This is a genomic window from Pseudomonas sp. CF161 (assembly GCF_000416215.1).
Classification (GTDB): Bacteria; Pseudomonadota; Gammaproteobacteria; order Pseudomonadales; family Pseudomonadaceae; genus Aquipseudomonas.
Window position 1 is genome coordinate 1 of the sequence record NZ_ATLP01000106.1, and the last position, 55,712, is coordinate 55,712.

Here is a 55,712-nt window from a genome sequence, read left to right on the forward strand (position 1 = left end):
GGTGGCCGTGGCGCAGCTGCCAGTGGTCAGGCCGCTGCGCAGGGGCGCGGGCTGTTCGGCGGTTTCGTCACGCATCGCGCGCTCCCGGCTGTGGCTGGGCGCGGGCTGTTGCGCGTGGGCAATGCTGGCTCATAGCGGTTTGCCGAGGTCGAGCAGGGTGATCGGCAGCGCCTGGCGCCAGGTGTCGAAGTCGCCCAGGGGCTGGGCCTGGGCGATGTGGATGCGGGTCAACTCGCCGCCATGGCGTTCGCGCCAGGCCATCAGGGTCATTTCGCTTTGCAGGGTCACGGCATTGGCGATCAGCCGGCCACCGGGCTTGAGCTGCTCCCAGCAGGTTTGCAGCACACCCTCGCGGGTAACGCCGCCGCCGATGAAAATCGCATCCGGGCGCTCCAGCCCGGCCAGGGCCTGGGGCGCGCTGCCGCGAATCAGTTGCAGGCCGGGCACGCCCAGGGCGTCACGGTTGTGTTCGATCAGTTGCTGGCGCCCGGCATCGGCCTCGATGGCCAGGGCCCGGCAGCTGGGGTGAGCGCGCATCCACTCGATACCGATCGAGCCGCTGCCGGCGCCCACGTCCCACAGCAGTTCGCCGGGCACCGGTGCCAGGCGGGCGAGGGTGATGGCGCGGACATCGCGTTTGGTCAGTTGCCCGTCATGGGCAAAGGCCTCGTCCGGCAGCCCGGCCAGGCGTGACAGGCGCGGCGTGCCGGGTTCGGCCAGGCATTCGATGGCCAGCAGGTTGAGGTCGGCGTGGGGCGCATCGTTCCACTGGTTGGCAATGCCGTCGATCCGCCGTTCGGCCTCGCCTCCCAGGTGCTCGAAGACGCTGACGCGGCTGGGGCCAAAGCCCCGTTCGCGCAATAAGCGAGCCACCGCCGCCGGGCTCTGGCCATCGTTGCTCAACACCAGCAGGCGCACGCCGCTGAACAGCTGGGCACTGAGGGCGGCCACCGGGCGTGCCACCACCGACAGGGTCACCAGCTCTTGCAGCGGCCAGCCCAGGCGGGCAGCGGCCAGGGAGTAGGAAGAAGGCGCAGGCAGCACCTGCATTTCGCCCTCGGCCACCTGGCGCGCCAGGCTGGCGCCGACGCCGAACAGCATCGGGTCGCCGCTGGCCAGCACGCACACGGCGTCGCCGCGCCGGCCGAGCACCGGCTCCAGGGAAAACGGGCTGGGCCACAGCTGGCGTTCGCCGCGGATGCACACCGGCAATAAATCCAGTTGCCGCTGGCCGCCCACAATCCGCGAAGCGCCCATCAGGGCCCGACGGGCGTTTTTGCCCAGGCCCTTGAAGCCGTCTTCACCGATTCCCACTACCGTCAGCCAGGGCGACATCTCTATTCCTCAAAAGCAAAGCGCTTGAAACTGGAAGATCCGACGGGCAGGCTTTTCATGCCTTCGGACAAAGCAGGCATAATACCGCGCCTTCGCCCGCGAAGCGCCTTTCCCACCAGCCGGTTGCCCCTTTGAATCAACGCCCGATGTCCACTGCCTTACGCCCCTCGGCCTGCCCGGGGTTGCTGCGTATTGTCCCGGCGCTGGATGGCGGGATCTGCCGCATCAAGCTGGCCGGCGGCGCCATCAGCGCGGCCCAGGCCATGGCCGTGGCCCAGGCGGCCGAGCGTTATGCCGGCGGGGTGATCGAGGCCACCAACCGCGCCAACCTGCAAATCCGCGGCATTGGCGAGCAACAGTCGGCGCTGATCGCCGAGCTGCTGGCGGCCGGCCTCGGCCCCAGCACCGCCGCCGGCGACGATGTGCGCAACCTGATGCTCAGCCCGACGGCCGGTATCGACCCGCAGATGCTGATCGACACTCGCCCGCTGGCCGCAGAGATACTCGCCACCTTGCAAAACCACCCGCGCTTTCACCAGTTGTCGGCCAAGTTCGCCGTGCAGCTGGACGGCGGAGAAGCCCTGGCCATGCTCGACCATCACCACGACCTGTGGCTCTCGGCGTTCGCCGGGGTCGATGGCCCGTGCCTGGCGTTCGGCCTGGCCGGCTGCCCGGTGGACCCGCCCCTGGGCGCGGTGGCGCTGGAGCATGGGCACCGATTGCTGGTGGCGGTGCTGGAGCTGTTTCTTGACCTGGCGCGACCGGAGCAGACCCGCATGCGCCATCTGCTGGCCGACTATTCGCCGGCCGAGTTGCTGGCGCGCCTGGACCTGCCGCTGTTCGAAATCGAGGCCTGGGCCCGCCCGGCGACCCCGGCCGGTTTGCACATCGGCAGCCACCCCCAGGTCGGCGGCGGGCGGGTGTATGGCCGTGACCCCTCTGGGCCGGCTCGACCCCTCTATGCTGCGGGGCGCCGCCCGCCTGGCCAGTGAATGGGGTGACGGCACTCTGCGTTTCAGCCCCTGGCAGAGCCTGTTGCTGCCTAACGTGCGGGCCGAAGATGGGCCCGAGGTCAGTCGGCGCCTGGAGCAACTGGGGCTGCTGTGTGCGGCGGACCGGGCCCTGGCGCACCTGGTGGCCTGCACCGGCTCCAGCGGCTGCGGCAAGGGCCTGGCCGACACCAAGGGCGATGCCCTGCAACTGGCCGCGCTGCTGCAACGCCATGCCCGGACCCTGGAAGTGCACCTGTCAGGCTGCCCACGTTCCTGCGCCTGCGCCCATGTTGCGCCGGCCACCTTGCTGGCCGTTGGCCCCGGCCGCTACGACCTCTATTTACGCGATGCAGGGCAGCCGGGTTTCGGCGCCCTGCACGCACGCAACCTATCTATTGAAGCGGCAGGCGCATTGCTCGACGCCCGCCCACGGAGCAACCTTGATGCTTGATTACATCCGCGACGGTCAGGAGATCTATCGCAACTCCTTCGCCATTATTCGCGCGGAGGCTCGGCTCGACCGAATTCCGGCCGACCTGGAAAAACTCGCGGTGCGGGTGATCCACGCCTGCGGCATGGTCGATGCCATCGACGGCCTGGAGTTTTCCGAGGGCGCCGGCAAGGCCGGGCGTGATGCCCTGGCCGCGGGCGCGCCAATCCTGTGTGACGCGCGGATGGTTTCCGAGGGCGTGACCCGGGCTCGGCTGCCGGCCAACAATCAGGTGATCTGCACCCTGCGCGATGACAGCGTGCCGGAGCTGGCCCGCGAGCTGGGCAACACCCGCTCGGCGGCGGCCCTGGAGCTGTGGCGGCCGTACCTGGAGGGCAGCGTGGTGGTGATCGGCAATGCGCCCACCGCCTTGTTCTACCTGTTGGAAATGCTCGACGCCGGGGCGCCGAAACCGGCGCTGATCCTCGGCTTCCCGGTGGGGTTTGTCGGTGCTGCCGAATCCAAGGCGATGCTCGCCGCCGACAGCCGGGGCGTGCCCTTTGTCATCATGCAGGGGCGCCTGGGCGGTAGCGCCATGGCCGCCGCAGCGGTCAATGCCCTGGCCACGGAGGTCGAATAATGCAGCAGCCTGGACGTCTGATCGGCCTTGGCGTGGGCCCCGGTGACCCGGAACTGATTACCGTCAAAGCCCTGCGCCTGCTGCGCGAAGCGCCGGTGGTGGCGTACTTCGTGGCCAAGGGCAAAAAAGGCAACGCCTTCGGCATCATCGAAGCCCACCTGCAATCGGCCCAGACCTTGATGCCGCTGGTGTACCCGGTGACCACCGAAGTGCTGGAGGCGCCGCTGTCCTACGAACAGGTGATCAGCGACTTCTACGACAGCGCCGCCCAGGACCTGGCCCTGCACCTGGATGCCGGGCGCGACGTGGCGGTGATCTGCGAGGGCGACCCGTTCTTCTACGGCTCCTACATGTACCTGCACGACCGTCTGGCCGAGCGCTACCAGGCCGAAGTGGTGCCGGGCGTGTGCTCGATGCTGGGCGGCGCCTCGGTGCTGGGTGCGCCCCTGGTGTACCGCAACCAGAGCCTGTCGGTGCTTTCCGGCGTGCTGCCCCATGACGAACTCAAGCGGCGCCTGGCCGATGCCGATGCGGCGGTGGTGATGAAGCTGGGGCGCAACTTCCCCAAGGTGCGCCAGGTCCTGGAAGAACTGGGCCTGGCAGAGCGTGCGCTGTACGTCGAGCGCGCGACCATGGCCAACCAGAAAATCGTGCCCCTGGATGAGGTGGTGCCGATGTCGTCGCCGTACTTCTCGCTGATCATCGTTCCCGGCGAAAGGTGGCAAGGTTGATGGCCCGTTCAACACCGGCCATCGTCATCCTCGGCCAGGGCAGCCTCGCGACCGCCCGCAGGATCCAGCAGCTGTACCCGGACGCGCTGATCCACGGCCTGGCCGAACGGGTGGACGGTGCGGACCGTCCGTATCAGGATTTCGGCGCGACCCTGCGTCAGTTGTATCAACAGGACACGCCGATCATCGCCCTGTGCGCGGCCGGTATCGTGATCCGCACCCTGGCCCCGCTGCTGCTGGAAAAAGGCGCCGAGCCGCCAGTGCTGGCCGTCGCCGAAGACGGCAGCGCCGTGGTGCCGCTGCTCGGTGGCCTGGGCGGGGTCAATGTGCTGGCGCGGGAAATCGCCGCCGGGCTGGGCGTGGCGGCGGCCATTACCACCAGTGGCGAACTGCGTTTTGGCACCTGCCTGCTGAACCCGCCCAGCGGCTATGCCCTGGGGGACCTGGAGCTGGGCAAACGCTTTGTTTCCGACCTGCTGGGCGGTGAAAGCGTGCGCATCGAAGGTGCCGCGCCGTGGCTGGCCGAGGCCCGGTTGCCCGAGGATCAGCAAGCGCGCCTGAGCATTCATGTGGGCTCGGCCGAGCGTGAGCCGGCGGCCAATGAACTGCTGATCTACCCGCGCTGTGTGCTGGTGGCGTGCAGCGGCGCTGCGGATGAAAACCTCGCGGCGCAGATTCGCCAAGCGCTGCACCAGGCGCGAATCGCCGTGCAATCCGTGGCCTGCCTGCTGGCCGCGGACAGCGACATGGCCTGCCCGTCGCTGCGTGAGGCAGCCCTTGAACTGGGCGTGCCCCTGCGTTTTGCCCCGGCGGCAGAGAGTGTCAGCGCGCTGGCACAAAATGCAGTGCCGCAACTGCTGCCGCCGCTGGCCGTTGGCGAGGGGATTGCCATCGCCGTCGCCAACCAGCCGCTGGACCCCGAGCAGATCGGCCGTCCTCGCGGGCGGCTGGCGGTGATCGGCCTGGGCCCGGGTGCGGCCGAGTTGATGGTGCCGGCGGTGAAGGCCGAACTGGCGCGGGCCAACGACATTCTCGGCTACGAAACCTATGTGCGCATGGCCGGGCCGTTCCGTGCCGATCAGGTCATGCACTGCACCGACAACCGCGAAGAAATGCAGCGCGCCCGCCACGCTTTCGAACTGGCAGCCCAGGGCCGCTCAGTGGTGGTGGTGTCGTCCGGCGACCCGGGTGTGTTTGCCATGGCGGCGGCGGTGCTGGAGGCGCTGCACGAGTCTGCGGACCCGGCCTGGCATAACGTCGAGCTGGAAATGCTGCCGGGGGTTTCAGCCTCCCTGGCCACCGCGGCCCAGGCGGGGGCGCCGTTGGGGCATGACTTCTGCGTGCTGTCGCTGTCGGACAACCTCAAGCCGTGGGCGATCATCGAAAAACGCCTGGACCTGGCGTGCGAGGCCGATCTGGCATTGGCCTTCTACAACCCAATCTCCCGTTCGCGGCCCTGGCAATTGGGGCGGGCGCTGGAGATCGTGCGCGAGCACCGGACCCCGCAAACGCCGGTGGTGCTGGGGCGGGACATTGGCCGGCCGGGCCAGACCCTGCGCGTCATCACCCTGGGCGAATTGACGCCCGAGCAAGTGGATATGCGGACCATGGTGCTGGTGGGATCGTCGACGACCTGCACCTTTCCCAAAGCAGGCGGGGGCGAGTGGGTCTATACGCCGCGTTGGTACAAAAGCAGCTGAAAGTTACAAGCTGCAAGCGGCAAGCCTCTACCCGTTGCTGAAGGCTCGGGCCACGTTCAAACGCCGGCGATATTGCAGGTGTATTCATGGCGAGGGAGCTTGCTCCCGCTCGGCTGCGCAGCAGCCGTAAACCCTGCCACTCGGTTCTGCCTGAATGCACGCGGTGTCTGTTTTGGGGCCGCTTTGCGGCCCAGCGGGAGCAAGCTCCCTCGCCACCATGCTGTAGCCGCTGCCGAAGGCTGCGCTGGCCCTCTCATACGCCGGTGATGTCTCAGGTGTATCAGGTTGCTTTCTCGGGCCAGCGTCCGAACGCGCTCCGAGCCTATCGGCAGCGGCCCCCCGGTGGCGAGGGAGCTTGCTCCCGCTCGGCTGCGCAGCAGCCGTAAACCCTGCCACTCGGTTCTACCTGAATGCACGCAGTGCCTGTTTTGGAGCCGCTTTGCGGCCCAGCGGGAGCAAGCTCCCTCGCCACCATGCTGTAGCCGCTGCCGAAGGCTGCGCTGGCCCTCTCATCCGCCGGTGATGTCTTAGGTGTATCAGGTTGCTTTCTCGGGCGTCCGAACGCGCTCCGAGCCTATCGGCAGCGGACCCCCCGTGGCGAGGGAGCTTGCTCCCGCTCGGCTGCGCAGCAGCCGTAAACCCTGCCACTCGGTTCTACCTGAATGCACGCAGTGCCTGTTTTGGAGCCGCTTTGCGGCCCAGCGGGAGCAAGCTCCCTCGCCACCATGCTGTAGCCGCTGCCGAAGGCTGCGCTGCTGTCTGAGTACACGCGGTGCCTGTTTTGGGGCCGCTTTGCGGCCCAGCGGGAGCAAGCGCCCTCACCACCATGCTGTAGCCGCTGCCGAAGGCTGTGCTGGCCCTCTCATACGCCGGTGATGCCTCAGGTGTATCAGGTTGCTTTCTCGGGCCAGCGTCCGAACGCGCTCCGAGCCTATCGGCAGCGGCCCCCCGGTGGCGAGGGAGCTTGCTCCCGCTCGGCTGCGCAGCAGCCGTAAACCCTGCCACTCGGTTCTGCCTGAATGCACGCGGTGTCTGTTTTGGGGCCGCTTTGCGGCCCAGCGGGAGCAAGCGCCCTCACCACCATGCTGTAGCCGCTGCCGAAGGCTGTGCTGGCCCTCTCATACGCCGGTGATGCCTCAGGTGTATCAGGTTGCTTTCTCGGGCCAGCGTCCGAACGCGCTCCGAGCCTATCGGCAGCGGCCCCCCGGTGGCGAGGGAGCTTGCTCCCGCTCGGCTGCGCAGCAGCCGTAAACCCTGCCACTCGGTTCTGCCTGAATGCACGCGGTGTCTGTTTTGGGGCCGCTTTGCGGCCCAGCGGGAGCAAGCGCCCTCACCACCATGCTGTAGCCGCTGCCGAAGGCTGTGCTGGCCCTCTCATACGCCGGTGATGCCTCAGGTGTATCAGGTTGCTTTCTCGGGCCAGCGTCCGAACGCGCTCCGAGCCTATCGGCAGCGGCCCCCCGGTGGCGAGGGAGCTTGCTCCCGCTCGGCTGCGCAGCAGCCGTAAACCCTGCCACTCGGTTCTACCTGAATGCACGCAGTGCCTGTTTTGGAGCCGCTTTGCGGCCCAGCGGGAGCAAGCTCCCTCGCCACCATGCTGTAGCCGCTGCCGAAGGCTGCGCTGGCCCTCTCATTCGCCGGTAATATCTCAGGTGTATCAGGTTGCTTTCTCGGGCGTCCGACCGCGCCCCGAGCCTATCGGCAGCGGACCCCCGTGGCGAGGGAGCTTGCTCCCGCTCGGCTGCGCAGCAGCCGTAAACCCCGCCAGCCGGTTCTACCTGAATGCACGCAGTGTCTGTTTTGGGGCCGCTTTGCGGCCCAGCGGGAGCAAGCGCCCTCACCACCATGCTGTAGCCGCTGCCGAAGGCTGTGCTGGCCCTCTCATACGCCGGTGATGCCTCAGGTGTATCAGGTTGCTTTCTCGGGCCAGCGTCCGAACGCGCTCCGAGCCTATCGGCAGCGGCCCCCCGGTGGCGAGGGAGCTTGCTCCCGCTCGGCTGCGGCCCTCACCACCATGCTGTAGCCGCTGCCGAAGGCTGTGCTGGCCCTCTCATACGCCGGTGATGCCTCAGGTGTATCAGGTTGCTTTCTCGGGCCAGCGTCCGAACGCGCTCCGAGCCTATCGGCAGCGGCCCCCCGGTGGCGAGGGAGCTTGCTCCCGCTCGGCTGCGCAGCAGCCGTAAACCCTGCCAGCCGGTTTTGCCTGAGTACACGCGGTGTCTGTTTTGGGGCCGCTTTGCGGCCCAGCGCGAGCAAGCGCCCTCGCCACAGAGATGTTCCCGGTCACGGTCTTGATTGCCCGGTGTTCGGGGTAGGGGCGATCAGGATTTGATTCATTTCGCCAACGCGGCCCATTTGCCGTGGCGTATCGCAAGTTGACGGACCATGAGTAGAACCGGCCGCTCATCTCAGGGCGGCGGTTTTAGTCTTCCTCTTCTTCGGCCGTAAGCAGCCAGGTGATGAATTCAAAGAAACCGCTCCATCTGGCCGGGATGCGGCCGGCGGTGAAGTCTTCCCAGTGGGCCAGGTCGAAGTCCCAGACGCCGCCGCTGTCTTTGTCCAGCAGGTAGCCGCCTTCGCCTTGCAGTGAGGTGAAGGCGACGAAGTTCTGCGGCAGCTCCCACACCTCGTGGATGAACTCGGTGCCCATGAGGACTTCTTCAGTGGGCTCGGCGATGTCACAGAGCATTTCGTAGCTGGCCCGGCTTTTGAACTCGCTGGGGTAGCACGTCAGGTAGACCTGGGCGAATTCGCTGTCGAGGGCGATGCCCAGCGTGTTCAGGGCCTGGGTGGCTTTGGCGATGTCGGTGCGGGGTTGATAGTCGGGTTGTGCTTCGAGCAAGGCGACCAGGTGCGGCGGCATCATCAGCGGTCCTCGGCGGGGCGTGGCCATTTATCCAGGGGCAAATCCCCTTGCTGGCGGGCGAAATGTTCCCGGGCCTGGGCCAGGGTCATGTGGTTCGGCCCGCTATACATATCCGGCGCCTGGCTGCCGTCATCTTCCCAATGGCACAGGTCGCAGATCTCATACTCGGCCCGTGCGCCCAGGGTCAGATAACCGCAGCAGGGGCAAGCCAGCAACGGCTCGACGGGCCCCTCGACCCGATGCTCTGCGCCCCCGGCCTCTGCCAGGCAGCGGCTGAGGTAGCGGGCGGTGACGCCGTGGTACTGCGCCCGCAGGGCGAGCAGCAGTAACGGGTCGTAGCACCGGTCTTGCGCATCTGCGGGTGGCTCGGGTTGGTCGAGCATCAGCTGGCGCAGTGTGGGCGGCAGCCCGGCACACTCGGGATGCTCGTCAGCCAGGCCCCACCAGTCCAGCAGCAGCTCGGCGCGCGCGCGCGGGTCCAGGGCCAGCAGGCGCTGGCGGCTCAGGCGGTCGATGGCGACGGGGCGGGTCAAGGTGGACATGGCGGCGGGTGCTCCGGGCCGAGGTTCAGTAGCCATAGATCGGGTTGTAGTAGGACAGCGGCGGGTGGGTTTGTTCCCAGCCCTTGGCGAAGACCAGGCCTTGCTCGATTTGCGCCGGGGTCATCTTCGCGGCGATTTCCTCCAGGGTCAGCTTGGCTTCCCGGGGCGAGTTGCCGCCGCCTTCCAGGTGGGCCACCAGGTAGGTCAGGCCGTAGGCCTTGACCAGGTCATGGGGATGGCCGAAGCGGTTGGGCTGCTCGGACAATTCGCTGGCGTAGGTGGCCACCGAGTCGATGTGTCCCCCCTCGGCGGCCTGTTCGAGCCAGTGGCCGATTTCCCGGGTGTCGCCGTTGTTGTCGTACAGCAGGCTGGCATACAGGAACATGCCCTTGGGGTTGCCGCCCTCGGCCGAGGCCTTGTACCACTTGCGGGCGGCCATTTCGCCTAGGGCGGGAATCACGTACCAGCCACCGCCGTCCTTGTAGATCCCCGCCAGCCATTCCTGCGCGCGGCTGTCCCCGGCCTCGGCGGCCATTTGCAGCCAGCCCAGGTCATGGCGCGTGATAAACAGCACGGTCATGGCCTCGGTATCGCCCTGTTGTGCGCGGGCATAGGCCTGCTCGGTGGCGACCTTGCGCCATTGCACATCGTTTTCGCCGTCGCAGTCGCCCAGGTATTGGCAAAAGTCATCGGCGTTGCCCAGGCGCAGCATGGCGTACAGATGGCCCTGGCGCGCGGCCGCTTCGTACCATTTGCGGGCTTGCGGCGTGCTGTAGCGGTTGCTCAGGCGCAGGGCCTCGCCCAGGTAGTACTGGGCTTGCGCATCGCCAGCTTCAGCGGCGGTTTGGAGCAGCGGTTGCGAGTCATACCAGTCACTTTGCTGGTACAGGGCAATGCCCTTGTCCCGGGCGCTTTGCTGTGCGGGAGTCAGTTGGGCCAGGGCCGGCCCGGACAGGGCGAGGGTCAGCAGGACGGTGCTTCTCAGAAACTTGATCAAACGCGGTTTTTCCATGGGGCGGTGTGTTTATTGCCTGAGCGTGAGCCGGCCGGGCCCTCAGTCGTTGGGCCAGGTCAGGGTCAATTGGTCGGGGCGGTCGACAGGGATCCGGGCGATGACGCCGCAGGTGGAGTGGGCATGCACAGTCCCGTCGTGGAGTTCAATCCGGCTGAAGGGGTTGGTGTCGCGCAACACCAGCAACCAGATCAGCCGACCCGATTGCTTGTCTTGCAGCGCCACAAAACCATCGCCACCATAGGCGGCGCATTCACCGCCCCTGGCCTGAAACGGCTGCGGGCCGTCGGCGGCCGTGCCCAGGGTCGCCAGGCAATCGCAGGTTTCCTGGGCACGGTAATCCAGGGCCGGCAGCCACACCTTGTTGGTCAGGTGGGGGTGTTGATCAGGCAGGTCGAACAGGCAGTAAAAGCCATTGCCCAGGGTCAGGCTGTTTTCCCGGGGGTAGGCTTCATCCCGCCATTGTTCCTGGATAAAAGCCATGTCGGCGCTGTACGGCATTGAGGTTCCTTGATCCATCAGGAGCGGCATGGGGGGCTCTATAGGCTCGGCACCAGCAAGAAGCCGGAGTAGTAGGCGCAATGCCCGGGGTAGCCGGGGCGTGCATCGCAGGGCTTGAGGCAACCCTGGGCGCCGCCGGGGAAGCGCGCCGCCACCGACATGGCAAAGCCGTAGGTCGGGGTGGTTACCGCAAAGCTGTTATCGCACGCGGCCTTGGTGGTGTAGGTGAAGGTCATGGCCTCGCGCCGGCCGTTGTGGGCAAAGGCCACTTCGAAGCTGTTGAGGCTTTTCCAGCCGGACAGTGGCAGCACCACAAAGCGATAGCGGGTGCTGTCCAGGCGCTGGCCCATGACCCGCAGCGAGCGGGTCGAGGAGTCGGTCTTGGGCGAGGGGTAGGGCAAGGCCAGCAGCGCCCGAGGGTCGCCGAGCACACCCAGCTCGAAGCCGATGCCCTTCTGGTAGAACGGAATCTCGATGTTCGGGTAACCCTCGATCTTCACGTAGCGGCTGGGCGCGTAAGGCCCCGAGGTGTCGGGCTTGTAGTCCGGCGCCTGGGCAAAAGTCACCTCAAGCTCCAGCACCGCGTCGGCGGCCTTGGCGTCTTCGCTGCGAATATCGCTGGGCTGCTCGCTGCTGTGGCTGACGCAGCCGGCCAGCAGCACGCTGCAGGTGAGCGGCAGCAGGCGTTGCAATAGAGAGGTCGGCATCACTCAGTGCTCCGTCTTGAGAGGGCTGGAGGTCAGGCCCAGGCCCTTGAGTTGCCAGGTCCCTTGTACCTGCTGCCAGCTGAATTGGCGGCCCACCCACTCCACTTCGAGGGCGCGTTGCAGGCGCCTCTGGTCGATCCGCCGGCCCTCGCCCAGGGCCTTGCGGGCGCGGGCGCTGGCTTCTTCGTACAGCGGCCAGAGCTGGCTCAGGTTCAGTTCCTTGCTGATCGGCAGTTGGGCGTAGACGCCTTTTTCCGTCGAACTGAGCAGCAAACCCTCCTTGGCCAGGAACGCCGCGCTGCGGTTATCCGGCGCCACCGAGACCAGCATCCCGTAGTGGGAAAAGCCCCAGCCCGGCAGGCGCTCGTCAAACCACAGGACCTGCCCGGTCGAGGGCACAAAGGCCCGCGCGCCCTCGGGAAACAGCAACAGGTCGCTGCGCCCGGCCTGGGCCTGGCCCCAGTCGGGTTCGTCGCGGCTTTTCACCGGGCTGAGGATGCGCGCCAGGGGCGTGTCGTTCTGCACCGCGATCACCACCGTGCCGACGCCCATCCATTCAATGGTGGTCGCCAGCAGCACCGGCTGGCCATTCTGGATCGCGCCGGTGGGGCGCACATCGGTGATCTGCCAGGCGTTCAGCGGCCGATAGGGCCGGCCCTTGTAGGCGATTTCCAGGGTGCTGATGGACGACTTGCCGCGAGACACCTGGAAGTCGCCAAACTGCTCGCTGTAGCCGCTGAGGTAGTCGAGTTTGGCCGTGGCGCCGGGTGTTGCCGGGTCGGCGGCGAAGCTCGGCGCCGCCATCAGCATCAGCAGGCAGGCCGCCAGCAGCGGTCGTGGCCGCGTCACAAAGGGCTGGCGCGTCGAGGTGGAGTCCTTGCTGCGAGGTCTCTGAAGCATGTGCATTCCATTGCCTGTGAGTGCATGAGGGCGCTATGGCACCAGGTAGCCACGAACCCCGGTAAAGATGATCTGCGCTGCCAGGGCGCAGACGAACAGCCCCATCAGCCGGCTGACGATCTGCAAGCCTTGCTCGCCGAGAATGCGTTCGATGCGGTTTGACAGGTAGAGCACCACGCCGACGGTAAAACTGGCCAGGGCGATGCTGAGGATGGCGGTGAGTTTGTCGTCCCAGTGCGGCTGGCTGACCCCCATTACCAGCAGCGCACCGATGGTGCCGGGGCCGACGGTCAGGGGGATGGTCAGCGGGACGATGGTCACGTCCTGTTGCACGTTGTCGGTCTGCACGGCGGACTTGCCCTGGGCCATGCCCAGCGCCGAGATGAACAGCACGCTGCCGGCGCCGATGCGAAAGGCGTCGACGGTAATCCCGAACACACTGAAGATCACGCGCCCGAACAGGTAAAGCAGCACGCTGGAGACCAGGGTCGCCAGGGCCACTTTCCAGGCCAGGCGCCGCCGCTCCTTGCTGGAGTAACCACGGGTCAGGCTGATAAAGCAGGACAGGACGAAGAAGGGGCTATAGAGCACCAGCATCTTCAGGTAAACGCTGAACAGCACGTGGAGCATGGTGGAAGCTCGCAGCGAAGGAGGGCGAGCGGGAGTTTAACAGGCGCCGCGCAGTCTGTCGGCTCAGCTGGCAGGCTCGGCGCTGCGATTGTGCTGGTCGCGCTGGGCCACCCAGTGCTCGATCAGTTCGCGCAGTTGCGAGAGCTCCACCGGCTTGGCCATGTGCCCATCCATGCCGGCCTGGCGCGCGCGTTCCTTGTGTTCGGCGAGGATGTGCGCCGTGAGGGCCACCACCGGGGTGCGCACCCGCTGGTTGCCGACTTCCCAGGCACGCAGTTGCTGGGTGGCGGAGAAACCGTCGAGGACCGGCATCTCGCAATCCATTAACACCAGGTCGTAGCGCTGGGCTTTCATCGCCTGCAGGGCTTCTTCGCCATTGCTGGCGGTGTCCGGTTGCAGGTTGAGCTTGCCCAGCATGCCGCGGATGACCTTGGTCGAGATGCTGTTGTCTTCGGCCACCAGGATGCGGAAGTCGCTGGGCACGGTGATCGGCGTCGCAGCCGGCGCCGCGGTGTTGCCCGGCAGGTAGTGCGGGGTGACCAGGCCTTTGTTGCGCTGGGTCAGCTCGTCGGCCAGGGTGGTCTTGAGGGTGTAGCCGGCCACCGGTTTGGCGAGGATGCGCTTGATCCCGGCATTGCGCGCGATGACCTTGCTCGGCGCGTTGCTGATGCCGGTAAGCATAATCAGCAGGATGTCGTGGTTCAGGCTCGGGTCTTCCTTGATCTTGGCCGCCAGTTGCATGCCGGTCATGCCGGGCATGTTTTGGTCGAGCAACACCACGTCGAAGTAATCGCGCAGGTGGGCCTTGGTCCGCAGCAGGGCCAGGGCTTCCTTGCCCGACGGCACGGCACTGACGTTCAGGCCCCAGGCGCTGCATTGCTGCACCAGGACCTTGCGGCAGGTGTCGTTGTCGTCCACCACCAGCACCCGCGCGCCTTGCAGCGGGCCGTCGAGGTCCGAGGTCGGGTGTTCCAGGCGTTCCGGGTCCAGGGGCAGGGTCAGCCACAGGGTGCTGCCCTGGTTGGCGCTGCTCTTGATGCCGAATTCGCCGTGCATCAGCAGCACCAGTTGCCGCGCGATCACCAGCCCCAGGTTGCCCCCCAGGCGGGTCGCGGCGAGGAAGTTCTTGCTGTGCAGTTCCGAGTGCAGCAGGGCGTCGCGCTCTTCGGCGTCCATCGGCTGGCCGCTGTCCTGCACGGCGATACGCAGGCGCGGCTTGCTGCTGCGCTCATCGAGGGCGACCACGATCAGCACTTCGCCTTCGTCGGTTTTCTTCAGGGCGTTTTCCAGCAGGCTCAGCAGGGCCTGGCGCAGGCGGGTCGGGTCACCGCTGATCACCCGTGGCACTTGCGGCTGGATAAAACTGATCAGCTCGACATTCTGCTGTTCGGCCTTGGCGCGGAAGATGCTCAGGCAGTCTTCGATCAGGGCATTGAGGTCGAACTGCACGTCGTCCAGTTCGATCTGCCCGGACTCCAGCTTGGTGATGTCGAGGATCTCGTTGATCAGGGTCAGCAGCTCGTTGCCGGCGCTGTGGATGGTCTGCACGTAGTCGCGCTGCTTGACCGACAACGGCGTGCCCAGCAGCAGCTCGGTCATGCCCAGCACGCCGTTCATGGGGGTGCGGATTTCATGGCTGATCTTGGCCAGGAACTCGGCCTTGGCGTTGACCTCGGCATTGCTCGCGGCCAGGTCGCGGCTGACGCTGAAGCGGTTCTCGGTGATGCTGCGCTGGCGCTCGCCGAGGGCGACGCTCATCAACAGGCCGCTGATGCAGATCACGCTGAGCAGGGTGATGATCAAGCCCTGTGGCGCCACTAGGGTCAGGCCGAGCAGGGCCGGGAGAATCACCAGGGTGCCGAGGTTGAAGATCACCATGGCCGCAACGAACAGCCGCGCCGGGCGATAGCCCTTGTGCCAGTGGTAACCGCCCACCAGCAGCATGCTCAGGCCGGCCAGCGCCACCAGGGCGTAGGTGATGATGTTCAGCGGCAGGGTAGTGACGAACAACAGCAGCAGCCCGCAGAGGATGATCAGCAGGATGTCGCCCAGCAGCAGCTTGTTCAGCGGGTGCGGGCCCAGTGGGGCGAAGTAGCGGTAGGCGAACATCAGCCCGCAGGGGGCGGTCAGCAGCAGCGCCAGGTAGGCCCCCGGGGTTTGCAGCGCCTGCCAGTTCGGCAGCCAGGGGCCGGCCAGGTTCAGCAGCATCAGCAGGCTCAGGGACAGCAGCACCTCACAGGCGGCGAGCCACAGGCTGCTGCGGGAGCGGGTGTAGGCATAACGGGTGAGATTATGCAGGATCAGCATCGCCATGCAGCCGAACAGGACGCCATAGATCAGGGTCTGGCTCTGGTTGGCCGCGGCCATGACTGCCGTCTGCAGGGTGATGTAGGGGCGCAGTTGGTGGTCGGAAACCAGGCGCAGGTAGACGTCGAGGGTTTTCTCGCTCTGCGGCAACGGCAACATGAAGTCGTTGCTGGGCAGGGTTTTTTCGGTCAGGGGCTGATGGGTGCCGGTGTTCAGTTGCTCGATCAGGCGGTCGCCGTCGAACACATACAGATTCAGTTGTGACAGGTCGGGAGCGAAGATGCGCAGCAGTTGTTCGTGCTGATCGGGATGCAGTTTGAAGCGTACCCAGAGCGCGCCGTCGGGTTCGGCGGCGGTCAGCTTGTCGAGTTCGATCGGGCTGAATTGCGTGGCGTAGCGTTGGGAGCGGATGTCACTGAGCTGCAAGCTGGCCTGTTCATCGAGCAATACCGCCCAGCCACTGCCTTGAGCGGCCAGGGCCGTGTTCAAGCAGAGCAGGGTCAGCAGTGTAGCGATGAAGCCTGTGGCAATCCTGAGCCAGCGCACGGCGAAATCCCTTCGTAGGTTGATGCCAGGTTGTAACTATGCGCGGGGGCACGAGGCTACGGCAAGGGCGGGGGCCCTTGCCGAGCTATAGGGCCGCCTTATTGCTGTTCTTCGCCACGCTCGCGGGCAATGGCACGGTAGCCGATGTCCTTGCGGTAGAAGCAGCCTGGCCAGTCGATCTTGGCGGCCAGTTTGTACGCTTGTTGCTGGGCGGCGTCGACACTGTTGCCCAGAGCCGTGGCGCACAGCACGCGACCGCCGGCGGTCACTACCTGGCCGTCCTTGAGCGCAGTACCGGCGTGGAACACTTTGCCTTCCAGGCTGGCGGCGGAGTCCAGGCCGGTGATGGCGGCGCCTTTGGCGTAGTCACCCGGGTAGCCACCGGCCGCGAGCACGATGCCCACGCTCGGACGCGGATCCCATTGAGCTTCGACCTTGTCCAGGGCCTGGGCCAGGGCGGCTTCCACCAGCAACACCAGGCTCGACTGCAGACGCAGCATCACCGGTTGGGTTTCCGGGTCGCCAAAACGGCAGTTGAACTCGATGACTTTCGGATTACCGGCCTTGTCGATCATCAAGCCGGCGTACAGGAAGCCGGTGTAGACATTGCCTTCGTCGGCCATGCCGCGCACGGTTGGCCAGATCACCAGGTCCATCACCCGTTGATGCACCTCGGCAGTCACTACGGGCGCCGGGGAGTAGGCACCCATGCCGCCGGTGTTCGGGCCGGTGTCGGCGTCGCCGACGCGCTTGTGGTCCTGGCTGGTGGCCATGGGCAGCACGTTCTTGCCGTCGACCATGACGATGAAACTGGCTTCCTCGCCGTCGAGGAACTCTTCGATCACCACCCGCGAACCGGCTTCACCGAAGGCGTTGCCGGCCAGCATGTCGCGTACCGCGTCTTCGGCTTCAGCCAGGGTCATGGCGACGATCACGCCTTTACCGGCGGCCAGGCCGTCGGCCTTGATCACGATCGGTGCGCCTTTTTCACGCAGATAAGCCAGGGCCGGCTCGATCTCGGTGAAGTTCTGGTAGTCGGCGGTCGGGATCTTGTGGCGCGCCAGGAAGTCCTTGGTGAAGGCTTTCGAACCTTCGAGCTGCGCCGCGCCGGCGGTTGGGCCGAAGCAATCCAGGCCACGGCTGCGGAACAGGTCGACCACGCCGGCCACCAGCGGTACTTCCGGACCGACGATGGTCAGGGAAACATTCTTCTCGGCGAAATCAGCCAACTGCTCCAGGGCCAGCACGTCGATGGCGACGTTCTCGCACTTGGCTTCAATGGCGGTGCCGGCGTTGCCCGGTGCCACGAATACTTTCTGGACGCGTGGGTCCTGAGCGACTTTCCAGGCCAGGGCGTGTTCACGACCGCCGCTACCGATGATCAGTACATTCATTTCAAAAAACCTCGGATGACGCTAATTCTGTTTTAGAACCTAAAGCGCTTCACGCCGTAGGAGGTTGCAAGGACACCGGTAGATGCAAGGCGGAGCCCACCTCGATGAGCGGAGTTGCCTGTTGGCAATGAGCATCATCGGGGTGGGCTCCAACGCAGCAGATGCCGGTGTCAGTGCGACCGTTGTCGTATCAGTGACGGAAGTGGCGCATGCCGGTGAAGACCATGGCAATGCCGGCTTCGTCGGCAGCGGCGATCACTTCCGCATCACGCATCGAGCCACCTGGCTGGATCACGGCGGTGATGCCGACCTTGGCGGCGTTGTCCAGGCCGTCGCGGAACGGGAAGAACGCGTCGGAAGCCATCACCGAGCCCGCGACCTGCAAACCGGCGTGCTCAGCCTTGATCGCGGCGATGCGCGCCGAGTTCACGCGGCTCATCTGGCCGGCGCCGACCCCGATGGTCTGGCGGTTCTTGGCGTAGACGATGGCGTTGGATTTAACGTACTTGGCCACTTTCCAGGCGAAGATCAGGTCGTTGATTTCCTGTTCGGTCGGGGCGCGCTGGGTCACCACTTTCAGGTCCTGGCTGCCGATCATGCCGATGTCGCGGCTCTGTACCAGCAGGCCGCCATTGACGCGCTTGTAGTCCCAGGCAGCGGCACGCTCGGCCGACCACTCGCCGCAGGCCAGCAGGCGCACGTTGGCTTTGGCGGCGACGATGGCACGGGCTTCTTCGCTGACGCTTGGGGCAATGATCACTTCAACGAACTGACGCTCGACGATGGCCTTGGCGGTCTCGGCGTCCAGCTCACGGTTGAAGGCGATGATGCCGCCGAAGGCCGATTCGGTGTCGGTGGCATAAGCCAGCTCGTAGGCCTGGCGAATGCCGCCTTCGGCGTCCGGGCTCACGGCCACGCCGCACGGGTTGGCGTGCTTGACGATGACGCAGGCCGGCTTGACGAAGCTCTTCACGCATTCCAGCGCGGCGTCGGTGTCGGCCACGTTGTTGTACGACAGCTCCTTGCCTTGCAGCTGGGTCGCGGTGGCGATGCCGACTTCGGCCGGCTTGGCTTCCACGTAGAACGCCGCGCTCTGGTGCGGGTTCTCGCCGTAGCGCATTTCCTGGGCCTTGATGAACTGGCTGTTGAAGGTCCGCGGGAACTGGCTGCGGCCTTCAGTGCTCAGGGTTTCAGCCGCCTGGTTCACGGTGCCCATGTAGTTGGCGATCATGCCGTCGTAGGCCGCGGTGTGTTCGAAGGCCTTGAGCATCAGGTCGAAACGCTGGGCGTAGGTCAGGCCACCGGCTTTCAGGCCTTGCAGGACACTGGCGTAATCGCTGGCATTGACCACGATGGCCACGTCTTTGTGGTTCTTGGCCGCCGAGCGAACCATGGTCGGGCCGCCGATATCGATGTTCTCGATGGCCGTCGGCAGGTCGCAGCCTGGCTTGTTGATGGTGGCTTCAAACGGGTAGAGGTTGACCGCGACCAGGTCGATCGGCTTGATCCCGTGTTCGCTCATGATGGCGTCGTCGATACCGCGACGGCCGAGGATGCCGCCGTGGATTTTCGGGTGCAGGGTCTTGACCCGACCGTCCATCATTTCCGCGAAGCCGGTGTAATCCGCGACTTCCACTGCGGCCACGCCGTTGTCGCGCAGCAGCTTGAAGGTCCCGCCGGTGGAGAGGATCTCGACGCCCAGGGCTTCCAGCTCTTTGGCGAATTCGAGGATCCCGGTCTTGTCGGAAACACTGATCAAGGCGCGGCGGATCGGCAGGCGGGTGGTCTGGTCGGTCATCTCAATTTCCATCAAAAGCAAAGGAGTCAGCAAAAAAGGCGACCGGTTTTACGCGGGCGCCTTTCTGGTTTGATTGAATGCTTACAGCAAATCGTATTGTTTGAGCTTCTTGCGCAGGGTGCCGCGGTTCAGGCCCAGCAGTTCGCTGGCCTTGGTCTGATTGCCCTTGACGTAGTTCATCACGCTTTCGAGCAACGGGGCCTCGACTTCGGAGAGCACCAGGTTGTACACGTCCGTGACGGCAGCGCCCTCAAGGTGGGCGAAATAATTGTGCAGCGCCTTTTCGACACTCCCGCGAAGGGTCTGGCCTTCTTCGCTCGGCGTATTGAGGTGCTGTTTCAAATTCACGTTGTCGCTCACGGGTGTTGTTCCACTCACTAAAGTCTCGGTCATCATCGTCATGCGGCCACCCCTTCTCCGTCCCCTGTCACCAGGCTCTTGTAACGCTCGGCAAAGAACTCACGAACGTTGGCGCACTGTGCTTCCGTATCTTCCAAACGATTGAAGTGGGCGCGAAACTCCCTGGCGCCCGGCAGGGTTGCGAGATACCAGCCGACATGCTTTCGAGCAATGCGTACGCCCATGACATCTCCATAGAAGGCATGCAGCGCGGCCAGGTGCTCTAGCAGAATACGTTCCACTTCAAACAGCTCCGGTGCCGGAAGGATTTCGCCGGTACGCAGAAAGTGTTCGATTTCACGAAAAATCCATGGCCGCCCCTGGGCGGCCCGGCCGATCAACAGCCCGTCGGCTCCAGTGGCATGCAACACCTGCCGGGCCTTTTCGGGTGAGTCGATATCGCCGTTGGCGAAGACCGGAATCGACACCGCCTGCTTGATCGCGGCAATGGTGTCGTACTCGGCTTCACCGGTGTACAGGTCGGCGCGGGTCCGCCCATGGACCGCCAAAGCCGTAATGCCTGCCTGTTCGGCGATCTTCGCCACCGTCAGGCCGTTCTTGTTCGCCCGGTCCCAGCCGGTGCGGATCTTCAGGGTGACCGGCACATCGACCGCAGCCACCACGGCCTGCAGGATCTCGGTCACCAGCTCTTCATCTTTCAACAGCGCGGACCCGGCGGCCTTGTTGCAGACCTTCTTGGCCGGACAGCCCATGTTGATATCAATAATCTGTGCGCCCAGCTCGACGTTGGCCCGGGCCGCATCCGCCAGCATCTGCGCATCGCCGCCGGCGATCTGTACCGAGCGTGGCTCGGGATCACCTTCGTGAATCATGCGCATCCGCGATTTGCGGGTGTTCCACAAACTCATGTCGCTGGTGACCATTTCCGAGACTACAAGCCCTGCGCCCAAACGCTTGCAAAGCTGACGAAAGGGCTGGTCGGTGACACCCGCCATGGGGGCGAGAATCAAGCCGTTGTGCAATGTATATGGGCCGATGCGTACCGCCGACATAGGACTTCCCTGTTGTGGGGCCGGATCATGAGAGTTCGAAAAAGGGTTGGCATGATACCCGCTCTCGATGACTGGTTAAAGGCTGAATTGGATAAAATCTGAACAGTTATTCCTTTATCGCCAGCGGTTTGGTCGGCCGGGGCTATCGGAAAACTGCCGTCAAAAGTGTGCCGCCTGTGCGGCCAGAGACCGGATCACTCGGGAGAGTGGAAGCTCAGACTGTAGTTCACGGCCTTGGGGCCCGGATCAAGAATGTCCAGGGCGATGTGAATCGGCGTCTGCGGTGGCATTTCCGACAGGCCTTCGAGCTCACCGTTGAGGTACTCGCCGGGCTTGAAGCGCCGACTGGCGATCAGTTGCCCATTGAGGTCGGCGAAACGCAGTTCCAGCAGGGGGAACGGCTGGGAGAACGGCGCGCGGTTATAGATGATGGCGTCCACCACCAGCGCGCCGCTGAAATCCGGATGGCTGCGGACCACCAGGTTGCTGCTCTTGATTCGGGCGATATCGACCTTGGACGGCACGTTGCAGCCCAATTCCGGGCACAGCTGCTGGAACCATGGGCGGTACTGGTCCTGGCGCGCCAGTTCGTCGAAGTGATAGGCAATGTACTGCCCGGCCAGGGCCGCGGCGGCCAGCAGGATCAACAGGCTCCACAGCAGGCGCCGGCCCCAGGGCGAGCGACGCTTTTGCCAATCGAGGTGAATCGGGTCGTCGACCAGGTCCAGCAGCACGTCGTCCTGGACGCCGGGTTCGCTGCGGCTGCGCTTTTGCTTGGCGTTGACCGGCACCTCGACTTCGTCCTCGTCGCGATCGGCGGCGATCGGCGCGGTTGGATGCGCAGCTGGTTCGAGGTCGTTGTCGTGCTCGATGTGGCGGGTGCCGGGTTCGTCTTCGAGGTCGGCCAGGTTGAATGACAGCGAAGGCTCGGTGCGTCCGGGTTTCTGTGGCTCAGCGGTCGGGGCCGGGTGTTCCTGCGCCTTGCTGCTGGCATCGAGCTCGTCGCGCTCGCCGGCGGTGGCGCTGAACAGGCTGTCGGGCCAGTGTTCGTCTTCGGCGTCCGGTTGGTCGCGGCGGGCGCTCAGCGACTCTTCGCGGTGGCCGCGGTCCTGGCCGAAGGCCTTGGCGGGCTGGATTTCCCGTTGCTCGAGCTTGGCCAGTTCCTCATCGAGGTCCAGGTGATCCAGATCGAGTTCGCTGGCCGACCATTGCTTCTGGCTGATGGCGCGCTGCGCGGGAGGGGCGACGGGCGCCACCGGTGCCGGAGTGGCCGCGGCGTCCCGGTTGGCGCGTTGTTCCAGCAGTTGGCGCGCCGCGTTGAACACCTGCAGGCACGAGCCGCAGCGCACCACGCCACGGGCCACGCTCAACTGGGCGTGGCTGACGCGGAAGCTGGTTTGGCAATGCGGGCACTGGGTGACAAAACTGTCGGTCATGCGGCCATCCGGATTATGCAGGCGGCCATTCTAGCGCCGACGGCCGCTGATGCGCACCCAGCCATCGCGATTGGCGATGGGGTCCAGGTCGAAGTCCTGGGCGTAGGCCGCGGCGACTTCTTCGCCCTGTTCCGCGAGGATCCCCGACAGTGCCAGGCGACCGCCGGGCTTGACCAGGCTCGACAACTGCGGGGCCAGGGAGACCAGGGGGCCGGCGAGGATATTGGCCACCAGCACATCGGCCTGGACCTGGGGCAGATCCTGCGGCAGGTACAGCGGGAACAGCGCTTCGGCGATGTTGTTGCGCCCGGCGTTATCGCGGGAGGCTTCCAGGGCCTGGACGTCGATGTCGGTGCCGACGGCTTCCTTGGCGCCCAGCAGCAGGGCGGCAATGGCCAGGATCCCCGAGCCGCAGCCGAAGTCGAGCACGTTGCAGCCCTTGAGGTCCTGGCCGTCCAGCCATTCCAGGCACAGGGCGGTGGTCGGGTGGGTGCCGGTGCCGAACGCCAGGCCCGGGTCCAGCAACAGGTTGACTGCGTCCGGCTCCGGCGCGGCGTGCCAGCTTGGGACGATCCACAGGCGTTGGCCGAAACGCATCGGCTGGAAGTTGTCCATCCAGCTGCGTTCCCAATCCTGGTCCTCGATCACTTCGCTGTGGTGCTCGGGCAGCGGGCTGCCGGTCAGCAGCTCGAGGTGGGCCAGTACACTGGCCGGGTCGGCGCCGTCTTCGAACAGGGCCAGCAGGTGGGTGTGGGACCACAGCGGGGTGGTGTTGAGTTCCGGTTCGAAGATCGGCTGATCCTCGGCGTCCATGAAGGTGACCGAGACGGCACCGACTTCAAGAAAAGCGTCTTCATAGGTTTCGGCTTGTTCTGGGCTGATGGCGAGACGGACTTGCAGCCAAGGCATGGCGGGCACCTTTGAAAATATGTGTTGTGCAGCCTAGCGGGCCGCGAGAAGCGCGCAAGTTTACGCGAGCCAGGACCGGGTTGCACAGGATATCCCCGTGGCGCCGGAGCGTGCCCCTTCGTCAGGGTGGGGGGAGGGCATGCAGGTGTTTCAGAAACAACAAAGCCGCTCGAAAGCGGCCTTGTCGGTGTGGCGTGTGCCGATCAGTGTTGCTCGGCCAGCTTGTGCTCCAGGTAGTGAATGTTCACTCCCCCTTTGCAGAAGCCTTCGTCACGGGTCAGGTCGCGGTGCAGCGGGATGTTGGTCTTGATCCCGTCGACGACGATTTCGTCCAGCGCATTGCGCATGCGCGCCATGGCTTCGTCACGGGTCGCCCCGTAAGTGATCAGCTTGCCGATCAACGAATCGTAGTTCGGTGGAACCGCATAACCGCTGTACAGGTGCGAATCGACACGTACGCCATTGCCGCCCGGAGCATGGAAATGCTTGACCGTGCCTGGGCTTGGCATAAAGGTTTTCGGGTCTTCGGCGTTGATCCGGCATTCCAGCGCGTGACCGCGGATGACCACGTCATCCTGGGTGAACGACAGTTTGTTGCCGGCGGCGATGCTGAGCATCTCCTTGACGATGTCGATGCCGGTGACCATTTCCGATACCGGGTGCTCTACCTGGACACGAGTGTTCATCTCGATGAAGTAGAAGCTGCCGTTCTCGTAGAGGAACTCGAACGTGCCGGCTCCACGGTAGCCGATGTCGATGCACGCCTTGACGCAGCGAGCGAAGACTTCCTGACGCGCTTTCTCGTCGATGCCCGGTGCCGGTGCTTCTTCGAGAACCTTCTGGTGACGACGTTGCAGCGAGCAATCGCGGTCGCCCAGGTGGATGGCGTGGCCCTGGCCATCGGAAAGCACCTGGACTTCCACGTGACGTGGGTTGGTCAGGAATTTTTCCAGATAGACCATCGGGTTGCCGAACGCTGCGCCCGCTTCGGAGCGGGTCAGCTTGGCCGAGGAGATCAGGTCTTCTTCTTTGTGCACCACGCGCATACCGCGACCACCACCGCCGCCAGCGGCCTTGATGATCACCGGGTAGCCGACTTCACGGCCGATGCGCAACGCGGTTTCTTCGTCTTCGGGCAGTGGGCCGTCGGAGCCTGGAACGGTCGGTACGCCGGCAGCGATCATGGCGTGCTTGGCCGAAACCTTGTCGCCCATCAGGCGGATGGTTTCAGCTTTCGGGCCGATGAAGGCGAAGCCGGAGTTTTCCACCTGTTCGGCGAAGTCGGCGTTTTCCGCGAGGAAACCGTAGCCTGGGTGAATCGCCGTGGCGCCGGTGACTTCTGCTGCCGCGATGATGGCCGGGATGTGCAGGTAAGACTGGGCAGCTTGCGCCGGACCGATGCAGACGGATTCGTCTGCCAGGCCCAGGTGCATCAGCTCTTTGTCCGCCTTGGAGTAAACGGCGACGGTCTTGATTCCCATTTCCTTGCAAGCGCGCAGGATCCGCAGTGCAATTTCACCGCGGTTGGCAATCAGGACTTTTTCCAACTTCGCAGGGGTCGGCATCAAAGGCACTCCGCGGCTCAAACGATGGTGAACAGCGGTTGGTCGTACTCAACCGGCTGGCCGTCTTCGACGAGGATGGACTCGATCACACCGCTGGTTTCAGCTTCGATGTGGTTCATCATCTTCATGGCTTCAACGATGCACAGGGTGTCGCCTTTCTTCACACTCTGGCCAACTTCAACGAAGGACGGCGAGGACGGCGAAGACTTGCGATAGAAAGTGCCAACCATTGGCGAACGGGCAACGGTGCCGTTCAGCGCTGGGGCTGCAGGTGCGGCTGGCGCGGCGGCAGCGGCCGGAGCAGCTGCTGGAGCGGCAACCGGAGCGGCCATTGGAGCCGGTGCGTAGTATTGCTGGGCTGGAGTCTTGCTGTGGCGGCTGATGCGTACGGACTCTTCGCCTTCCTTGATCTCCAGCTCGTCGATGCCGGACTCTTCCAGCAGTTCGATCAGTTTCTTAACTTTACGGATATCCATGAATCATCAACTCCCAAGGGTCGGTCAGGGGCGTTTAGCTTGTTGTTCAAGCTGCTCTAGTGCGGCCTCCAGGGCCAGTCGGTAACCGCTGGCGCCAAGGCCGCAGATCACTCCCACCGCAACGTCGGAGAAGTAGGAGTGATGGCGGAATGGTTCGCGTTTGTGCACGTTGGACAAATGCACTTCGATGAATGGGATGCTCACCGCCAGCAGCGCGTCACGTAATGCGACGCTTGTGTGCGTAAAAGCTGCTGGATTGATCAAAATGAAGTCCACGCCTTCGCCACGGGCGGCATGGATCCGGTCGATCAACTCATACTCGGCGTTGCTTTGCAGGTAGAGCAAATGGTGCCCGGCATCACGGGCCCGCTGTTCCAGGTCTTGATTGATCTGGGCCAGGGTCACTGCACCGTAGACGCCCGGTTCACGGGTGCCGAGCAGGTTCAGGTTGGGTCCGTGCAGAACCAGTAGGGTCGCCATCTGCTGTTCCTTGTTATCGCGCCGTTATTAGAGTGAGCAGTGCCCAGAACTGCGCGACTATGCCGCAAAGGGTTTATGACTGTCCAGTTCTCTGCAATAGCCAGCACGATGACCGATGTTTGCGCAAAATATGTGACTGAGTGTTTAAATCCGGTCATTCGCTTTGGCGACACGTTCGGCGAAGTCCGCCGCGTTGATTTCACCAATCACCCTGACTTCTGCACGTTCGGCGCCATCTTTGCCAAAAAACAGTAAGGCCGGTGGCCCGAACAATTGGTAGCGATCGAGCAGGGCGCGTTGCTCGGCATTGCTGGCGGTCATGTCGAAACGGATCAGGCGATAGCCCTTGAGCCGCTCGACCACCTGGCTGTCGTTCAGCACCTGGTGCTCGATGACCTTGCAACTGATGCACCAGTCGGCGTACCAGTCGAGCAGCAGCGGCTGGCGCGCCGCTTTGGCCTCGGCCAGTACCTGCTCCAGCGCGGCCGGCGTATCGATGGTGTGCCAGGCGCCGTTCGACGCCTGGGCCGCCACCGCAGGCGTGCCGCCGGGAATAGGGCGCAGCGGGTCGGTTTGACCGCTGAGCGCGCCATACCAGCAGGCCAGGGCATAAAACAGCAGGAACAGCCCCAGCAATTGCGCCAGGCGCTGGCGTGGCGCCTTGTAGATAAACTCCAGCGCGCCGAGGAACAGCCCGACACCCGCCGCCAGCGCGCCCACCAGCAGCAAGGTGATCTGCCCCGGCAATACCCGGCTCAGCAGGCCGATGGCCAGGCCCAGCAGGAGCACGCCAATCGCGTTTTTCACGTAGATCAGCCATGAGCCGCTTTTCGGCAGCCAGGCCGCGCCGCCCGTGGCCACCAGCACCAGCGGCAGGCCCATGCCCAGGCCCAGGGCGAACAGTTTCAAGGCCCCGCCCAGGGCATCGCCGCTGGCGCTTATATACAGCAGGGCGCCGGCCAGTGGCGCGGAGACGCAAGGCGATACCAGCAGGCTGGAAACCACTCCCAGAACCGCGGCGCCCCACAGCGACCCGCCTTGGGTGCGCCCGGCAATGTGTTCCAGGCGGTTGCTGATAAAGCGCGGCAGCTTGAGTTCGAACACATCGAACATCGCCAGGGCGAACAGTGCAAAGAACAGCGCGAAAGGCCCCAGCACCCAGGCCGATTGCAGGCGCGCCTGCAGGTTCAGTTGTGCACCGAACATCCCCATCAGGGCGCCGAGCAGGGCAAAACAGGCGGCCATCGGCAGCACGTAGGCCACGGACAGGGTAAAACCGCGCCAACCCCCGACCTGGCCGCGTAACACCACCCCGGACAGAATCGGCAGCATCGGCAGGACGCACGGAGTGAAGGTCAACCCGATGCCGGCGAGCAGGAACACCGCCAGTTCGCGCCAGCTCCAGTGTGTGGCAGGGCTGTCCGTCGGGTCGATCTGCAGGCGTTCGGTTTCCGGTGGATAACACAGGCCCTTGTCGGCGCAGCCCTGGTAGGTGACAGCCAGGGTAAAGGCCCGTGAGTCGTTGGCCGTGCGTGGCAGCTTGACGTCGAGAATGCCGTGATAGACCTCAACATCGCCGAAGTACTCGTCGTGTTTCTGCTCGCCTGCGGGCAACTGTGCCGCGCCGAGGCCGATATCCGCCGGCTCGCTGCGGAACTGAAAGCGGTGGCGGTACAGGTAATAACCTTCGGTGGCGACGAAACGCAGCGTGATCGACTCGGGCGTGCTCTGCACCAGGCTCAACTGGAAGGCTTGGCGCACCGGCAGGAAGTCGGCGCTGTTATTGACCGCGCCCAGGGTCGAGCTGGGACGTGAATCCAGAAGCCCGGCGGCGGTTGCCGGCAGGGCGAGCATTAACAGCATCAGGCAGAGCAGGCGGCGCATGGCGATCTCGCGAATCGAAAGTGTGCGCATTATAACGGACGCCGGCCTTCATGGCCGCTGTGGCGTGCCGGTAGCCGCTGCCGCCAGGCGGCGCGGGCGCAAAAAACACCGGACCTGCACCTGACACACCACGGCGGCCACGGTCACACGCGAAAGGCCTGCACGGCGGTGTGCAACTGGCCGCCCAGGGTCAGCAGGGTGGCGCCTTGTTCGCGGCCTTCGCCGATGCGCAGCAGGTTGTCGCCGCCCAGTTGGTGGATGCGCTCGCTGTGATCGCGGATCTCGCTGACGGCGCCGCTTTGCTGGGCCGTGACGTCGGCGATGCGCACGGCGGTATCGGAGATGGTCTGGATCGCGCCAACGATCTTGTCCAGCGCGCCATCGGCGGCCTGGGCCTGATTGGCCGTGGCTTCGGCGTGTTCGACCTGGGCGCGCATGCCTTCCACCGATTGCCGGGCGGCGGTCTGCAGGCCGGCGATCAGGGTCTGGATCTCGGCGGTGGCGCCGGCGGTACGTTGCGCCAGGGAGCGCACTTCCTCGGCGACCACGGCAAAACCGCGGCCCATTTCCCCGGCCCGAGCCGCTTCGATGGCGGCGTTAAGGGCCAGCAGGTTGGTCTGGTCGGCGATCGAGCGGATCACCGTCAGCACGCCGCCGATGGTTGCCGACTCTTCAGCCAGGTGCTCGATCATCTGTGCGTTGCCTTGCACTTCATCCACCAGTGCGTGGAGCCCGGTCAGGCTCAGGCCAATCACTTTCTGCCCGTGCTCCACGGCGAGCCCGGCGCTGCGGCTGGCGTCGGCAGCCTGGCTGGCGTCGCCAGCAACCTGCTGAATGGTGGCCTCCAGTTCGCCCAGGGCGTCGCGGATCTGCGCGGTATCACCGGCCTGGCGTTGCGCACCGCTGTGCAAGCCGCTGCTCAAGTCGGCCAAGGCCCGGCTGCTGCCGGCGACCTGCTCGGCGTTCTGGCGAATGGTGCCCACCAAGTCCACCAGATAGGCCCGCAGGCGATTCAACGACTCCTCGATCGCATGCAACTCGCGGTTGGTCTTGCCCAGGTGGATGCCCTGGCTGAAGTCGCCCTCGGCCCAGGTCGACAGCGCCGGGGCCAGGTTGGTCAAGACCCGCGCCAACTTGCGTTGCAGGGTGTCGATCACCAGCGCGATCAACAGGATCAGGCCGATCATCAGGCCTTGCATCAGCCGCACTTCGCCCTGGATCTGCCCGTGCTGGGCGCGCACTGCCGGCTCCAGCCCGGCGATGGCCTGTTGCACGCTGGCGATTTTCAGGTGGGTGGCGGCGCTGAGGTCGGCGCGTTTCTGGATCTGTTCGCGGGTGCGGTTCAGCTCGGCCGGGTAGCGGGTGAGCAGGCTGTTGAGTTCCCGCTTGAGGCCGACGCCGGTGTCTTCGGCGACGGCTTTCTCGCTGTTGTCCAGGCCCATCAGGGCGGCGAAGTCGTCGGTGTTGGATTCACTGCTGCTGGTCACCCCGAGCAACGGCAGGGCCTCCAGGCGCTCGGCCTGGCTGCGGATGTTGTTCACCTCGCGCTCGACATCGGCGGCCAGCTCGCTGCGCCCGCTGCTCACCAGTTTGTCCCGGGCCAGGGACAGCTTGCCCAGGTGCTGCGCCGCACTCAGCAGCAGCGGCAGATAGGCACGGGCGTTGGCGCTGTCGGTGCTGCTGGCGTATTGGCTGAGCTGTTCAAGGTTGGCCCCCAGTTCGCGTTCGGCCTGCAGCAGCAGGGCTTGCGGGTCGCCGGCCAGCTTGCCGGCGGCCAGCAGGTCGCTTTTGCTGAACTGGTCGAGGCTGGCCAGGCTCGGGCGCAGGCTTTGCGCCAGCTCCGGGGGCAATTGGCCGAGCTCGTTCTGCAGGGTTTCGATGGCTTGGCTGGCGCTGCTCAGGCGCAGGGCGTCGCCGCTGGCCAGGTAGTCCTCGATATTGCGCGCCACGTCGCTCTGGAACTGCTGGGACAGGCCCAGGTAATGCTCCATCAGCAGATAGGGGCGCTCCAGGGCACGCTGCGACCACCACAGGGTCGCGCCCAGGGCCAGGCACACGGCAACGAGTAACAGGGTATTGAGATTGGTCAGCAGCTTCAGGCGCATCGGGGCTCTACCAACGACTTGAATGGTAAGCGCCTGAATTTATTGCGTTTGTGTTACAGGGTTATGACCGAATCGGCCGATTCGGCAGAAAAGATAGCACTTTGATGGCGCGCTGCCTGGACCCGGTTGCGGCCGCTGTTCTTGGCGCGGTACAGCGCTTCGTCGGCCTGGCTGGCCATCATCAGGCTGTCGGAATCTTCACGCAGTTCGACGACCCCGGCGCTGAAGGTGCACCACAGGTCCTGGGGCTGCGCGGGGTAGTGGATTTCGGCGAAGCGCTGGCGGATTTCGTCCAGCACCTTGCAGGCCGATTCGACGTCGGTGTCGGGCATGACGATGGCGAATTCTTCACCGCCGTAACGGCCGATAAAGTCGGTCTTGCGCAGGCGTTGCTTGAGAAACAGCGCCAGGCTCTTGATCACCCGGTCGCCCATGGGGTGGCCGTGGCTGTCGTTGACCCGCTTGAAGTGGTCGATGTCGAGCATGGCAAAGCTCAGCGGCTTGCTTTCGCGGCGGGCGCGGAAGCTGCAGTCTTCGAGCAATTGCAGGATATGGGTGTGGTTGTAGAGCCCGGTCAGGCTGTCGCGGACCATCCGCGCCTTGAGGTTGCGCGCCCGTGCCGCGCGGTTGCGCACGGTGGTGATCAGGTGGCGCGGCTTGATCGGCTTGGTCAGGAAGTCATCGCCGCCTTCGCTCATGGCGTCGAGCTGCTTGTCCAGGTCGTCTTCGGCCGACAGGTAGATGATCGGCACGCTGACATAGCGGTCGTTATGGCGGATCACCTTGGCCAGCTCGGTGCCGGTGCAGGCCGGCATGTACATGTCGAGGATGATCAGGTCCGGCTGGAAATCCGCCAACTCGGCCATGGCCTGGATCGGTTCGATCAGGGTGCGGGTGACAATCCCGGCGCTGTTGAGCAGGCGCTCGGTGTGCATGGCCTGGGCCCGCGAGTCGTCGATGATCAGCACCTTGTACGGCTCGTACTGGGCGACGCAGGTCAGGACTTCGATTTTCTCCAGCAGGCTCGAGGCTTCCAGGGTTCCGGTGAGGAACTCCTGGCCGCCGGCGCGCACCGCCGCGAGGCGGGTCGGGGTGTCGGTTTCGTGGAGGCTGAAAAACAGCAGCGGCAGTTTGTGTGCCAGGCCTTCCTGGGCTTCGGCGGCCAGTTTCAGGCCTTGGCCGGTGCCGCTGAAGTCGACGTCGATGACGATCGCTGCCGGCAGGCGCTCGACCATGGAAGCGCGAAACCCATCGACGCTGTCCAGGGACTGGGCACTGAGGCCGAAGAACTCCAGCTGTTTGGCCAGGCGCTCGGCGCGATCGTGGTCTTGCAGCATCACGTAGATCGGCTTGCGCAGGGGCGGCAGGAAGGTTTGTTCCAGTTGGTCGCCGTGGCGCAGGCCGGTGCGCGACAGGCGCTGCATCAGGCGGTTGAGGTCAGTGATCAGGCCACTGCTCAGGCGTCCGCGATTGGCATCCACGGCGCTCAGCGAATCGCTGATGCTGCGGGCCAACTGGCTGTGTTCGGGTTGTTCGAAACGTTCGGCGAAACGCAGCAGGCGCAGGTTGGCCTCACTGAGTTCGGACATGTCGGCGGTGGACCATTCGCTGCGTTGCAGGCGTTGCCATATCTCAAGAATCTGACGTGCCTGATGAATTACCCGCTGGGCAAAGTGGTGCTTGAGGCGCTCACGGCTGGGGTCTTCTGGCTCGGTCATATCCTGACTACTAGTTAGGCTGCATGCTGAGGTCGACTGGTGGCTCTATGCTAGCACCTCTTTTCAATCCTATGAGTGTCGTACGTCAATAATCTGCAAAGCGGCCTGATTCATTTTGCGACCGATTGGTCGCATAGGCTGTGGGCTGTGCTTCATTTATAGTGGCGCGTCGATCTGCGGCGGTGCTCAGGGTTACGGGCGATTAATCCGCTCGGTGCCCGGCACGATGGAGTAGGGTTGTGGTCGAACCGATGAACTCAAGTGATTGAAAGGATATAGCCATGCTGGACTGGAAGAATCGCGCAGGCAGCGCGCCGGATCGTGCTGCCGAACCCAAGTCGGCGACACGCAGCTATTTCGGTGGCCTGCTGTTCAGCCGCGCCCTGGCCACTCTGGTGGGGCTCTACCTGCTGGTGACCATTGCCCTGGGCTGGTATTGGAGCCAGGAGCCGGCTCTGTTTCCGGTGCAACAGAACGCCCAGATCGCCGCCGAGAAAGAAGGCAAGCAGATGGTCATCGGCTACACCACGGTGGAAACCCTGAAGACCGTGGCCGGGACTCTGCTGGACAAACCGGGTGGCTATATTTCCAACGACCGTTTTCCGCCGGGCCTGTGGATGGACAACATGCCGAGCTGGGAATACGGCGTGCTGGTCCAGGTCCGCGACCTGACCCGCGCCCTGCGCAAGGATTTCGCCCGTTCGCAGTCGCAGTCCGCTGAAGATGCCGACCTGGCCAAGGCCGAGCCGCGCTTCAACTTCGACAACAAGAGCTGGGTGCTGCCGTCCAGCGAATCGGAATATCAGGATGGCATCAATTCCCTGAGCCGCTACCAGGCTCGGTTGTCCGATCCGAACCAGAAGGGCGCGCTGTTCTATGCCCGCGCCGACAACCTCAACAACTGGCTGGGCGACGTCGGCACCCGCCTGGGTTCGCTGTCCCAGCGTCTTTCGGCCAGCGTGGGCCGGGTCAAGCTCAATACGTCGCTGAAAACCGAAGCGCCGGCCGTGGGCCAGGTGCCGCAGGTCGATGAAGAAGTGGTCGAGACCCCGTGGATGCAGATCGACAACGTGTTCTACGAAGCGCGTGGCCAGGCCTGGGCGCTGTCGCACCTGTTGCGCGCCATTGAGGTCGATTTCGCCGACGTGCTGGCGAAGAAGAACGCCACCGTCAGCGTGCGTCAGATCATTCGTGAACTGGAGGCTTCCCAGGAGCCCGTATGGAGCCCGATGATCCTCAACGGCAGCGGCTTCGGGGTATTGGCCAACCACTCGCTGGTCATGGCCAACTATATTTCCCGCGCCAACGCCGCAGTCATCGACCTGCGTCAACTGCTGAACCAGGGCTGATTCATGTCCGCCTCCCACGACGAGGCCGCGCACCGTGCGGCCTCGGATGCCGAACATATCGCCTGGGTCGACGGTGAAGACCAATTGCTCGGGGCCATGGTCCGCTCGCAGTTGCGCGAGCGCGGGCTGATCGGCCGCGGCACCTATATCCTGCTGTTCAACTCTGCCGGTGAGCTGTGCGTGCACCGCCGTACCCTGAGCAAGGCCATCTACCCCGGTTACTGGGACGTGGCGGCAGGGGGCATGGTGCTCGCCACTGAAACCTACGCCGAGTCGGCGGCCCGTGAACTGGAAGAAGAGCTGGGGGTGGGCGGCGTCGAGCTGACCGCCCATGACCACTTTTACTTCGAGGACACCGGCAACCGTCTGTGGTGCTCGGCGTTCTCCGCGGTGTGGGACGGCCCCTTGCGCCTGCAGCCCGAAGAGGTGCTGGAGGCGCGGTTTCTGCCGATCGATGTGGTGCTGCAGGAAATCCAGGAAAAGCCCTATTGCCCGGACTCCCTGGCGGCCCTGCAACGCTATCTGGCCCGACGTCGTTAAAGTTGCATAAATTGACGCTGATTGGCTCTTAGCAACGGGGCTTTTTGCCGTTACACTGCGCGACTTTTCAAGCTGAACCGGCGGTGCTTTTATCGGCGCCCCGGTCCAGTAGCGCTGCCCCTGCCTGAGTGGGGCTTCGCGGTCGATGGCACGGCCTTGTGCTTCGACCAGTCTTTGTCCTCCCAAGAGGATTGCCGGTGGCCAAAAAAGCCGCATCCTTCGCCGCCCTTGGTGGCCTGGTATTTTCCACCGACGCAGGTCGACATTGCCCGGACTGTAGCCAGCCGGTGGCAGCCTGCATCTGCAAACAAACCGCTATCCCGGCCGGCGACGGCATTGCTCGCGTGCGTCGCGAAAGCAAGGGCCGTGGCGGCAAGACGGTGACCACCATCACCGGCGTGCCCCTGGCCGAAGACGCGCTCAAGGATCTGGCAACGAGCTTGAAAAAGCGTTGCGGCACCGGTGGCGCGTTGAAAGACGGCGTGATCGAGATCCAGGGTGATCATGTCGAGCTACTCTTGGCCGAGCTGATCAAACACGGTTTCAAAGCGAAGAAGTCCGGCGGCTAGCAGCCTCTGTGAAAACCACCCCCTCGACTTGATGCAGCCTGTTCATTGCGGCTCGTGCGTCGTCTCCATGGTTTTCACAGAGCCTGTTCATGACCGGTTTCTAAACTCGGCACGGCAACTGAGGTCTACCCCCTCGTTGCAGGCTAATCGTCATTTTCATTCTTTAGACTGCGCCAGCCTTCGATAGGGTTGGCGCTCTATGACTTCTTTATAGGGGACTTCGATGTCCGTACGACGCACACGCAAAGACGATGGCAGCCAATGGACAGTTGCGGACAGCCGCAGTGTTTATGGGATTCGCCATTGGGGGGCCGGGTATTTCGCGATCAATGACGCCGGTCGCGTCGAAGTTCGTCCGAACGGCCCGAACAGCTCGCCCATCGACCTCTACGAGCAAGTCGACGAGCTGCGCAAAAGCGGCCTGTCCTTGCCGCTGCTGGTGCGCTTCCCGGATATCCTGCAGGACCGCGTGCGCCAGCTGACCGGTGCCTTCGACTCGAACATCGAGCGCCTGGAATACCAGAGCAAATACACGGCGCTGTACCCGATCAAGGTCAACCAGCAGGAAGCGGTGATCGAAAACATCATCGCCACCCAGGACGTCTCGATCGGCCTGGAAGCCGGCTCCAAGCCCGAGCTGCTGGCGGTCCTGGCCCTGGCGCCGAAGGGCGGCACCATCGTCTGCAACGGTTACAAGGACCGTGAGTTCATCCGCCTCGCGCTGATGGGCCAGAAGCTGGGCCACAACGTATTTATCGTGATCGAGAAAGAGTCCGAAGTCGGCCTGGTGATCGAAGAAGCCGCCAACCTCAAGGTCAAGCCCCAGGTCGGCCTGCGGGTGCGCCTGTCGTCCCTGGCGTCGAGCAAATGGGCCGACACCGGTGGCGAGAAGTCCAAGTTCGGTTTGTCGGCGGCGCAGTTGCTGTCGGTGGTCGAGCGCTTCCGCGCGGCCGGCCTGGACCAGGGCATTCGCCTGCTGCACTTCCACATGGGTTCGCAGATCGCCAACCTGGCGGACTACCAGCACGGCTTCAAGGAAGCGATCCGCTACTACGGCGAGTTGCGCAACCTCGGCCTGCCGGTGGACCACATCGACGTCGGCGGCGGCCTGGGCGTGGACTACGACGGCACCCACTCGCGCAACGCCAGCTCGATCAACTACGACATGGACGACTACGCCGGCGTGGTGGTGGGCATGCTCAAGGAATTCTGCGATGCGCAGAACCTGCCGCACCCGAACATCTTCTCCGAAAGCGGCCGCTCGCTGACCGCGCACCACGCCATGCTGGTGGTGCAGGTGACCGACGTCGAGAAACACAACGACGACGTTCCGCTGATCGAAAACAAGGAAAGCCTGCCGGAAACCGTGCAATGGCTGGTGGACCTGCTGGGCCCGACCGATATCGAGATGGTCACCGAGACCTACTGGCGCGCGACCCACTACATGAGTGACGTGGCGGCGCAGTACGCCGACGGCAAGCTGACCCTGGCGGAAAAAGCCCTGGCCGAGCAGTGCTATTTCGCCGTGTGCCGTCGCCTGCACAACTCGCTGAAAGCCCGCCAGCGTTCCCACCGCCAGGTGCTGGACGAGCTCAACGACAAGCTGGCCGACAAGTACATCTGCAACTTCTCGGTGTTCCAGAGCCTGCCCGACACCTGGGCCATCGGCCAGGTGCTGCCGATCCTGCCGCTGCACCGCCTCGACGAAGAGCCGCTGCGCCGCGCCGTATTGCAAGACCTGACCTGCGACTCCGACGGCAAGATCAAGCAGTACGTCGACGAGCAGAGCATCGAGACCAGCCTGCCAGTGCACGCCCTGAAAGAAGGCGAGGACTACCTGCTGGGGATCTTCCTGGTGGGCGCCTACCAGGAAATTCTTGGCGACATGCACAACCTGTTCGGCGACACCGACTCGGTGAATATCTATCAGAAGGCCGACGGCTCGGTGTACAGCGCGGGGATCGAAACCCACGACACCATCGAAGACATGCTGCGCTACGTGCACTTGTCGCCCGAAGAGCTGATGACCCACTACCGGGACAAATGCGCCAGCGCCAAGATCAGTGCCTCGGAGCGCACCCAGTTCCTCGACGCCCTGCGTCTGGGCCTGACCCGCTCGTCGTACCTGTCGAGCTGATAAAGCCCTTACACGGCTGAACGATCGCGGTCTTTGCCGGCTCCTACCTTGTAGGTGCCGGCGCAGACCGCGATTTTTTTTGCCTGTGCATCCCTGAACGCCAGCTAGCCTGCTGCATAGGGCCTGGCGCCCGAACCACCGAACCTGGGGGAGCGCGATGTCGAACAAACGCATGCGGGTGTGGCTGCTGGCGGTCAGTGGGGTGCTGATGGCGATACTGAGCGGGTGCTCGCCGCTCAAGGTGCTCAATGCCCTGACCCCCGGCAGTTCGTTCAGCAAAGTCAGCGGGATTGCCTATGGCAGCGATCCGCGGCAGAAGCTCGATATCTATCAGCCCAGATCAGCGGCGCCGAATGCCCCAGTGGTGGTGTTTTTCTACGGTGGCAGCTGGAACAGCGGCTCGCGCGAAGACTACGGTTTTGTCGGCGAGGCCCTGGCCTCACGGGGCATGGTGGTGGTGCTGGCCGACTATCGGCTGTACCCGCAAGTGCGTTACCCGGCGTTTTTGCAGGACGGGGCACAAGCGGTGGCCTGGACCTACCGGCATATCGCCGATTACGGCGCCGACCCGACGCGCCTGTATCTGATGGGTCACAGTTCCGGTGCCTATAACGCGGCGATGCTGGCCCTGGACCCGAGCTTGTTGGCGGCGCAGGGCCTGAGCCCGGCGCTGATCAAGGGCTGGATCGGCCTCGCGGGCCCCTATGACTTTTTGCCGATCGCCAACCAGGACGTGCGCCCGGTGTTCTTCTACCCGGATTCGCCGCCCGACTCGCAGCCCATCAACCATGTCAGCCGCGGGGCGCCGCCTGCGCTGTTGATGGCGTCCAACCAGGACGCCCTGGTCAACCCGCAACGCAACACCGGCGGCCTGGCCAATACGTTGCGCCGGGCAGGGGTGCCGGTGCAGGAGTTCTACTTCTCCAGAACCAATCACGGGACCTTGGTGGCGGCGCTGTCGCGACCCTTGCGCGGCCTGGCGCCGGTGCTCGACCGGGTGACCGAGTTCGTCGGCGCCACGCCTGCTCAGTGAGCCTTGGCGAACCAGCCGTCGGTTTTCTCCAGGTGCCAGGCAAAGGCCGCCAGGGTCAGGCTGCGCAGGGCCATGAACAGCAAAAAGGTCAGCCACAGGCCGTGGTTGCCGAAACCGCTCAGAGCCCAGGCGAAGGGCAGCAGCATCAGCACGCTGAGCAGCATGCCGTTGCGCATCTCGCGGGCGCGGGTGGCACCGATGAACAGGCCGTCGAGCAGGTAGCTCCAGACCGCGATCAGCGGCAGGGCGGCGAGGTAGGGCAGGTAGATAAAGGCGGTCTGGCGCACCTCGGGGATGTTGGTCTGCATCTCGACAAACAGATGGCCGGCCAGCAGGAACAGCGCGGCAAACCCCAGGCTGGCCAGCAGCGACCAGCCGCAGGCGACCACCAGTGAGCGGCGCAGGGCGCGTCGATCATGGGCGCCGATGGCGTGGCCGCACAGGGCCTCGACCGCGTGGGCCAGGCCATCCAGGGCATGGGCGGTGAGCAGCAGCCCGTTAAGCAGCAGGGCATTGGCCGCCACCGTGGCATCCCCCAGGCGCGCACCCTGGACCGTGATCAGGAAAAACACCGATTGCAGGGCCAGGCTGCGAATGAAGATATCGCGATTGACCGCCAGCAGTGGGCGCCAGCTGTGCCAGCGGCGCAGCGCCTGCCAGGCAATCTGCCCCGGGTAGGCGCGCAGGGCCGGGCGGGTCATGGCCAGGCCGATCAGGGCACCGGTCCACTCGGCGATCACCGAAGCCCGCGCCGAGCCGACCACGCCCCAATCCAGGCCCAGCACGAACCACAGATTGAGGGCGATGTTCACCAGGTTGGTGCTCAGCAGAATCGCCAGCGGCGCCCGGGCATTCTGTGTCCCGAGGAACCAGCCGACCAGGGCGAAACTGGCCAGGGCCGCCGGCAACCCAAGGAGCCGGGTGTGGAAAAAGGCGCGGGTCATCTGGTCGAGTTCCGCCGAGGGCTGCATCAACTGCAAGGCCATGCCGCTCAGGGGAACACCGATCATCCCCAAAAGCAGCGCCAGCCCCATGGCCAGCAACAGGCCTTGCAGCAGAATCTGCCGCAGCGCGGCGCCGTCGCCACGCCCGGCGGCCTGGGCGGCAAAGCCGGTGGCCCCCATGCGCAAAAAGCCCATGGCCCAGGCGAGGAAGGTATAGAGGCTGGCGCCGACCGCCACCGCGCCCAGCTGGTGGGCGTGGGGCAGGTGGCCGATCACGGTGCTGTCGACCAGGGCCACCAGGGGCACGGAGATATTCGAGAGAATCATCGGCGCAGCCAGCGCCCAGACCCGCCGGTGGGTCGGGCGGTGGCGCCAGTCGTTAATCAGGGGGGGCATGCAGGCTCCTTGCGAGAGCGGGCATTGTAGCCGCAGCGCACCTCGTCGCGGCGGTCGGAGGGCATTTACCGGTGGGCGCGGCTCAGGCCGTGGCTCAGTGGACGACCCAGCTCAACAGCCACAGGCCGAGCATCAGCCAGATGATGCCCATGATGATCGAGGCCCGCATAAAGGCCCGCACCGCCGAGTACAGCAGCATCAGGCCGATGATCAGCGCGGCGATGCTGATGATCGAGGTGTCCATGCCCAGGGTCCGCGACAGCCCGTCGACGAAGTTGCCGCCGGCGTGGGTCAGGGCGTTGAACAAGCCGCTGAGGCCATCGACGATAAAACGGATGACTGAGCCCAGCGCCTGGCCGAGCCATTCGAAAAAGCTTTCTACCTGCATGGGGGTGTCCTGATCAGTGAGCGGCGTGCTTGCCGGGTCTGTGCCTTGGGCCGTTGGATCGGCTGCCGAGTTCCCTTCAAGCATAGAACCGCTAGAGCGCGACAGCTGCCGGGCATTCTGTAGCAGGTGCCGGCCCGGCGATAGTGCGCGGTGCTTGCGTCCCATGGCCATCCCCCGGAAGCTATACGCCTTCAGGAGACCCCGATGAACCTAGACGAACTGACCCAACGCCTGCACGCCATTCGCGACCGCAATGACTGGCGGCCATTTCACAGCCCGAAAAACCTGGCCATGGCCGCCAGCGTGGAGATGGCCGAGCTGGTGGAAATCTTCCAATGGCTGAGCGAAGACCAGTCCCGCCAACTGCCTGCCGACAAGCTGACCCATGCCGGCCAGGAAGTCGGCGACATCGTGCTGTATCTATTGCTGCTGTGCAGCGAGCTGGGGTTGGACATGGAACAAGTGGTGCGCAGCAAGCTGGCGGACAGCGAACGGCGGTTCAGCTGATGAGCGACCGTCATTTCGATCAGTTGGCGACCCGTTTCGCCGAAAAAATCTACGGCGGCGCCAAGGGCGCGATTCGCCTGGCGGTGTTGCAGGCGGACCTTGCCGAGGTGCTGCCGGATCGCCCGTTGCGGGTGCTGGATATCGGCGCCGGGCTGGGGCATATGTCGCTGTGGCTGGCCGAGCGCGGGCATCAGGTGACACTGGCCGAACCCGCGGCACCGATGCTTGAAGGGGCGCGCCAGCGTTTCGCCGATGCCGGGCAGGTGGCGACCTTTATCCAGGCGCCGTGGCAGGAACTGCTGGGCCAGCTCACCGAACCCTATGACCTTGTGCTGTGCCATGCCGTGCTCGAATGGCTGGCCGAGCCCCACGCGATCCTGCCGGTGCTGCATCAACTGACGGCCCGCGATGGCTGGTTGTCGCTGGCCTTCTATAACCGCGATGCGTTGATTTACCGCAACCTGCTCAAGGGCCACTTCCGCAAGATGCGCAGCAACGACATGGCCGGCGAGAAGCAGAGCCTGACCCCGCAGCAGCCCCTTGATCCGCGGGAACTGGCGGCGCAACTTGAGGGCCTGTGGACGGTCGAAACCCAGAGCGGGGTGCGGGTGTTCCACGACTACATGCCGGTGGAGTTCCAGGCCCGTGCCGAGCTGGTGGATTTACTGGAAATGGAACTGGCTCACCGTCGTCACCCAGGCTTTGCCGGGCTTGGGCGTTATCTGCACTGGATGTGTCGTCCGGTCTAACGGAGCGCAAAATGAACCGCCGTCTTGCTCTGATCCTGTTGTGCACCGGGCTTGCCGCCTGCCAGGGCAGCAACCCTTACGTTGCCAGCTCCACGCCGATACCGCCGGCGCCGCCGCAAGCGGCCACCACCTTCGACCGCAGCGCCTACCCGGCGCCGCAGCGTGACTACGGACGCTACCGCAATTGGGCCTGGCTCAACGGGCGCCTGCCCAGCGGTTCGGCCTGGGCCGACTCGGCCCAGGTCGCCGAAGCGGTGAGCAATGCCCTGGATCAGCGCGGCTTGCGCCCGGTGCATGACAACCGGCCGGCCGACCTATGGGTGAGCGCCGACCTGCATCTGGAGAAGCGCCTGCGCCAGGTGCAGGACGACTACGGTTATGGCGGCTATGGCGGTTATAACCGCTACGGCAATGGTTACGGGATGTACGGCAGCGTGCCGGTGGTGCGCACCTACGAGGTGGAAGTGGTCGTGGTGCGGGTCAACCTGTTCGACGGCGGCACCGGGCAGCCGGTGTGGAGTGCCAGCGCCGAGACCAGTAGCCGCGGCAGCTTGAGCGAACGCGCCGATGCGTTGCGCGAGGCTGTGGAAAAGGCCATGCAGGCGTATCCTCCCAGCTAGTGGCAACTGTTCAGGTCCCTGTCTTGAACCGGAGAAAAATCATGTTCCGTCGTCTCGCTTTACTGGTCGTTGCCGTGCTGCTCAGTGCCTGCGCCGCCAACCAGATCAACCATGACTTCGACGCCAGTCGCGACTTTGGCGCCTACCGCAACTGGAGCTGGAAAGAACCCGGCCTGCAGTACCGGCCCGATGACCCACGAATCAAGAGTGACCTCACCGAGCAGCGCATCCGCCAGGCGGTGGCCGACCAACTGGACCAGCGTGGCCTGCGTCCGGCCGCGGCGGGCACCCGGGCTGACCTGAATGTGCAGGCCTACCTGATCGTCGAAGACCGCCAGCAGCAAGTCACCACCAACTACGGCGGTGGCTGGGGTGGCCCCTGGAATGGCTACTGGGGCGGGCCGATGTACAACGAGACGCGCAATATCACCTACAAGGTGGCGACCATCCAGATCGACCTGCTCGATGGCAAGGACGGCAAGCTGGTATGGCGCGGCAGCGATGAGCAGATGCTCAGCAGCACGCCGAATCCGGCTGACCGCAGCGCCGCAGTGCGTACCACCGTGGCCCGCATCCTGAGCAACTACCCGCCCCGCTAAGCCTTCCCACCCGCCCGCAGGCGCCGCCAGTCGCCTGCGTCGGCCCCTTGCCTGCGCGCTGTCACGGGCTTGACTACACTGCTGAGCATCCAGGGAGATGGCACCCGGCATAGCGCCGGTAAAGGAGTGCTCCGTGTATCGGTGTGTGCAGTTTTCCGGGCCGGGCCACCAACGTGGCGCCATCGGCCTGATAGCGGCGGTGACCTTGGGTCTGGCGCTGCTGTTCATGTTGCTGGTGATCGACAGCGGTCGGCTGTACATGGAGCAGCGCAAGCTGCAACGGGTCGCCGACAACGCCGCGCTGGAAGCCGTGAGCCGTGGCGGCAACTGCCTGTCCGGGCTGACGGCTGCCGCCTACGCCGGGCAAAGCGCGGTACGCAACGGCTTTGTCGTCGACGCCGATACCACCCTGGTGACCACCTGTGGCTCGCTGGTGACCGGTGCCAACAACCTGCGTACCTACGCGGTGGATGCCACTCAGTCCTCGGCGGTCCGGGTGATTGCCAGCGACGCGGTCTCCACCAGCGTCGCCGCCGGCATCGGCGCACTGTTTTCCGGCGGCCCGGCCAGCTTCAATACCCGGCTCACCGCCACTGCTGTGGCGGCCGTGCCCACGCCGTCCGTGGCCCAGTTGACCATTCGCAGCACGCTGGCGACGATCGACAGCACCAGGTCGAATCTGCTCAATCCAATCGTCGGTGGGCTGTTGGGCGGCAGTGTGAGTGTCACGGCGGCGGGCTGGACCGGCTTGCTCAACACCAACATCAACTTGCTCAGTTACCTCAATCAACTGGCGATCAACCTCAATGTGGCCGCCGGCAACTACACCCAGTTGCTCAACACCACGGTGACCGTCACCCAGTTGATCCAGGCGGCGGCCACGGTGGTTCAGGCCAATGGCGCGACGGCCGATGTGATGACCGCCCTGGGCAACCTGCAACTGGCGGCGGCCAATGCCACGCCGGTCAAGCTCGGTGATCTGCTCAACCTGCAGACCGGCCTGCCCACGACCGCGCTGGATGCCAGTCTGCAATTGTTCCAGCTGGTGCAGGCGATGGTGCAGTTATCCAACAGCAAAAGCGCGGTGGCGGCGACCTTGCCGGTCAACGTGCTGGGGTTGGCCAACATCACGGTGCAGGTCAAGGTGATCGAGCCGCCGCAATTGTCCGCCCTCGGCGATCCGAAACTGGCCAAGGCCAACCCCCTGGGGGCCAACCGGATCTATGTGCGCACTGCCCAGGTACGCACCCTGATCACGGCCAACCTCACGGGGTTGGCCGGGGTCACCGGGATTGCAAATGCCCTGTTGGGGCTGGTGGGCAACCTGACCCCGACCCTCAACAGCCTGTTGAGCCTGAACCTGGCGGCGACCATCGATTCCCTGGGCTGCCTGCTGGGCGCGGGCTGCGATCAGATCGACCCCAGGCTATTGCCATCGCCGCAACTGAGCATCGCCCTGGATGCCGGTGGCGGCGTGACCTACGTCACTGATTACAGCTGCCCGACGGGGGCGGTCGGAACCAAGAGCCTGACCGCGCATACCACCACCTCGCTGGCTGATCTGAAGGTCGGCAAGATCGACCCGACCAATGCCTTCTCCTCATCGGCCGAGCCCACGGTAACGCCATTGCCAGTGATCGACCTGGGAGTCTGGACTTGCCACAAGATCCTTGGCATCGGCAGTTGTGGCCCGGCACGCACGGCGTTTGCCGCCGGTGGGATTGGGCTTATGGTCGACAGCCCGGTGGTGAAGACCAGCCAGGACCTGGTGTATTCCAGCGGTACGCCGTTCCCGATACCGGCCAACGTCAAGCTGGCGCCGAGCTACCAGACCGCAGCCCCCAGCAGCAATATCGTCGGCAGCCTGGCCAGCACCCTGGCCGGAATCAACCTGGTGACCTACCAGCCGGTGGGTGCCAACCCCCTGGGCTCGATAGTCGCGGGTGTGGGCGGGCTGGTCAGTGGTGTCACCAACCTGCTGATGCCATTGATCAGCGCTGTGATCAGCCCCGTGCTCGATCCCTTGCTCAACAACCTGTTGTCATCCCTGGGAATCAGCCTGCTGGGGGTCGACGTCGGCGCCAACCTGACCTGTGGCCAGACCGGCAAGGCTTACCTGGTGATCTGATCGGCCTGGATAATCGGCAGTTCGATGCAGAACCGCGCGCCTTCAGCGCCGTTTTCGACGCTCAGGTAGCCGTCCATGTTTTCCACGATGCCGTAGCTCACCGACAGCCCGAGCCCCGTGCCCACGCCCACCGGCTTGGTGGTGAAAAACGGTTCGAAGATCCGCTCCAGCAGGCGTGGGTCGATACCGCCGCCGTTGTCCTCGACCCACAGTCGTACCTTGTGTGTATCACGCTCGGCATGCAGGGCGATCCAGGGCTGGAAGTCCGGCTGTTTCTCGCGCTTGCCCAGCAACGCATCCCGGGCGTTGACCATCAGGTTGATCAGCACCTGCTCCAGTTGATCGGCATAACCCTGGACCTGTACCTCGAAACCGAAGTCGCTGATGCGCAGTTCCACCCCTTTGCCGCGCATGGCTTCAGCCAGCAACGACAGCGTGCCCTCCACCGCCTGCGCCGGGTTGAAGGGCTGCTGTTCGATTTCCGAGCGCCGGCCGAACACCCGCATATGGTCCACCACCCGCGCGGCCCGCTGGACCTGGGCGTCGATGCGCTTGAGCTTGTCCTGCAGGTAGTCGACCTGCACATCACCGTTACCCAGGCGCTTGAGCACATTGACGATGGCCATGCTCATCACGTTCAGCGGCTGGTTGATCTCGTGGGCGAGGCCGGTGGCCATTTCGCCGAGGGTGGCCATCTTCGCGCTCTGCATCAGTTGCAGTTGGGAGCGGCGCACTTCGGTGTTGTCGCGGCCCACGGCCTGGACCTCCAGTAGCCGGCCCTGGGCATCGAACACGCCCCGGTCCGACCAGACCCACCAGGCATGTTCGCGACCCGGCAGTTGCAGGCTGATTTCCGCGGTGCTCACCGGTACGTCGGGGCTGAGCCGGCCGATACGCTGCACAAAGGCCTCCCGTTGCTCGTCCGACAGCCACTGTCCGAGGTTGCTGCCGGGCAGTTCGGCGGGCGCGCACTCCAGGTACGCCGCCAGGGGCCGGTTGCCGAAGGTCAGGGTCAGGTCGGGCTGGTAGCGGCAGATCATCGCTGGCGAATCTTCCACCAAAATTCGGTAACGCTCCTCGCTCTGCCTGACCTGCTCGGCGCTCTGGGTCGCCTCGGTGACGTCCAGCCACAGCCCGACCGCTTCGGTCGGCAGGCCCAGGTCGTCGCGCAGTAATTTGGCTTCGTCCAGCAGCCAGTGGTAATGGCCCTGGCTGTCGCGCAGGCGATAGCGGCTGCGCACCGTGCCTTCACGCAGCAGGTGTCGGGTGCGCTGGAAATACAGCTCGCGATCATCCGGGTGCAGGCGCTCCGGCAGCGAATCGTTCTGGCAGTCAGCCAGGGTCCAGCCCAGCAGCGGCTGCAGGCTGTCGCTGAAAAAGCTGGGTTGCAGGGCGCCTTCGACATAGCGCTGTACATAAATCACCGCCGGCGAACTGGCGATCAGGTTGTTCAAGCGGGCACAGGCGGCAGCGGCCTGCTGCTCCTGGTTCTTGATGTCGCTGATGTCGAGCATGAACCCCACCAGGCGCGGGGTTTCACCCACCCCCAGGGCCTGGCCCTGGACTCGATACCAGATCGCCGGCAGGCTCGGATCCGGGCGCAGCAGGCGCACGCACAGCACCAGCGGCTTGCCCTGTTCGAGGTCGCGCAAGCGGCTGCCCAGCTCCTGGCGATCGGCCGGGTGCACCTGTTGCAACCAGTCTTCCAGGGGCAGGCGCGTGGTGTCGGTGTCCAGTTGCAGGCTGGCCGTCAGTTGCGGCGCCAACTGCACTTCGGCGCTGCGTGGGTACAGCTCCCACCAGCCGGTGCCGAGCAGATCTTGCAAGGCTTCGAGGCGCTCCAGATGCTGATGGTGGCGTTGTTCCCGCAGGCGCCCGAGCAAGGGGCCGGCCAGGGCCGCAGCCAGCATCAGCCAGTCGCGATCACTCAACTGCGGTGCCAGATGCTGCACCGGATACGGCGCACACAGCAGCCAGGCGGCCAGGCCGTGGTCGTCGCGGTAGGGCACCAGGAAACCCTCGTGATGGCCGAAGGCGCTGAGCAGCCGTGGGTGCTCGCTGAGGCCATGGATCGGGCTCAGGTGCAACGGGGCGTTGCCGCTCAAACTGTCGAGGCTGGTGCCCAGTACCTGGCCGACGTGCCAGAGCTCGGGGGCGTCATGGGCGGCGTAATAACCGTGGATCTGCCAACGCTGATCCTGCTCGTCGAGCAGGGCCAGGGCTATACAGGGAACGCGCCAGCGCTGGGCCAGGCTCTGCAGTTGCTCGTTCAGCACCTCGGGCAGGCGCGCCATGCTGCACAGGCGCAACTGTTCGCTGATCTGCGCCGCCAACTGCTGGCAGTGCTCGCGGGCTCGCGCCTGCTCACGCTCTTCAAGCAAGTCGCCGATATCCAGCAATTGCAGGATCCAGCCTTCGGCCAAGGGTTGGACCCAGCCACGCAAATGCAGGGCCTGGCCCCCCAGGCGCGCAAAGTCCAGGTCCAGGGTCTGCCCGGTCCAGTCGGCCGGGATGCCTTCGACGCTGGTGCGGCTGTGGGGCAATAGAAGTTCGCTCAGTAGCGGCGGCTGCTCGCTGGGCGCCTGTTGCCCCAGGGCATGGCGCAACGGGCCGGCCATATGCAGCACCCGGCCCAGGGCATCGAGTTGCAGCTGCAAGCCGATAGCCTGAGGGACAACGAGAGGGGCAGGGGCCGCCTGGCGACCGAGGATGCGGTCGAACAGGGTGTCTCCTGAACTCAAAACTGCAGGCTCGAGGAGGCGGTCAGGGTGGTTGGCAGGCTGGGAACGGTGCCTATCCCGGGCAGCACCAGAAACGGCACCACCTGGTTCAGTTTGCTGGTGGGGTAGTTCACGCTCACGGTCAGCACGCCGCCGCTGTACACCGAGCTGTAATCGGTGGCGGCGAAGTTGAAGGCCGATGGAATCCACGCCAGCTGGGTGGCGATCACCGAGTTGGCGAGGTTCTGCACCGTGGTGCCGTAGTTGGCGGTATTGGGGTCGACCGCCACCGCGCGCCGTACGGCTTCGGCAGTGGCCTCATTGAATGACTGCATCATCAGCAGCGGCAGGCTGTAGCTGACCAGGCCATAAAACACGGCAAAAAAGATCACGAACACCGCCGCGAACTCAATCGCCACGGCGCCTTTTTGCTTGCGGGGGAGGCTCGGTTTCATGGCTGCGTCTACCCTGACTATGGCTGCCTGATAATGAGCATAGGACCATTCCACCAAAAGGGACGTTTTTTACCGGATGCCGTATTTCGTACTGTTTATCTGGCTGGCGCTATGCGCGGCGCAGGACATCCACCAACGCCATATCGCCAACAGCCTGACCCTGGGGGCGGCGGCGTTGGCCCTGGTTTACCTGCTGTGGACCGGCAGCACCTGGCTGGGGGCCAATGCCGCGCAGGGCGGCTGGGCGTTGCTGCTGGCCCTGGCGTTCACCTTGCCCGGTTACGCCATGTCGCGCATGGGCGCGGGGGATGTGAAGCTGCTGGCGGCGTTGGGGTTGGCGACCGATCATCTGTATCTTTTGGGCACCTTTATCGGTGCCGGAGTCAGCAGCCTGCTCTGGGTGCTGCTCGCGCCAAAAGTCTGGCCCCATATAAGTCAGAAACTTAGGTTGCGCCTGCAATATCTTGATCCAAAACAGTCAAAAAAATACGCCTTCGCGCCTTTCGTACTGGTGGGAATGGTCTTGACTGTCCTTTGGATCCACTAGTCGCCGTGCCCTCTAGCGCTATGTACATAGTCGGAAAGTAGGTCTAGGTTTAATTTGCGTATCGCCCTTATTGCGGGCGGAACAGGAGCGGTCAGGCTCTGGCTGACCAGGCATGGAGTTACATGTGAACAAGCCTAGATTGCAGATGAAGGTGCTCGTCGTCGACGACCAACCGTTGATCGTCGAAGAACTCTGCGAGTTTCTCGACAGCAGTGGTTACCGAAGTGTCCCCTGTGAATCAAGCCGCGAGGCCATCGAGCGTTTCAGCGAAGATGCCGAAATCTCCCTGGTGCTCTGCGATTTGCATATGCCGGACCTGGATGGCATCCAGCTGGTGCAGGAGCTGCAACGCATCGCCGGCAAACAGCGGGTGTTCGAGGCCATCATGCTGACCGGCCGCGCCGAGAAGCAGGACGTGATCAAGGCCCTGCGCGCCGGGATCGCCGACTACTACCAGAAGCCAATCAATCTGGACGAATTGCTCGAAGGCCTGCAACGCCAGGAAGTGGCCCTGCAGGAACGGCAAAAAAACCTGCACCTGGGGCACTTGAACCAGAAGCTGCAATTTCTTTCCGAATCCATCGACGACCTCTACCAGGACCTCGACAAGGTGCGCCGCGCCCCGCAAACCGTTCGCGGCGAGGACTCGGAGGCGCTCAGCGATGCCGAGGCCATCGAGATGCCGGCCATTTTCCACCAACTGTCACCGCGCCAGCTGGATGTAGCGCGGCTGGTGGGCAAGGGCCAGACCAACTATCAGATTGCCTGTGAGCTGGGCATCACTGAAAACACGGTGAAGCTGTATGTGTCCCAGGTGCTGCGCCTGACCCATATGCATAACCGCACCCAATTGGCCCTGGCGCTGTCACCGAGCAATTCGGGGTTGCGCCAGCGCGGGGTGACCGCCCACTAGGCCGGGCCACTGCCCAGGCTGGGCAGTGGATACCTGACCGTTGCCTGCCGCTTATTTGGTCGACACCTTGCCGCCTGCATCCGGATCGTAGAAGTCCGGAATCTCGTAGCTGTATTTTTTCAGCCAGCGCTGCAGTGCCAACTCGCGTTCGGTGGGGGTGGCGGTCTGCGGGATCTGTGAGGCGACCTTGTTGCGATTCTGCAGCAGCAGCCAGCCTTCGGTTTCCTGTTGCTGGGCCGAGGCCGGCCCCGGCTCAATGGCCTGGGCGGCTACGGGCAGCATCAGCAGGGCGATGCAGCAAAGAGTCTGCGGCTTCATCATGAGCACTCCTTTGGCTTACTTGATACTCGGTGACAACGGGTCGTCGACCACGGCGACCTGGCCCTTGGCTGGCGAACTGCCGACCGGCGCCTTGAGTTTCTGCGCGCGTTCCTGGGCCTGGTTGAACTGCTCGGGGCTCAGGCCGGCGCGGCTGACCACCTCGGCCGCTTGTTTCCAGTTGTCCTGATAGATCAGCAGGGTCACCAGATTGACCGCTGCCAGTGGGTCGTTCTGCTTGAGTTCGATGGCGGTGAGGAACTCGAAGCGCGCGTCTTCCAGGCGCAGTTGATTGAGGTAGACCACGCCCAGGTCGTTGCGGATTTTCTCATTGGTCGGCGCCAGCAGCGCGGCGCGTTGCAGGTGGGCCTGGGCCTGGCCGTTATCGCCCCGGCCAGCGGCAATCTGCCCGAGGCCGTGCTCGGCGTCGGCCGCTAGGCAAGTGCCCAGCAGGCTGCGATACAGCGGCTCGGCTTCGCTGCGGCCCAGCAGCCGGTAGACCTTGGCCTTGCGCAGGCGCACTTCAGCGAGGTTTTCCGGCAGGCTCTGCAGGTTGGCCAGGCTGGCGTGCAGCTTGCCTTCATTGGCCATGTCGTCGGCCAGGCTCAGCGACAGCTCCTGATCGGAGCTGGGCTTGGCGCAACTGGTTGAGGAGGTCAGGGCGGCCCAGGGTGTTTGTCCATTGGTGGCACAACCGCTGAGCAGCGCCAGGCTAATCATGACGAGTATGACTTTCATCAGGTTCCCTCTAGGAAGCAAAAGCCCGGGCGATGGCGGTGAATCCAGGCCCTGCCAGTACGATCAGCAAGGCCGGGAATAGAAACAGCATCATCACCACCGACATCTTGGCCGACATTTTCGAGATGTATTCCTGCAGGCGCGTCAGGCGCCGGTCGTCGAGCAACTGCTTGAGCGACTGCAGCGATTTCATCGCGCCGCCGCCCTGCTGGATCAGTTGCTGGAGGATCACGCAGGTGTCGGTGAATTCATCGACCGCCAGCAGCACGGCGGTCTGGTTCAATTCGTGGCCCAGCTCCAGCCCGGAGTCGACCCGGGTCAGGATCAGGCGCAACTCATGGGTCAATTGCGGCAGGAGTTTTTGCCCTTCGCTGGCCAGTACGCGCAAGGCCTGTTCCACCGCCATGCCCGACTCGAACAGTATGCGCAGCAGCGGGATAAAGGTGGAGACCTCGACCGCGATCAGTTTCTGCCGGCGCTTGGCCAGGTAGGCCAGCGCCCGCTTTGGAATCAGGTAGCCGGCACCCGCCGCCAGCAGCGGTGCCAGCCATTTGTTGTCGGCTTGGGGAAACAGCACTTCCTGGACAAACAGCGCCACCCCCAGCACCAGCAGCGGCACGCCGATCTGGCAGGCGGCGAACAGCGAGCGCTGGCTGGCGCGACGCCAGCCCATGCGGTTGAGCAGGGTCAGGGTCTCGCTGTCGATGCTCACCGAGCGCTGGCCGAAGCGGCTGTCCCCCAGTATCCGCAGCCAACTGCTCAGGCGGTTGTCGCGCACCATATGGCCTTGCAGACGCTGGGTCACCTGGCGTTCGCGCCGGCGTTGTTCCAGCAGGCTGTTGGCGACCAGCAACAGGGCGCCGAGAAACAGCAGGGCACTTGCCAGGAGGGCCATCTCAGATACTCCGCAACATGCGCCACAGCGCCAGGCAGCCGAAGGCTTGCAGGAGGATGGCGGTGATCAGCATGGTCCTGCCGCTGGGGTCGTTCCACATGCCGAGCATGTAGCCCGGGTTGGTGGCCATGAAGTACGCCACCAGCAGCAACGGCAAGGCGCCCAGGACCCAGGCGGTCATGCGGGTTTCACCGGTCAGTGCGCGCAGTTGTCGCGCGCCCTGGTCACGCTCGCGAATCAGCTTGATCAGGTTCTCCAGCAGCTCGCTGGCGTTGCCGCCATAACGGTGATTGACCTTGAGCCCGAGGGCGAACATGCGCAGTTCGTCCTGATCGTACAGCTCGGCAAAATCATGCAGCGCCTCCGGCAGGTTGACCCCCAGTTGCACGTTGCGCTCGACCCGGCCCATGGCGGTTTTCAGTGGCGGGCTGCTGGCGTCGATGCTGCCCAGTACCGCATCGGCCAGGGTGCGTCCGGATTTCAGGCTGCGCACGGTGTGATCGAGCAACTGCGGCAACTGCTCGATCATGCGTTTGATCCGGCGCTTGTAAAGCCAGGCGACGTAGGCGCGCAATGCCAGGGGCGGCAACAGCACCAGGCACAGCGCGCCGACCCAGCCCGCCGCTGCCACGGCCAGCAGCACCGCGAGCACCCACAGGGCCAGCCACAGCCCCAGGCGTTCGGTGGGGCGCCCCAGGCCGGCCCGCAGGAAGGCCCGTTCGAGGCCGGTCCAGGTGGTTTTCTCCGGTACCAGTTCCGGTTGTCCTTCGGCCAGGCGATTGAGCACCTTTTCGGTGTTGGTCTTGCGGATACCGTTGTAGAACAGCCACAGCGAGAGGCCCAGGAGCACCAGGCAAATCAGGGCCAGCAAGGGACCGATCATGGGCTCGCTCCGCTTCAGTTAAGGCTCAGGTCATGTTCGCGACGCAGCTTGTCGCCGGCCGGGTTGATCGCCTCGCGCAGGAAGCCGAAGCCACTGCGTCGATCGAGTCGAAACAGGGTGTTGGTGACGTAAACGTCATCGCGCACCCCCACCACCTCCACCACTTCACTGACACAGCGCCGGCCATCGGGCATGCGCGTCAGCTGGATCACCACATCCAGCGCGGCACAGATCATCTGGCGCAGGGTGCGTTCGGCGATCTGGCGCCCGGTCAGGCCCACCAGGGTTTCCAGGCGCAGCAGGGCATCCTGGGCGGTGTTGGCGTGCACCGTGCTCATGGAGCCGTCGTGGCCGGTGTTCATCGCGGTCAGTACGTCGAGCACTTCGACGCCGCGGATCTCGCCGAGGATGATGCGGTCCGGGCGCATCCGCAGGGCGTTGCGGATCAGGTCGCTGGCTTTCACTTCGCCGTGGCCTTCGGCGTTGGGCGGACGGGTTTCCAGGCGCACCACATGGGGGTGGCCCAGTTGCAGTTCGGCCACGTCCTCGATGGTGACCAGGCGTTGGTGTGGGTTGATCAACTGGCTGAGGATGTTGAGCAAGGTGGTCTTGCCGGTCCCGGTCCCGCCGCTGATGAGGATGTTGCAGCGCTTGCTCACGGCCTCCTGGAAAAACTCGAAGATCGCCTGGTCGATGGTCTGCATGGCCACCAGGTCGGCGCTCTTGAGCATGTCCTTGCGAAACTTCCGTATCGACAGGCAGGGCCCGTCAAGGGCGATCGGCGGGATGATGGCATTGACCCGGCTGCCGTCGGGCATGCGCGCATCCACCATAGGCGAAGACTCATCCAGGCGTCGGCCGAGGGGCGCGAGGATCCGTTGCATCACCCGTTCGACATGGTGCGCGTCGATGAAGCGCAGGTCGCTCTGGTGCAGCACGCCGTCGCGCTCGACGAACACCCGGTGCGGGCCGTTGACCAGGATTTCGGTGACGGCCGGGTCCCGAAGCAACACCTCCAGGGGGCCGAAGCCGGTCAGCTCATCGACTATCTCTTCGGCCAGGCGCTCCATTTCATAGCGGGAAATCGCCAGGTGCATACGGGCGATGTACTCCGCCACCTTGTCGGTGACGAACTGCGAAAGGTTCTGCCGCGAGCCTTCCAGCAGGTTTTTTCCGGACTCTTCGATGGCGTCGATGATGTAGCGATGCAGGACCAGTTTCAGCCCTTCGTGGTCGGTGTTGCCGACCGGGCCGCGCGATTGTGCACCGAACAGTTTCTCTCCGTTCATTTGGCTCCTCGCATGCGGTTGAACCAGTTGGACTTGGGTTTGGCCAGGCCTTCGGAGCGCTTGGCCAGGCGTTCGCCAAGAACGCGCAGGGACTGGGTGAGGTTTTCCCGGGGGGCCATTTCAAACAGGGTGACCCCTTGATTCTTGGCGTTCAGGCGCACCTCCGGGCTGTGGGCCAGGGCTGCGATTACCTCCAGGCCGAAGGTCTTGCCCAGGGTGTCGGAGTCCGGGGCGACATTGCGCAGGTAGCGGTCTATCAGCAGCCGTGCATGGTCCAGTTTCATGCCTTTTTCGCGCCACAGATTGAGCACCGCCAGGTTGCGTCGGCAGTCCAGGACGCTCTGATCGGTGGACCACAGCAATTTGTCGCAATGGCTGACGAACGTGCGCAGGGCCTCGCTGTCGGGCTGCCCGGTGAGGTTCACCACAATGTGCTGGAAGTGCTGGCGCAGGGCGCTGAGCAGCATGTAGAGCTCGGCGGCGCTGGTGCGGTCGAGGGGCTCGTCATTGGCCGCGTAGGCGAGGATCCGCAGGCCGGCCTCGGCGGTGGTAAAGGCGCTGTCGATCAAGGTCGAATCCAGGCGGCGCAAGTGGCGCAGGGCATCGCCAAAGTGAAACGAGCTTTCCAGCCCCAGCAGCGCCAGGCTGTCGCCCGGCGGCAGGCCCAGGTCCAGCAGCAGGGTCTGTTGCCCGCTTTTTTGCACCACCAGCGCCAGATGGCTGGAGATCAGGGCGCCGTCGGTATCGCTCTTGGTGCCGTAGAGCACCGTCAGGCCGCCGAGCAGGGTGCTCGGCGCCACCGGGGGCAAGCGTTTGCTCAGGCGCCTGACCAGGCCGGCGACTTCGCTGGAGCGCGAGCCATAGGCGACGAAATCCCGCGCGCCGGCACGCATCGCATTGAGCACCAGTTGATTGTCCATGCCGTCGCCCAGCGCGACGATGGCCAGCATCGGCTTCGCCTCCAGGGCGCCTTCGATCAAGGCCGACTGGGCCACGACGTGCTCGCGGTCGAGGCCGATGAACACCAGGTTGGCGAACGTGACGTCGACCAGGGCCAGCAGTTCGTCGAGGCTGCCGCCGCCGGCACTCACCACCTGGCCCAGGGGCGCGAGGGCGCCTTGCAGCCACTCCAGGTCGGTGTCGTTGCGGGTGATGGCGAGAAAGGTCTGGCTCAGGCTTTGGCTCATTGCGATAACCCACTGCGTTTATCGAAGTTGCCGTTTTCCAGGAAGAACATGCGGTAGAAGTTCGGGTCGTAGTTGCGCAGGCGCTCGCCGGGCAGGGACGGCAGCCGCGCATCGGCCGCCAGCGGCTGCACCAGGTGCGGGGTGACGATCATCAGCAGCTCGCGTTCTTCGCGGCTGATGTTGGTGTCGCGAAAGAACGCACCCAGTACCGGGATATCGCCCAGGCCGGGGAATTTGTTGACCTGGGAGCTGTTGCGGGTGCTGATCAGGCCGCTGATGACGAAGCTCTCGCCGTCGGCCAGGGAAATACTGGTGTCGGTGCGGCGTATGGTCAGCGCCGGAACCTGGGTGCCGGCGATGGTCACGGCGTTGCTGTAGTCGAGCTCGCTGACTTCCGGGGCCACTTTCAGGCTGATGCGCTGGTTGTCGACGATGGTCGGGGTCAGGGTCAGGCGGATGCCGAATTCCTTGTATTCGATGGTGACGCTGTCGCTGCCGGCACTGGGCACCGGAATCGGAATCTCGCCCCCGGCCAGGAAGCTCGCACTCTGGCCGCTGAGGGCCACCAGGCTGGGGCGCGCCAGGGTGTAGGCAAAGCCGCTGCCCTCAAGGGCGTTGATCAGGGTCAGCACCCGGCCGTTGCCGAAACCGAGGTTGAAGCTGCCGTTGTCCAGGGGAATATTGGTTCGCGCGCCGCCAAAGGTCGGGGTGGTACCTCCGGTATTGGGCATGGTTCCCGGGGCGCCGAACAGGAAGTTGCTCCCACGGCCGAAGATCGAGGTGCTGGCTTCCTTGAGCTTGGTACGGCTGACCTCGACAAAGCGGATATCGGTCTGGACCTGGCTTGGCAGCAGCGGGTCTTGCGAGGCCAGGGCGACGCGCCCGGTCATGTCGGTCGTCGCCCGGCCCTGGACGAACACCATGCTCTGGCGCGGGGTGCTGGCGCAGGCGGTCCAGACCATCAGGGTGGTGGCGCCCGGTGCCATGCCGGTCAGCAGGAATGCCTTGTCGCCGTTGGGATGGACGTCGGCGATTTTCGGGTCGCCCACCGCCAGCCGGGTGATGGCCACCGGTGATTGCAGCTCCTGCTGCAGGCCTTCGCCGATTTGCAGTACGGCGGGTAACGGCGCCAGGCCGCCGCAGCCTGCGGCGCTGGCGGCCAGCACTTGGCCCAGAGGCAGGCTGGCCAGCATCAGGGTCAGGAGTGCGGCGTGGGACATCAGCATGGAACGACTGCGCATGTGTGCATCCTTGCTCAATCAGGGAGTTTGTTGAGTGACCTGGTTACCGCGAATCACCTCGACCGCACGACGGGTTCCGCCGCCATGTGTTGCCGGGCTCGCGGGGCCGCTGCCAAGGGCCAGTTGGGTGAACTGGAACAGGTTGCTGTTGGCGGCATCGATAGTGGCCTGGGAGTCCTGATCCCCGGCCCAGTAGCGCGCCAGGCGCTGCTCCTCGCTGCTGCGCACGGCCAGGCGCAGGGTGCCGACCTGGGTCGCGAGCATCATCCGGCTCAGCAGTTGTTCAGGCACTGCCAGCACCACCGTGCGTGCGGCCAGTCGCCGTTGGTCCTGCTTGATTCGTTCATCGGCGCTCAGCGCCGGCGATGCCGGTTTGCCGTCATTGGTCAGGCCCAGTTGGTCGCCGACGGCCAGCACTCGCATCGCCGGGACGGCAATCTGTGCCGATTGCTGGAGGTTGGTCGCGTCCTGGCGCAGGAACAGCAGCACATCGACGTAATCCCCCGGGCTCAGTTGGCCTGCGGCGCCTATCACCTCGTCTACCGCGACTGCCAGGGCGCGTTCATCGGGGTGGATCATGCGGGCCAGGGCGCCGCCGGTGGTGAAGCTTTCGTCGCTGAGCCAGGTGCCACCGGCCAAAGCTCGCCAGGGCGTGCGCCCGACGGCCTGGTCGATGCTGGTAAGGCTGCCGGGCGGCACGGTGCGCAGCCGCTCCAGGGTCAGGTCGGCAGCGCTGAGGGCGACAAACGGCGGCACATCATGGGCCAGGACCACCACGGGTTGGCGGGTCTGGTCCTCGGCGGTGGCGACGGTTTTTTCCACGGTGCCAGGGGTGGCGGGCTGGGCGACCGGGGCTGGCGGTGGAGGCTGGCGGCTGACAACCAGGCCCCAGTAACCGACGAAGACTGCACCCAACAGCAGCAGCCCAGCCAGAATCATGGTGACGCGACTGTTCATATTAGGTTCTCCCTTTCCTGCTGCACTACTACGCCTTGCGCTTGCAAATGACTCGACATCGCAAATAAGGCAGCTATGAACATGCAACTATTTCGCTATTTGAAGGTAGCCCAGCTAGGACGAAACGCCATTACTCCTTTGAAAATAACTAACGAAAGTATGATGAGCGCCATTGAATCAAGGTTTTCTGGCGTCAACCTTCCAATTAATACTTAGTGATTAATCAGTTCTTACAGTTGTAGGTCGGCCGATTGTTGACAATGCTCTGGTTGCAACGAAGGTTAATGTTGCAGCGCAGTAGTGTTATATCGGCGCCCTTGGCGCAAGGAGAAGTAAGATGATTCTTCAATATCTGATACTCAGAGCACGTCTTTTCTTCGACCGAACCGAAGGTGCCTCAGCGATCGAATATGCGATTGTGGTAGCGATGGTGGCGGTTATCGTGGTGGCCTTCGTCACCCCGATGGGCGCGCGGGTCCTGGCCATTTTCAACAACGTTCTGGTCGCCCTGGGAGGAACTGCGGTCACTCGTCCGACGCCATGACAGCCGCTCGTTGATCTTGATGATGTAATCAGCCGGGAGCATCGGGTTAC

50 protein-coding genes and 1 pseudogene are annotated in these 55,712 nt (G+C 64.5%); 17 read left to right on the forward strand and 34 right to left on the reverse strand.

The window, feature by feature from the left end; translation table 11 throughout:
- Both CF161_RS33270 and CF161_RS23580 read right to left on the reverse strand, forming a co-directional pair.
- On the reverse strand, window positions 1–75 hold a 75-nt coding region (locus CF161_RS33270; RefSeq protein WP_020299134.1), incomplete at its 3' end, for a cobalt-precorrin-6A synthase.
- 54 nt (window positions 76–129) lie between these two features.
- Window positions 130–1,335 carry a bifunctional cobalt-precorrin-7 (C(5))-methyltransferase/cobalt-precorrin-6B (C(15))-methyltransferase gene (locus CF161_RS23580; RefSeq protein WP_020299135.1) on the reverse strand — a complete coding sequence of 402 codons (1,206 nt, stop codon included), beginning with the start codon at window positions 1,333–1,335 and terminating at the stop codon, window positions 130–132.
- A gap of 146 nt (window positions 1,336–1,481) precedes the next feature.
- On the opposite strand from CF161_RS23580, the pseudogene cobG reads away from it, so the two are divergent.
- The 4 genes and pseudogenes from cobG to cobJ all read left to right on the forward strand — a co-directional run bounded on the left by cobG (window position 1,482) and on the right by cobJ (window position 5,828).
- A pseudogene (gene cobG, locus CF161_RS23585) lies at window positions 1,482–2,778 on the forward strand (precorrin-3B synthase).
- Window positions 2,771–3,397 carry a precorrin-8X methylmutase gene (locus tag CF161_RS23590; RefSeq protein WP_020299136.1) on the forward strand — a complete coding sequence of 209 codons (627 nt, stop codon included), beginning with the start codon at window positions 2,771–2,773 and terminating at the stop codon, window positions 3,395–3,397. The pseudogene cobG and the gene CF161_RS23590 overlap by 8 nt, the downstream one beginning before the upstream one ends.
- Window positions 3,397–4,128, forward strand: a complete 732-nt coding sequence (locus tag CF161_RS23595) for a precorrin-2 C(20)-methyltransferase (protein ID WP_020299137.1) — start codon at window positions 3,397–3,399, stop codon at window positions 4,126–4,128. The genes CF161_RS23590 and CF161_RS23595 overlap by 1 nt, the downstream gene beginning before the upstream one ends.
- Window positions 4,128–5,828, forward strand: a complete 1,701-nt coding sequence (gene cobJ / locus CF161_RS23600; protein ID WP_020299138.1) for a precorrin-3B C(17)-methyltransferase — start codon at window positions 4,128–4,130, stop codon at window positions 5,826–5,828. Before CF161_RS23595 ends, cobJ begins: the two co-directional genes overlap by 1 nt.
- A gap of 2,422 nt (window positions 5,829–8,250) precedes the next feature.
- Here the strand turns inward: cobJ and CF161_RS23605 are convergent.
- From CF161_RS23605 to CF161_RS23700, 20 genes are all read right to left on the reverse strand, one after another.
- Window positions 8,251–8,694, reverse strand: a complete 444-nt coding sequence (locus CF161_RS23605) for a hypothetical protein (RefSeq protein ID WP_020299139.1) — start codon at window positions 8,692–8,694, stop codon at window positions 8,251–8,253.
- Window positions 8,694–9,236 (reverse strand): CPCC family cysteine-rich protein, encoded by a 543-nt coding sequence (locus tag CF161_RS23610; RefSeq protein WP_020299140.1) that lies wholly within the window; start codon window positions 9,234–9,236, stop codon window positions 8,694–8,696. The genes CF161_RS23605 and CF161_RS23610 overlap by 1 nt, the downstream gene beginning before the upstream one ends.
- 25 nt (window positions 9,237–9,261) lie before the next feature.
- Window positions 9,262–10,233 carry a tetratricopeptide repeat protein gene (locus tag CF161_RS23615; RefSeq protein ID WP_156882730.1) on the reverse strand — a complete coding sequence of 324 codons (972 nt, stop codon included), beginning with the start codon at window positions 10,231–10,233 and terminating at the stop codon, window positions 9,262–9,264.
- 57 nt (window positions 10,234–10,290) lie between these two features.
- Window positions 10,291–10,749: a hypothetical protein gene (locus tag CF161_RS23620; RefSeq protein WP_020299142.1), complete on the reverse strand. Its 459-nt coding sequence runs from the start codon at window positions 10,747–10,749 to the stop codon at window positions 10,291–10,293.
- Between the two features lie 38 nt (window positions 10,750–10,787).
- Complete coding sequence (locus tag CF161_RS23625; protein WP_020299143.1) at window positions 10,788–11,456, reverse strand: hypothetical protein; 669 nt, start codon at window positions 11,454–11,456, stop codon at window positions 10,788–10,790.
- 3 nt (window positions 11,457–11,459) lie between these two features.
- Window positions 11,460–12,356 carry a hypothetical protein gene (locus CF161_RS23630; RefSeq protein ID WP_020299144.1) on the reverse strand — a complete coding sequence of 299 codons (897 nt, stop codon included), beginning with the start codon at window positions 12,354–12,356 and terminating at the stop codon, window positions 11,460–11,462.
- A gap of 33 nt (window positions 12,357–12,389) precedes the next feature.
- A complete protein-coding gene (locus CF161_RS23635) occupies window positions 12,390–12,986 on the reverse strand; it encodes a MarC family protein (RefSeq protein ID WP_020299145.1) in 597 nt (198 codons plus the stop codon).
- A gap of 63 nt (window positions 12,987–13,049) precedes the next feature.
- Window positions 13,050–15,839, reverse strand: coding sequence for a hybrid sensor histidine kinase/response regulator (locus tag CF161_RS23640; protein ID WP_020299146.1), 2,790 nt, complete (start codon window positions 15,837–15,839; stop codon window positions 13,050–13,052).
- A gap of 98 nt (window positions 15,840–15,937) precedes the next feature.
- Window positions 15,938–17,233, reverse strand: a complete 1,296-nt coding sequence (gene purD / locus CF161_RS23645; protein WP_020299147.1) for a phosphoribosylamine--glycine ligase — start codon at window positions 17,231–17,233, stop codon at window positions 15,938–15,940.
- 190 nt (window positions 17,234–17,423) lie between these two features.
- A complete protein-coding gene (gene purH / locus CF161_RS23650) occupies window positions 17,424–19,031 on the reverse strand; it encodes a bifunctional phosphoribosylaminoimidazolecarboxamide formyltransferase/IMP cyclohydrolase (RefSeq protein WP_020299148.1) in 1,608 nt (535 codons plus the stop codon).
- Between the two features lie 81 nt (window positions 19,032–19,112).
- Complete coding sequence (fis, locus tag CF161_RS23655) at window positions 19,113–19,433, reverse strand: DNA-binding transcriptional regulator Fis (RefSeq protein ID WP_003186237.1); 321 nt, start codon at window positions 19,431–19,433, stop codon at window positions 19,113–19,115.
- Window positions 19,430–20,443 (reverse strand): tRNA dihydrouridine synthase DusB, encoded by a 1,014-nt coding sequence (dusB, locus tag CF161_RS23660; RefSeq protein WP_020299149.1) that lies wholly within the window; start codon window positions 20,441–20,443, stop codon window positions 19,430–19,432. The genes fis and dusB overlap by 4 nt, the downstream gene beginning before the upstream one ends.
- Before the next feature lie 194 nt (window positions 20,444–20,637).
- Window positions 20,638–21,879 (reverse strand): DUF3426 domain-containing protein, encoded by a 1,242-nt coding sequence (locus tag CF161_RS23665; RefSeq protein WP_020299150.1) that lies wholly within the window; start codon window positions 21,877–21,879, stop codon window positions 20,638–20,640.
- Window positions 21,880–21,909: 30 nt separating this feature from the next.
- On the reverse strand, window positions 21,910–22,788 hold the full coding sequence (gene prmA, locus CF161_RS23670; RefSeq protein WP_020299151.1) for a 50S ribosomal protein L11 methyltransferase: 879 nt from the start codon (window positions 22,786–22,788) through the stop codon (window positions 21,910–21,912).
- Window positions 22,789–22,991: 203 nt separating this feature from the next.
- Window positions 22,992–24,353 carry an acetyl-CoA carboxylase biotin carboxylase subunit gene (gene accC, locus CF161_RS23675; RefSeq protein ID WP_020299152.1) on the reverse strand — a complete coding sequence of 454 codons (1,362 nt, stop codon included), beginning with the start codon at window positions 24,351–24,353 and terminating at the stop codon, window positions 22,992–22,994.
- Window positions 24,354–24,370: 17 nt separating this feature from the next.
- Complete coding sequence (gene accB / locus CF161_RS23680) at window positions 24,371–24,829, reverse strand: acetyl-CoA carboxylase biotin carboxyl carrier protein (RefSeq protein WP_020299153.1); 459 nt, start codon at window positions 24,827–24,829, stop codon at window positions 24,371–24,373.
- Window positions 24,830–24,853: 24 nt separating this feature from the next.
- On the reverse strand, window positions 24,854–25,309 hold the full coding sequence (aroQ, locus tag CF161_RS23685; protein ID WP_020299154.1) for a type II 3-dehydroquinate dehydratase: 456 nt from the start codon (window positions 25,307–25,309) through the stop codon (window positions 24,854–24,856).
- Between the two features lie 144 nt (window positions 25,310–25,453).
- Window positions 25,454–27,193 carry a protein-disulfide reductase DsbD gene (locus tag CF161_RS23690; RefSeq protein ID WP_043230254.1) on the reverse strand — a complete coding sequence of 580 codons (1,740 nt, stop codon included), beginning with the start codon at window positions 27,191–27,193 and terminating at the stop codon, window positions 25,454–25,456.
- A 143-nt stretch (window positions 27,194–27,336) separates the two neighbouring features.
- A complete protein-coding gene (locus CF161_RS23695; RefSeq protein WP_020299156.1) occupies window positions 27,337–29,298 on the reverse strand; it encodes a methyl-accepting chemotaxis protein in 1,962 nt (653 codons plus the stop codon).
- 53 nt (window positions 29,299–29,351) lie between these two features.
- A complete protein-coding gene (locus CF161_RS23700) occupies window positions 29,352–31,016 on the reverse strand; it encodes a PleD family two-component system response regulator (RefSeq protein ID WP_020299157.1) in 1,665 nt (554 codons plus the stop codon).
- Between the two features lie 281 nt (window positions 31,017–31,297).
- Between CF161_RS23700 and CF161_RS23705 the strand changes: the two genes are divergently transcribed.
- The 5 genes from CF161_RS23705 (at window position 31,298) to CF161_RS23725 (ending at window position 36,644) form a co-directional block, all read left to right on the forward strand.
- Window positions 31,298–32,365 carry a DUF2333 family protein gene (locus tag CF161_RS23705; RefSeq protein ID WP_020299158.1) on the forward strand — a complete coding sequence of 356 codons (1,068 nt, stop codon included), beginning with the start codon at window positions 31,298–31,300 and terminating at the stop codon, window positions 32,363–32,365.
- A 3-nt stretch (window positions 32,366–32,368) separates the two neighbouring features.
- Window positions 32,369–32,905, forward strand: coding sequence for an NUDIX hydrolase (locus CF161_RS23710; RefSeq protein WP_020299159.1), 537 nt, complete (start codon window positions 32,369–32,371; stop codon window positions 32,903–32,905).
- 197 nt (window positions 32,906–33,102) lie between these two features.
- Window positions 33,103–33,474 carry a translation initiation factor Sui1 gene (locus tag CF161_RS23715; protein WP_020299160.1) on the forward strand — a complete coding sequence of 124 codons (372 nt, stop codon included), beginning with the start codon at window positions 33,103–33,105 and terminating at the stop codon, window positions 33,472–33,474.
- 223 nt (window positions 33,475–33,697) lie between these two features.
- Window positions 33,698–35,611, forward strand: coding sequence for an arginine decarboxylase (gene speA, locus CF161_RS23720; protein WP_020299161.1), 1,914 nt, complete (start codon window positions 33,698–33,700; stop codon window positions 35,609–35,611).
- Between the two features lie 157 nt (window positions 35,612–35,768).
- Window positions 35,769–36,644, forward strand: coding sequence for an alpha/beta hydrolase (locus CF161_RS23725; RefSeq protein WP_020299162.1), 876 nt, complete (start codon window positions 35,769–35,771; stop codon window positions 36,642–36,644).
- On the opposite strand, the gene CF161_RS23730 is transcribed toward CF161_RS23725, so the two are convergent.
- Both CF161_RS23730 and CF161_RS23735 read right to left on the reverse strand, forming a co-directional pair.
- Window positions 36,638–37,984: an MATE family efflux transporter gene (locus CF161_RS23730; RefSeq protein ID WP_020299163.1), complete on the reverse strand. Its 1,347-nt coding sequence runs from the start codon at window positions 37,982–37,984 to the stop codon at window positions 36,638–36,640. The genes CF161_RS23725 and CF161_RS23730 overlap by 7 nt on opposite strands.
- A gap of 94 nt (window positions 37,985–38,078) precedes the next feature.
- The gene (locus tag CF161_RS23735; RefSeq protein WP_020299164.1) at window positions 38,079–38,372 is read right to left on the reverse strand and encodes a hypothetical protein; all 294 of its coding nucleotides are present in this window, start codon (window positions 38,370–38,372) and stop codon (window positions 38,079–38,081) included.
- A gap of 204 nt (window positions 38,373–38,576) precedes the next feature.
- On the opposite strand from CF161_RS23735, the gene CF161_RS23740 reads away from it, so the two are divergent.
- The 5 genes from CF161_RS23740 (at window position 38,577) to CF161_RS23760 (ending at window position 42,975) form a co-directional block, all read left to right on the forward strand.
- Entirely contained in the window at window positions 38,577–38,879 is a 303-nt protein-coding gene (locus CF161_RS23740; protein WP_020299165.1) for a MazG-like family protein, read from the forward strand.
- The gene (locus CF161_RS23745; protein WP_020299166.1) at window positions 38,879–39,628 is read left to right on the forward strand and encodes a methyltransferase domain-containing protein; all 750 of its coding nucleotides are present in this window, start codon (window positions 38,879–38,881) and stop codon (window positions 39,626–39,628) included. Before CF161_RS23740 ends, CF161_RS23745 begins: the two co-directional genes overlap by 1 nt.
- An 11-nt stretch (window positions 39,629–39,639) precedes the next feature.
- The gene (locus tag CF161_RS23750) at window positions 39,640–40,248 is read left to right on the forward strand and encodes a DUF4136 domain-containing protein (protein ID WP_020299167.1); all 609 of its coding nucleotides are present in this window, start codon (window positions 39,640–39,642) and stop codon (window positions 40,246–40,248) included.
- A 41-nt stretch (window positions 40,249–40,289) separates the two neighbouring features.
- On the forward strand, window positions 40,290–40,847 hold the full coding sequence (locus CF161_RS23755; protein WP_020299168.1) for a DUF4136 domain-containing protein: 558 nt from the start codon (window positions 40,290–40,292) through the stop codon (window positions 40,845–40,847).
- A gap of 97 nt (window positions 40,848–40,944) precedes the next feature.
- Window positions 40,945–42,975: a pilus assembly protein TadG-related protein gene (locus CF161_RS23760; protein WP_052027227.1), complete on the forward strand. Its 2,031-nt coding sequence runs from the start codon at window positions 40,945–40,947 to the stop codon at window positions 42,973–42,975.
- Here the strand turns inward: CF161_RS23760 and CF161_RS23765 are convergent.
- Both CF161_RS23765 and CF161_RS23770 read right to left on the reverse strand, forming a co-directional pair.
- A complete protein-coding gene (locus CF161_RS23765; RefSeq protein ID WP_043230247.1) occupies window positions 42,960–45,716 on the reverse strand; it encodes an ATP-binding protein in 2,757 nt (918 codons plus the stop codon). The two genes, CF161_RS23760 and CF161_RS23765, sit on opposite strands and share 16 nt — an antisense overlap.
- Complete coding sequence (locus CF161_RS23770) at window positions 45,713–46,150, reverse strand: TadE/TadG family type IV pilus assembly protein (RefSeq protein WP_020299171.1); 438 nt, start codon at window positions 46,148–46,150, stop codon at window positions 45,713–45,715. The genes CF161_RS23765 and CF161_RS23770 overlap by 4 nt, the downstream gene beginning before the upstream one ends.
- A gap of 76 nt (window positions 46,151–46,226) precedes the next feature.
- Between CF161_RS23770 and CF161_RS23775 the strand changes: the two genes are divergently transcribed.
- Entirely contained in the window at window positions 46,227–46,697 is a 471-nt protein-coding gene (locus tag CF161_RS23775) for a prepilin peptidase (RefSeq protein WP_020299172.1), read from the forward strand.
- A gap of 112 nt (window positions 46,698–46,809) precedes the next feature.
- Window positions 46,810–47,610 carry a response regulator gene (locus CF161_RS23780; protein WP_371106540.1) on the forward strand — a complete coding sequence of 267 codons (801 nt, stop codon included), beginning with the start codon at window positions 46,810–46,812 and terminating at the stop codon, window positions 47,608–47,610.
- Window positions 47,611–47,661: 51 nt separating this feature from the next.
- On the opposite strand, the gene CF161_RS23785 is transcribed toward CF161_RS23780, so the two are convergent.
- From CF161_RS23785 to cpaB, 8 genes are read right to left on the reverse strand one after another with little or no spacing between them, the layout of a single operon-like run.
- Complete coding sequence (locus CF161_RS23785) at window positions 47,662–47,928, reverse strand: DUF3613 domain-containing protein (RefSeq protein ID WP_020299174.1); 267 nt, start codon at window positions 47,926–47,928, stop codon at window positions 47,662–47,664.
- Window positions 47,929–47,946: 18 nt separating this feature from the next.
- Entirely contained in the window at window positions 47,947–48,666 is a 720-nt protein-coding gene (locus CF161_RS23790; protein ID WP_020299175.1) for a lipopolysaccharide assembly protein LapB, read from the reverse strand.
- Between the two features lie 10 nt (window positions 48,667–48,676).
- Window positions 48,677–49,561 carry a type II secretion system F family protein gene (locus CF161_RS23795; RefSeq protein WP_020299176.1) on the reverse strand — a complete coding sequence of 295 codons (885 nt, stop codon included), beginning with the start codon at window positions 49,559–49,561 and terminating at the stop codon, window positions 48,677–48,679.
- Between the two features lies 1 nt (window position 49,562).
- Window positions 49,563–50,444, reverse strand: a complete 882-nt coding sequence (locus CF161_RS23800) for a type II secretion system F family protein (protein ID WP_020299177.1) — start codon at window positions 50,442–50,444, stop codon at window positions 49,563–49,565.
- A 14-nt stretch (window positions 50,445–50,458) separates the two neighbouring features.
- A complete protein-coding gene (locus tag CF161_RS23805) occupies window positions 50,459–51,733 on the reverse strand; it encodes a CpaF family protein (RefSeq protein ID WP_020299178.1) in 1,275 nt (424 codons plus the stop codon).
- Entirely contained in the window at window positions 51,730–52,920 is a 1,191-nt protein-coding gene (locus CF161_RS23810) for a pilus assembly protein CpaE (RefSeq protein WP_020299179.1), read from the reverse strand. Before CF161_RS23810 ends, CF161_RS23805 begins: the two co-directional genes overlap by 4 nt.
- Window positions 52,917–54,161 (reverse strand): type II and III secretion system protein family protein, encoded by a 1,245-nt coding sequence (locus tag CF161_RS23815; protein WP_020299180.1) that lies wholly within the window; start codon window positions 54,159–54,161, stop codon window positions 52,917–52,919. Before CF161_RS23815 ends, CF161_RS23810 begins: the two co-directional genes overlap by 4 nt.
- A gap of 18 nt (window positions 54,162–54,179) precedes the next feature.
- Window positions 54,180–55,118: a Flp pilus assembly protein CpaB gene (cpaB, locus tag CF161_RS23820; protein ID WP_020299181.1), complete on the reverse strand. Its 939-nt coding sequence runs from the start codon at window positions 55,116–55,118 to the stop codon at window positions 54,180–54,182.
- A gap of 337 nt (window positions 55,119–55,455) precedes the next feature.
- On the opposite strand from cpaB, the gene CF161_RS23825 reads away from it, so the two are divergent.
- A complete protein-coding gene (locus CF161_RS23825) occupies window positions 55,456–55,662 on the forward strand; it encodes a Flp family type IVb pilin (protein ID WP_020299182.1) in 207 nt (68 codons plus the stop codon).
- Window positions 55,663–55,712: the final 50 nt, after the last annotated feature.

Excerpts from the sequence above, each read along its gene's own strand:
- CF161_RS23590 (WP_020299136.1), top strand. The coding sequence starts at position 2,771 with ATGCTTGATTACATCCGCGACGGTCAGGAGATCTATCGCAACTCCTTC.
- CF161_RS23770 (WP_020299171.1), bottom strand. The coding sequence starts at position 46,150 with ATGAAACCGAGCCTCCCCCGCAAGCAAAAAGGCGCCGTGGCGATTGAG.
- CF161_RS23635 (WP_020299145.1), bottom strand. The coding sequence starts at position 12,986 with ATGCTCCACGTGCTGTTCAGCGTTTACCTGAAGATGCTGGTGCTCTAT.
- cpaB (WP_020299181.1), bottom strand. The coding sequence starts at position 55,118 with ATGAACAGTCGCGTCACCATGATTCTGGCTGGGCTGCTGCTGTTGGGT.
- CF161_RS23625 (WP_020299143.1), bottom strand. The coding sequence starts at position 11,456 with ATGCCGACCTCTCTATTGCAACGCCTGCTGCCGCTCACCTGCAGCGTG.
- CF161_RS23705 (WP_020299158.1), top strand. The coding sequence starts at position 31,298 with ATGCTGGACTGGAAGAATCGCGCAGGCAGCGCGCCGGATCGTGCTGCC.
- CF161_RS23760 (WP_052027227.1), top strand. The coding sequence starts at position 40,945 with ATGGCACCCGGCATAGCGCCGGTAAAGGAGTGCTCCGTGTATCGGTGT.
- purH (WP_020299148.1), bottom strand. The coding sequence starts at position 19,031 with ATGACCGACCAGACCACCCGCCTGCCGATCCGCCGCGCCTTGATCAGT.
- prmA (WP_020299151.1), bottom strand. The coding sequence starts at position 22,788 with ATGCCTTGGCTGCAAGTCCGTCTCGCCATCAGCCCAGAACAAGCCGAA.
- accC (WP_020299152.1), bottom strand. The coding sequence starts at position 24,353 with ATGCCGACCCCTGCGAAGTTGGAAAAAGTCCTGATTGCCAACCGCGGT.
- CF161_RS23620 (WP_020299142.1), bottom strand. The coding sequence starts at position 10,749 with ATGCCGTACAGCGCCGACATGGCTTTTATCCAGGAACAATGGCGGGAT.
- CF161_RS23630 (WP_020299144.1), bottom strand. The coding sequence starts at position 12,356 with ATGCTTCAGAGACCTCGCAGCAAGGACTCCACCTCGACGCGCCAGCCC.
- dusB (WP_020299149.1), bottom strand. The coding sequence starts at position 20,443 with ATGTCGGCGGTACGCATCGGCCCATATACATTGCACAACGGCTTGATT.
- purD (WP_020299147.1), bottom strand. The coding sequence starts at position 17,233 with ATGAATGTACTGATCATCGGTAGCGGCGGTCGTGAACACGCCCTGGCC.
- CF161_RS23700 (WP_020299157.1), bottom strand. The coding sequence starts at position 31,016 with ATGACCGAGCCAGAAGACCCCAGCCGTGAGCGCCTCAAGCACCACTTT.
- cobJ (WP_020299138.1), top strand. The coding sequence starts at position 4,128 with ATGGCCCGTTCAACACCGGCCATCGTCATCCTCGGCCAGGGCAGCCTC.
- CF161_RS23775 (WP_020299172.1), top strand. The coding sequence starts at position 46,227 with ATGCCGTATTTCGTACTGTTTATCTGGCTGGCGCTATGCGCGGCGCAG.
- CF161_RS23695 (WP_020299156.1), bottom strand. The coding sequence starts at position 29,298 with ATGCGCCTGAAGCTGCTGACCAATCTCAATACCCTGTTACTCGTTGCC.
- CF161_RS23750 (WP_020299167.1), top strand. The coding sequence starts at position 39,640 with ATGAACCGCCGTCTTGCTCTGATCCTGTTGTGCACCGGGCTTGCCGCC.
- CF161_RS23710 (WP_020299159.1), top strand. The coding sequence starts at position 32,369 with ATGTCCGCCTCCCACGACGAGGCCGCGCACCGTGCGGCCTCGGATGCC.
- CF161_RS23735 (WP_020299164.1), bottom strand. The coding sequence starts at position 38,372 with ATGCAGGTAGAAAGCTTTTTCGAATGGCTCGGCCAGGCGCTGGGCTCA.
- CF161_RS23810 (WP_020299179.1), bottom strand. The coding sequence starts at position 52,920 with ATGAGCCAAAGCCTGAGCCAGACCTTTCTCGCCATCACCCGCAACGAC.
- CF161_RS23790 (WP_020299175.1), bottom strand. The coding sequence starts at position 48,666 with ATGAAAGTCATACTCGTCATGATTAGCCTGGCGCTGCTCAGCGGTTGT.
- CF161_RS23825 (WP_020299182.1), top strand. The coding sequence starts at position 55,456 with ATGATTCTTCAATATCTGATACTCAGAGCACGTCTTTTCTTCGACCGA.
- CF161_RS23665 (WP_020299150.1), bottom strand. The coding sequence starts at position 21,879 with ATGACCGACAGTTTTGTCACCCAGTGCCCGCATTGCCAAACCAGCTTC.
- fis (WP_003186237.1), bottom strand. The coding sequence starts at position 19,433 with ATGACGATGATGACCGAGACTTTAGTGAGTGGAACAACACCCGTGAGC.
- CF161_RS23745 (WP_020299166.1), top strand. The coding sequence starts at position 38,879 with ATGAGCGACCGTCATTTCGATCAGTTGGCGACCCGTTTCGCCGAAAAA.
- CF161_RS23785 (WP_020299174.1), bottom strand. The coding sequence starts at position 47,928 with ATGAAGCCGCAGACTCTTTGCTGCATCGCCCTGCTGATGCTGCCCGTA.
- CF161_RS23610 (WP_020299140.1), bottom strand. The coding sequence starts at position 9,236 with ATGTCCACCTTGACCCGCCCCGTCGCCATCGACCGCCTGAGCCGCCAG.
- aroQ (WP_020299154.1), bottom strand. The coding sequence starts at position 25,309 with ATGGCGACCCTACTGGTTCTGCACGGACCCAACCTGAACCTGCTCGGC.
- CF161_RS23805 (WP_020299178.1), bottom strand. The coding sequence starts at position 51,733 with ATGAACGGAGAGAAACTGTTCGGTGCACAATCGCGCGGCCCGGTCGGC.
- CF161_RS23730 (WP_020299163.1), bottom strand. The coding sequence starts at position 37,984 with ATGCCCCCCCTGATTAACGACTGGCGCCACCGCCCGACCCACCGGCGG.
- speA (WP_020299161.1), top strand. The coding sequence starts at position 33,698 with ATGTCCGTACGACGCACACGCAAAGACGATGGCAGCCAATGGACAGTT.
- CF161_RS23815 (WP_020299180.1), bottom strand. The coding sequence starts at position 54,161 with ATGCGCAGTCGTTCCATGCTGATGTCCCACGCCGCACTCCTGACCCTG.
- CF161_RS23595 (WP_020299137.1), top strand. The coding sequence starts at position 3,397 with ATGCAGCAGCCTGGACGTCTGATCGGCCTTGGCGTGGGCCCCGGTGAC.
- CF161_RS23780 (WP_371106540.1), top strand. The coding sequence starts at position 46,810 with ATGGAGTTACATGTGAACAAGCCTAGATTGCAGATGAAGGTGCTCGTC.
- CF161_RS23755 (WP_020299168.1), top strand. The coding sequence starts at position 40,290 with ATGTTCCGTCGTCTCGCTTTACTGGTCGTTGCCGTGCTGCTCAGTGCC.
- CF161_RS23580 (WP_020299135.1), bottom strand. The coding sequence starts at position 1,335 with ATGTCGCCCTGGCTGACGGTAGTGGGAATCGGTGAAGACGGCTTCAAG.
- accB (WP_020299153.1), bottom strand. The coding sequence starts at position 24,829 with ATGGATATCCGTAAAGTTAAGAAACTGATCGAACTGCTGGAAGAGTCC.
- CF161_RS23690 (WP_043230254.1), bottom strand. The coding sequence starts at position 27,193 with ATGCGCCGCCTGCTCTGCCTGATGCTGTTAATGCTCGCCCTGCCGGCA.
- CF161_RS23800 (WP_020299177.1), bottom strand. The coding sequence starts at position 50,444 with ATGATCGGTCCCTTGCTGGCCCTGATTTGCCTGGTGCTCCTGGGCCTC.
- CF161_RS23725 (WP_020299162.1), top strand. The coding sequence starts at position 35,769 with ATGTCGAACAAACGCATGCGGGTGTGGCTGCTGGCGGTCAGTGGGGTG.
- CF161_RS23740 (WP_020299165.1), top strand. The coding sequence starts at position 38,577 with ATGAACCTAGACGAACTGACCCAACGCCTGCACGCCATTCGCGACCGC.
- CF161_RS23605 (WP_020299139.1), bottom strand. The coding sequence starts at position 8,694 with ATGATGCCGCCGCACCTGGTCGCCTTGCTCGAAGCACAACCCGACTAT.
- CF161_RS23795 (WP_020299176.1), bottom strand. The coding sequence starts at position 49,561 with ATGGCCCTCCTGGCAAGTGCCCTGCTGTTTCTCGGCGCCCTGTTGCTG.